Origin of the sequence: Blautia sp. MCC269, from assembly GCF_018785655.1 — a bacterium.
Classification (GTDB): Bacteria; Bacillota; Clostridia; order Lachnospirales; family Lachnospiraceae; genus Blautia_A.
Genome location: NZ_WQQE01000038.1, coordinates 169958 through 227628, shown reverse-complemented (window position 1 = coordinate 227628; position 57671 = coordinate 169958). Strand labels below are relative to the sequence as shown.

Below are 57671 nucleotides of genomic sequence, written 5' to 3'. Positions count from 1 at the left end.
AATAAACAGAACGTAGTTCTGGCAACAATCGCAGGCCTGAGCCAGTTAAAGACTCCGGAAGAGGTTGCAAAGCTCCGCGGAAAATCTGTAGATGAGATTCTGGGTTAAGGAGGAAATGGAAATGGCAGATACAATCAAGGTTACACTGGTAAAATCTCCAATCGGTGCAGTACCGAAGCACAAAAAGACTGTAAAAGCTATGGGTCTTACAAAGATGCATAAAACAGTTGAGATGCCAGACAACGCTGCAACTAGAGGAATGATTCAGCAGGTGCAGCACCTGGTAAAAGTAGAAGATTAAGGAGGTGCCAGAATGGAATTATCAAACTTAAGACCCGCAGAGGGTTCCAAGCATAGCGATAACTTCAGAAGAGGCCGTGGACATGGTTCAGGAAACGGCAAAACTGCTGGTAAAGGACATAAAGGACAGCTTGCTCGTTCCGGACACAAGAAACCGGGATTCGAGGGAGGTCAGATGCCTTTATACAGACGTCTTCCTAAGAGAGGTTTCACTAACAGAAACTCTAAAGAAATTATCGCAATCAATGTAGACGTTCTCAATCGTTTTGAGGATGGCGCAGAGGTTACAGTTGACAGCTTACTTGCAAGCGGTGCAATCTCCAAGGCTGGTGATGGTGTTAAGATCCTTGGAAACGGCGAACTTACAAAAAAACTCAATGTTAAAGTAAACGCTGTCAGCGAGACTGCAAAAACAAAAATTGAAGCTGCTGGTGGTACAGTAGAGGTGATCTAATGTTTGAGACTCTTAAGAGTGTTTTCAAAGTAAAGGAAATGAGAAGGAAACTTCTCTATCTGATCTGGATGATATTCGTGATCAGAATTGGATCCCAGCTTCCTGTACCGGGGGTCGACAGTGACTTCTTTAAGCAGTGGTTTGAATCTAATACCGGTGACGCATTCAATTTCTTTGATGCGTTCACCGGCGGTTCCTTTACTCAGATGTCAATTTTTGCATTGAACATCACACCTTACATTACTTCTTCCATTATCATTCAGCTTCTTACCATTGCTATTCCGGCACTGGAAGAGATGCAGCGTGACGGAGAAGAAGGAAGAAAAAAGCTTACAGCAATCACACGTTATGTAACGGTCGGTCTTGCTCTGTTTGAGTCTGTTGCCATGGCAATCGGATTCGGACGTCAGGGTATGATCCCGGATATGAATTTCCTGAAGGGAATCGTGGTTGTTGCAAGTTTAACAGCGGGTTCCGCAATGCTTATGTGGCTGGGCGAGCGTATTACAGAGAAGGGCATCGGAAATGGTATTTCCATTGTCCTGACTATCAATATCGTGTCCAGGATCCCGAGCGATATATCCCTTCTTTATGAGAACTTCGTCAAGGGCAAAACAATTGCAAAAGGAATGCTTGCAGCCTGCATCATCGCTGTGATCATCCTGGTTGTTGTAGTGCTCGTACTTATCCTCAACGGAGCAGAGAGAAGAATTCCGGTTCAGTATTCCAAGAAGATGGTTGGACGTAAAATGATGGGCGGTCAGTCCACAAACATCCCGCTTAAAGTAAATACTGCCGGCGTTATTCCGGTTATTTTTGCTTCCTCCATTATGTCTTTCCCGTCAATCATTGCACAGTTCGCTGGCAAAGGAAACGGAACAGGCATTGGAAGTGAGATCTTAAGAGGACTTTCCTCCAATAACTGGTGTAATCCAAGTCAGATCCAGTACAGCTGGGGTCTGATCCTGTATGTGGTACTTTGCGTATTCTTCGCATACTTCTATACATCCATTACCTTTAATCCGTTGGAAGTAGCCGATAATATCAAAAAGCAGGGCGGTTTTATCCCAGGCATCCGTCCGGGAAAACCGACTTCAGATTATTTGACTAAAATCCTGAATTATATTATATTTATAGGTGCAGTAGGTCTTGTTATCGTGGCCGTAATCCCGTTCTTCTTCAACGGTGTGTTCGGTGCGAATGTTTCCTTCGGCGGTACATCTATCATCATCATCGTAGGTGTTATCCTGGAGACCGTTAAGCAGGTGGAATCACAGCTGCTTGTACGTAATTACAAAGGCTTCCTGAACTAATTGAAAATGAAGGTTGCGGTGCGAAAGTGTCGCAGCCTTGATTTGTAAACAGGACTGTCTGAAAATCAGGCAGAAAACAGGAAAATGGAGGGTATGCTATGAGAATTATTATGTTGGGTGCACCGGGGGCAGGCAAAGGTACTCAGGCTAAGAAAATTGCGGCGAAATATGGAATTCCGCACATCTCCACAGGAGATATTTTCCGTGCCAACATCAAGAACGGTACTGAGCTTGGAAAAAAAGCAAAAACTTACATGGATCAGGGACTTCTCGTTCCGGATGAACTGACCTGTGACCTTGTTGTTGACAGAATCCAGCAGGATGACGCAAGAGAAGGTTATGTTCTGGATGGTTTCCCGAGAACAATTCCGCAGGCAGAATGTCTGACAGAAGCTCTGAATAAACTTGGAAGCAAAATTGACTATGCAATCGATGTGGATGTGCCGGATGATAACATCGTGAAACGTATGGGTGGACGCCGTGCATGTGTGAAATGTGGTGCAACTTATCACGTTGTATTTGCAGCACCGAAGACAGAAGGTGTCTGCGATACCTGTGGTGACAAGCTTGTACTCCGTGACGATGACAAGCCGGAGACAGTCCAGAAACGTCTGAATGTTTATCATGAGCAGACACAGCCATTGATTGACTATTACACCACACAGGGTGTTTTGAAGACGGTAGACGGAACCAGGGACCTGAATGAGGTATTCCAGGAGATCGTTGACATCTTAGGAGAATAAGAATGTCCGTAACAATTAAGACACAGCATGAAATAGAACTTATGAGAGAATCCGGCCATCTTCTTGAGAAGGTGCACGACGGTTTGATCCCTTACATCAAACCAGGTGTCAGCACCAAGGAGATTGATAAGATCGGTGAAGAAATGATCCGGTCTATGGGCTGTATTCCGAACTTTCTGAATTACGGAGGTTTTCCGGCTTCTTTCTGTATCAGCCTGAATGACGAGGTTGTGCATGGAATTCCATCCGAAGAGAAGATCATCCAGGACGGGGATCTGGTTAAGATCGACGCCGGCCTGATTTATAAGGGCTACCATTCTGACGCAGCACGTACCTATGCGGTAGGTGAAGTATCCAAAGAAGCACAGCAGCTCATTAAGGTTACAAGAGAGTGCTTTTTTGAAGGACTGAAAATGGCAAAAGCCGGAAATCATTTAAATGATATTTCCAAAGCCATCGGAGCCCACGCAGCGAAATACCGTTACGGTATTGTACGTGACCTTGTAGGACATGGAATCGGAACTCATCTTCATGAGGATCCGCAGATTCCAAACTTCCCGCAGAAGCGCAGGGGCATCAAGCTCCTTCCGGGAATGACCCTGGCCGTCGAGCCCATGATCAACCTTGGTCGTGCGGACGTGGCATGGCTGGACGATGAGTGGACAGTAGTAACCATGGATGGTTCACTTTCCGCACATTATGAAAATACGATCCTCATCACCGATGGGGAACCAGAGATTCTGACGCTTACGAATCTGTAAGCAGCAATTGTTGTCATGACATAGGAGGTAAAAAATGTCAAAAGCAGATGTGATCGAAGTAGAAGGCACTGTTCTGGAGAAACTGCCTAACGCGATGTTTAAAGTAGAACTGGAAAACAAACATGTGGTACTTGCCCATATCAGCGGTAAGCTCCGTATGAACTTCATCCGTATTCTCCCGGGAGATAAAGTAACGATCGAACTTTCTCCGTATGATCTTTCCAAGGGAAGAATCATCTGGAGAGATAAATAAGAAATTCTGTAAAGGGCCTGGCGGTTTAAACTGCCGGGTCTTTTTTTATGCCTTTTTCCGGGAAAAGATTTCAAACTGGACTTTATCGCTCATACTTTTTTCACGCTTTAAACATAAAGTGAACAGATTTTGTTGATATAGTATGAGCATACAAGAAAGAGAGAGGTGTTTATATGAAGAAAAAATATCTTGCAGCAATCTTAGGAGTTATGATAGCAACAACATCTGTTACCGCATGTGGGGTAGCGACAACAGAGACAACAACGAATACAGCGGAAAGTTCAGAGAATAAAGAAACAGAAGATACAACAGTAGAGAGTGCAGAAAGCACAGATGATAGTGACAGCAGTGCAGATGTGGATAAAGAGGATTCTGATGAGGAAGATGTGACCTACGGTGAAGTGAAATCTGTGGAAGCCGGAAAGATTATCATCGCAGTTGGAACGATGAAAGAAATGGGCGGAAATGGTGGAGATGCTTCTTCTGATACAGCAGACAAATCCGATTCAGAGGCAGCATCTGATGACAGCAGTGATGAAGCCCCGGAGAAACCGGACGGTGACAATGCAGATGGAAATGGTGGTACCCCAGGCGGAGATCAGGGAGAAGCGCCTTCCATGCTGGATCTGACCGGAGATGAGATGACAGTCACAGTAACAGACGATACAGTGATCACAAAAGAAAGCGCCGGAGGTCCAGGCGGAGCACCAGGAGGAAATCAGGGAGAAGCCCCGGAGAAACCGGACGGTGACAGCACAGATGGAAATGGTCAGGGAGAAGCCCCTGAGAAGCCAGACGGAGATAATGGAAATGGTCAGGCCCCAGGCGGTGACCAGGGCGGTGCGCCGGACGGCAATAATTCCCAGAGTGAGACCATCGAACTCTCAGACATCCAGGAAGGTGACATCGTAGCCATCACCACAGACGATGATGGAAACGCCCTTACTATTAAAGTACAGAGCTCAGACATGGGCGGCGGTCAGGGAGGTCCTGGTGGAGCACCTGGTGGACAGTCCCAGGGAGTAGACAGCTATGATGCAGCCAATACGTACGATTCTGATACAGAGGTATCCGATACATCCCTGGAATCTACAGGAACAGACGAGAATGCGGCACTTGTTTCCTCAGGAGCCAATGTAACTTTTGATAATGTAGATATCACAAGAAATTCTTCCGACAGCACAGGCGGCGATAACTCCAGCTTTTACGGCGTAGGAGCGGCACTCCTTGCAACAGAGGGCAACGCCTATGTAAAAGGCGGAACCGTAACCACTGACGCAGCCGGCGGAGCAGGACTTTTTGCCTACGGCGACGGAACCGTTTATGCGGCAGATACCACCATCAAGACAACACAGGATACTTCCGGTGGAATCCATGCAGCTGGTGGCGGTAAATTATACGCCTGGGATCTGAATGTGGAGACAGACGGAGAATCTGCAGCAGCCATCCGAAGCGATCGTGGCGGCGGAACCATGGTCGTAGACGGCGGAACTTACACATCCAACGGTGTAGGATCACCGGCAGTATACTGCACCGCAGATATTGCAGTAAAAGATGCCACACTTACAGCAAATGGATCAGAAGCGGTGTGCATCGAAGGACTGAACTCCCTGCATCTTTTTAACTGCGACCTTACGGGAAATATGAGCGACTTAAGTCAGAATGACAGTACCTGGACCGTAATTCTCTATCAGAGTATGTCCGGTGATTCTGAAGTAGGAAACAGCACTTTCCAGATGGACGGCGGAACCCTTACTTCCCAGAACGGCGGCGTGTTCTACACAACCAACACAGAGAGTGATATTACACTGAAAGATGTAGATATCACATACAACAATGACAATGAGTATTTCCTTCGCTGTACAGGAAATAACAACGAAAGAGGCTGGGGCGAAAGCGGAGCCAACGGAGCAGATTGTGACTTTACTGCAATCAGCCAGGATATGGAAGGCAGTGTGATCTGGGATACCATCAGCCAGCTTGATTTCTATATGACAGATGGAAGTAACCTGACAGGAGCTATCATAGACGATGAGAGTTTTGCCGGCAACGGCGGAGATGGCTACTGTAATGTATATGTCAGTGACGATTCTACCTGGACAGTAACCGGTGACAGCACCGTATCCACACTTTCCAACGCAGGAACCATCGTAGACGATTCCGGAAAAAATGTCACAATTAAAGGAACAGACGGAACTGTATATGTAGAAGGCGACAGCGATTACACCATCACCGTAGATAAATACGAAGATACCGCAGATACTTCAGGCAGCGATACCGTTGCCTCCTGGTCTGATTATGAAGTGGAGAAACCAGATACCCTCTAAAAAAGAACATCCCTTTTGCAAAAATATAAATGAAAAGAATCCCGCGGAAACGTTTAAAACCGTTTCCGCGGGATTCTTTTATGTAGTACGTTCTGTAAATTTCAGCGTTTTATCATCCGATACCGCCAAGCACGATACCAAGGATCAGCACCAGGAAGCATACCGGAATATAAAGATATTTACACACCGGGTAAAAATATTTCGTAAATGGTTTTTCGCGGCCTTTGTTGATCTGGTTCTCCACATATTTTTTGCCAAATACCCAGAAGAACATGATCCCTGCAAGTCCTGCCCCAAGAGGACAGATATAGATGGAAAGCACATCCATCCAGTCAGAGACGATGCCCTGAATCAGAAGAGAAACCACCACTCCGATAGCTGCGATCACCATACAGGAAGGGATACGGCCAAGGCCTGTTTTTTCCTGAACCGTGGCGATGGGGGCCTCATAAAGGTTCATAAGGGAAGTCATGCCTGCAAGGAAAACGGCTACGAAGAAGATAATGGCGATGATCCGTCCGCCAGGCATGGTTTTGATCAGGTGCGGCAGGTAGATGAACAGAAGTCCGGGACCGCCCTGGTCAAGCTTGGCACCTGTGGTAGCCATGGCCGGAATGATAACAAGTGCTGCCAGCATAGCAGCCAGAGTATCAAAAAGTGCTACCCTTGCAGCAGATGCAGGGATATCTTCGCTGTCTGGAAGATAAGATCCGTAGATCAGTGTACCGTTGCCTGCAACAGACAGGGAGAAAAATGCCTGTCCAAGTGCGAAGATCCAGGTGGAAGGCTTTGCCAGAATTTCCGGCTCCACGCGGAAGATATAGCGGTATCCGGCAGCAGCTCCCGGCTGAAAGGCAACATAGATGCCAAGGATCACAAACAGTATAAAGAAGATAGGCATCATCACTTTATTGGCCTTTTCGATGCCGCTTCCAACGCCGTACATCAGGATAAACATGCAGATCACAAGAGCAGCCAGCTGCCAGAGATTATTTCCCCAGGCAGAGGCCATGCCTCCGAATTTGGCGCCAAAGGACTCAATATTTGCCGGTGCCAGGGTAGATCCTGTAAAGGTTCCGAGCATATATCGGAAGATCCATCCCATAACAACCGTATAACCGATAGCCATGGCCAGTGCACCGATCACCGGTATCCAGCCCAGTGTTTCGCCCAGCCTTCGTCTGCATTTGGTTTCACAGGCCATGCCGAAGGCGTCAATGGGCCCGGAACGTGTCCCGCGGCCAAAGCTCATCTCACCGATCACCCCGGTAAAGCCGATCAGTGCCACAAAAATAAAATATGGGATCAGGAACGATCCACCGCCATACAGGGAAACTCTGGTGGGAAACATCCAGATATTTCCCATTCCAACCGCAGACCCGATGCAGGCCAGAATGAACCCCCAGCGGCTGTTAAAAGATTCTCGTTTTTTCATAAAAATAAAATTTCCTCTCTCCGTTGATCGTTTCAGTATAACATAATTTTGGAAAATAGGAAACTGCAGCATCTATACAGATCTAGACGGATATTTGTGAGCCACATTTGTCACCTGCTCATAACCGTATAGCTGCGAAGTAGCTATGAGTCGGGCTCATCGGCGCAGGGCATTATCATAAAATCGAAAATGATCCGGTCTGTGCCGTGACTGGGTATACTCAAACATCACGCCATCACTGTTATAAGTCTGGCTAGACACTACAGCCACGCAGTTATAATCCTTCACATTCAGATGAAGATATTTTTCATCAATTTCTGTAACCTTTTCCACAGTCATGATACGTTTGCTGTTGACAATGGTCATATGAAGCACCTGTTCCAGATATTCATAGATAGAATGACTGGCAATCTCGGCAGTAAGGCCGGGAACGGATTCCTTCAGAAAATAATTATGGCTGATGATCAGCGGGATATCTTCAAGATAATGGATACGCTGAATATAATATACTTCTGCACCAGCGGGAAATCCTGTGTAAGCTGACTGATTTTTGCTGATACAAAGCTCTGTAAAAAGAGCCACCTCCGTATGGGCATTCTGACCGTTCCTTGCAGCAGATTCTTTGAAGGTTTCGATCTCTCCGATGGTGAAAGCAGTCTTCTCGTTTGGACGGTAGATATTGCGGACACCTTTTCCCTGCATGGTCTGTACATAGCCGTCACTGACAAGAAGACTGACCGCACGTCGCAGGGTATTGCGGGAGCAGCCGTAAGTCTGGATCAGAGTGTTTTCGGAAGGCAGAAGCTCCTGATAGGCAAAGGTGTTGTCCTCTATTTTCATTTTCAGATCTTTATAGATATCTTCGTAAATACTTTTGGGCATTTCAATTCTCCATTCATGTTCGGTCAAAAATATATAGCAGGATTTATGATTTCTGGAATAATTATAAAAGATTTTCCCGGTAAGCGCAATGCAAATACCGTGGAATGTTTAAACAAGTTACGGAGCATATTGATATGTTATGAGGATAGTATGAGAAATATAGATGAAATCAATTTGTGGCCATTCAAAATCATGATACTGGATTTCGAACGCATATAAGCTGTAAGCGCCAGAGGGGCTTATGCGTAAACAAAAAAGGAAATGTGACAGTGTAAAAACAGATCACATTTCCTCTTATTTTATCAAAGCTAAAATAAAGTCAGGCCTCTTTTTTCTTATAGGAAAGATTCCTGAGGCTGCTGCCGTTAGAAGCTGTGCTTCGGGTAACTGCCGGTGTATCGGCTGCGGTATTCCGGTCTGCACTGATCAGCCATACAGCATAGAAGGCAGGAACCAGACAGAGCCATACGCCTGAGAGACCGCAGGTCATATACAGGATCAGAGACAAAGCTGCACCTGTATGAAAAGAAAGCAGCGTCATTCCGTAGAATTTTGCTTTATCGCACTGTGCGCTGTCCTTTTTCATAAGGAACTGAGTGACAGCTGTGGTGAACTGGCGAAGGTTGTTGGTGGAAAAGATCGTGGAGCTGTTATATCCGCCGGGAGCCTTGAAGGTACACCACTGGAAAGGCATTGCAAAGAACACGGGGTAAAGAGCCACAACCGGAGACATTCCGGAAGGAAAGAATCCCAGGAGCAGGATCGCAAAGATATCGATCCCGATACTGATAAAACGAAGATCTGCGGAAAAATGCTCTGGGATCCAGACCGTAAGGATAACAGCAGCCATATATATGAGAAGCGCACCCACACGCAGAAGCATATCCGAAAAATTCCTGCCTATGAGATCCCGCACAACACCAAGAAGATTGGCTGTCTGGGCATTGCCGAAAAGATCAGCTCTTGACACAATGGCATAAAGCCCCAGGTATCCACCGATAAAAGATAAGGTGTAATGTATCAGAAAACGATATTTCATTTCCGTATGCATATGTAAAGATTCCTTTCATTAAAATAGGCAGATTCCATATGTCTGCCGGACTTTGCCACCCATTATAATACAGCCTGTAAAAAAAATCAAAAATTTTTAAAATTTTTTCTTGCATTTCAGGAAAACAGGTGTTAGTATATATTTCAAGCGCGCAAATACTGTGTATGAGTGCGCCTGTGAAACTGCAGATATGAGACTAATTTACGGAAGGAGGATTTCCAGTGAAAGTAAGATCATCTGTAAAGCCGATCTGCGAGAAGTGCAAGGTCATTAAGAGAAAGGGATCCATCAGAATCATCTGTGAGAACCCGAAGCACAAACAGCGTCAGGGTTGATTTCCATATCGGAACTTCTTTGGAATGTTTGTGAAACGTGCGGCTGCAGTATGAAACACCCGGAAGGGTTGTTCTGCTGAGTGAATAATAAGCATGTATTGCCTAATACCGAGAGGCAACAGCGGTTAAGATCCGCAATTTCGGAAAGGCTGTGATTCGCCAATTACAGCTGGGTGTTTTACCGAGGCACCCCAATTAGGAAACTAGAAAAGAAAGCGGCAGGTTGATATGTCCCATTTCACCTTGCGAGAGCAAGTGACATACGATATGCAGGACTTTCAGAAACAGAAAATGGAGGAAACAGTACATGGCTCGTATAGCTGGTGTAGACTTACCAAGAGAGAAACGTATTGAAATCGGTCTTACCTACATTTATGGAATTGGTAGACCAAGCGCAGACAAAATTCTTGCTAAAGCAGAGGTTAATCCTGACACACGTGTCAGAGATCTGACTGATGACGAGGTTAAGAGACTGAGCGCTGTTATTGATGAGACAATGACAGTAGAAGGTGATCTGAGAAGGGAAATCGCCCTTAACATCAAGAGACTGCAGGAGATCGGATGCTACAGAGGTATCCGTCATCGTAAAGGACTCCCGGTTCGTGGTCAGAAGACTAAGACAAATGCGAGAACTCGCAAGGGACCGAAGAGAACAGTTGCAAACAAGAAGAAATAATTTATAGATATAACTAATTAATTTCAAAAAAAGGAAAGTGTAGGTTAGTTTTAAAATGGCAAAAGTTACAAAGAAAACGACAAAACGTCGTGTCAAGAAAAACGTTGAACACGGACAGGCACACATTCAGTCTTCCTTCAACAATACAATCGTTACACTGACAGATAACGAAGGAAACGCTCTTTCATGGGCAAGTGCCGGTGGTCTTGGATTTAAAGGTTCAAGGAAATCTACCCCTTATGCAGCACAGATGGCAGCAGAGACTGCAACAAAAGCTGCTTTAATTCATGGATTAAAAACAGTAGACGTTATGGTAAAAGGCCCGGGCTCAGGCCGTGAAGCAGCAATCCGTGCGCTTCAGGCATGCGGACTTGAAGTAACCAGCATTCGTGACGTAACTCCGGTTCCTCACAACGGATGCCGTCCACCAAAACGCAGAAGAGTCTAATTAGGAGGTAGTTGAAATGGCAGTAAATAGAGTACCTGTTCTGAAAAGATGCAGATCCCTTGGCCTGGATCCGATCTACTTAGGAATTGATAAAAAGTCCACAAGACAGTTAAAACGTGCAAACCGTAAAGTATCTGAGTACGGACTTCAGTTAAAAGAGAAACAGAAAGCAAAATTCATCTACGGAGTTCTTGAGAAACCTTTCCGTAACTACTACAAGAAAGCCGACAGAATGCAGGGCCAGACAGGTGAGAACCTTATGGTTATGCTTGAGAGCAGACTTGACAACATCGTTTTCCGTATGGGATTCGCTAGAACAAGAAGAGAGGCTCGTCAGATCGTAGATCACAAGCACGTACTTGTTAACGGAAAATGCGTAAACATTCCGTCCTATCTCTGCAAAGCAGGCGATACAATCGAGATCAGAGAGAAGAGCAAAGGTTCTGAGAGATATAAAGGAATCCTTGAGGTTACAGGTGGAAGACTTGTTCCGGAGTGGATCGACGCTGATCAGGAGAACCTGAAGGGTGTAATTAAAGAGCTTCCTACAAGAGAGCAGATCGATGTTCCTGTAAACGAGATGCTTATCGTCGAGCTGTATTCTAAATAATTAGTAACTGTTTACTGTGTCTACAGTTATAAAAATTGGTAATACCCTCGAATGTTGATTAACCCAGAAGGAGGGAACCTTATAGTGTTTGATTTCAATAAACCAAAAATCGAAATTACCGAAATATCCGAAGATAAGAAGTTTGGAAGATTCGTTGTAGAGCCTCTTGAAAGAGGTTACGGTACTACCCTTGGCAATTCTTTAAGAAGAATTATGCTGTCCTCCCTTCCGGGAGCTGCAGTAAGCCAGGTGAAGATCGATGGTGTACTTCATGAATTCAGCTCCATTCCGGGCGTGAAGGAAGATGTAACCGAGATCATCATGAATCTGAAATCTCTTGCCATCAAGAATCACAGCAGTGACAACGAACCGAAGACCGCATACATCGAGTGTGAGGGCAAAGGTGTTGTTACAGCAGCTGATATCCAGGCAGATCAGGATATTGAGATCATGAACCCGGATCAGGTAATTGCAACCCTGAACGGCGGAAAAGACTGCAGACTGGCCATGGAACTTACCATTACCAAGGGACGTGGTTATATCAGTGCAGACAAAGGCAAAACCGATGACATGCCGATCGGTGTGATCGCAGTTGATGCAATCTACACTCCGGTTGACAGAGTCAACATGATCGTCGAGAATACACGAGTTGGTCAGGTAACTGACTTCGACAAGCTTACACTGGATGTATATACCAATGGAACACTTGATCCGGACGAGGCAGTCAGCCTTGCAGCGAAGGTTCTCAGCGAGCATTTAAGCCTGTTCATTGATCTTTCCGAGAATGCTAAGACCGCAGAGGTTATGATCGAGAAAGAAGACAATGAGAAGGAAAAGGTTCTGGAGATGAGCATTGATGAGCTTGAGCTCTCTGTTCGTTCCTACAACTGCCTTAAGAGAGCCGGTATCAATACGGTTGAAGAATTATGCAACAAGACTTCTGACGATATGATGAAGGTTCGTAATCTGGGCCGCAAATCATTAGAGGAAGTACTTGCGAAACTCAAAGAGCTGGGACTTCAGCTCCAGCCTACAGAGGAATAATAATGTTGACGGTTCGCGGTGAATGTCGCGAACCGTAACTGGATAACAGGTTTCGGTACCAGCATGCGTTTAAGACATGCACACCGCCGGAAACAGAATAATGAGTGGGGTGTCAGCAGCAGGGCAGTAAGACCGAACAAGCATGTCCTGGTGTCCCACAGATGGAGGATAATAAAATGGCAAAATATAGAAAATTAAGCAGAACATCTAACCAGAGAAAAGCACTCCTGAGAAATCAGGTTACAAACCTTCTTCATCACGGAAAAATCGTGACAACAGAGGCTAAGGCTAAAGAGATCCGCAAGATCGCTGAGGGACTTATCGCTATGGCTGTACGTGAGAAAGACAATTTCGAGACTGTTACAGTAACAGCTAAAGTTGCTCGTAAAAATGCTGACGGAAAACGTGTAAAAGAAGTCGTAGACGGCAAGAAGAAAACAGTTTACGATGAAGTTCAGAAAGAGATCAAAAAAGATGCTCCTTCCAGACTTCATGCACGTCGTGAGATGATGAAAGTTTTCTATCCTGTAACAGAGGTTCCTACTAAGGGCGCTGGCAGAAAGAAAAACACAAAAGAAGTTGACATGGTTGACAAGATGTTCAGCGAGATCGCTCCGAAATACGCAGATCGTAACGGTGGTTACACAAGAATCGTTAAGATCGGTCAGCGTAAAGGCGATGCAGCTATGGAAGTTCTTATCGAGCTTGTATAATTTACTTCTGACCATTTTAAAGGACATTTGCAGAAATGCAGATGTCCTTTTTTGTATTTCCCAATAAATGTATATGAAAATCCTGGCTTGATTATTATTCCTTTTTAGCGTACAATCGGTAATGTACAAAATATGAGTACACGGATGTGAAAAGATGATGCGGCGTTTTATACTGACAATAGAAATTCTGTTTGTTTCCTTCTTTCTTATAGGAGGAAGTTTTGCAATGACAGGAACCGCCACTGCCGGCACAACGAAGTTTTCATGGTCGGATCACCGAACCATAGCCCATGCATTGGGCGGGCTGGACGGAAGAGACTATCTGAATTCCAGAGAGGGATTTCTTGCCATGTACCAACAAGGCGTACGGCTTTTTGAGCTGGATCTTTCCAGAACATCAGACGGAGTGTGGGTATGCCGGCACAACTGGAAGGAGTCCATGGGGCAGTGGAAAGGCAGCGGGAAAAAAGTTCTTACAGAGAAACAGTTTAAGAACAGTAAGATATATGGAACATACACACCGATGACACTGGAAGATTTTTTCCTGCTTCTGAAAGAGCATCCGGATGCCTATGTGATGATCGATTCCAAGCAGTATTCTCTGCGTAATTATCAGAGAACACTGGAGGATTACTGTGATTACGTGGAAATTGCAAGAGCAGCTGGAGCAGAGAGTGTACTGGATCAGATCATTCCGGAAATCTACAGTGAGGCGATGTTTCCCGGAACTGCCATGATCTATTCTTTTCCTTCCTATGTATATTCGCTGTGGCAGGAATATTCTGCGGAGGATCTGGAGCATATTGCATCTTTCTGTGAAGAAAAGGGAATCCCTGCGGCAACCATTTACTGGAAATACTGGTCTGAAGAAACAGAAGAAATTTTTGAAAAAAAGGGAATCCGACTGTATGTATACACGGTAAATGACCGGAATCAGGCCAGAAAGTATATTGCACAGGGGGCGGAGGGAATCTGCACCGATTTTCTGACAGCAGATGATCTGTGGTAGGAGAAATAAAAACAAAGGAATCAGAGGATTATGAAAATAAGAACAACCATTGCTGTGATGGCAGCAAAAATTACAGGACATGTCTGTAAGCTTATGGGACGCCAGGGTGTAACCTGGGCCGGTAAGATCGCACTGAAGATATGCCCGGATATCCTGGAAGAGCTTTCCTCCCAGGTAAGAGAAAAAATATTTGTAGTATGTGGCACCAACGGAAAGACAACCACCAACAACATGCTCTGTGCAGGCCTGGAGGCAGAGGGCAAAAAAGTCATCTGCAACCATACCGGTTCCAACATGCTGAACGGAGTTGTGGCAGCTTTCGTGCTGGGTGCAAAATTCAGCGGAAAACTGGATGCAGATTATGCCTGTATTGAGGTGGACGAGGCTTCCACAAGGCACGTGTTCACAAAGATCAAACCGGATTATATGGTTATGACCAATCTGTTCCGCGACCAGCTGGACCGTTACGGTGAGATCGATATCACTATGAATATTCTGGAAGAAATGATGAAAAAAGTTCCGGATATGAAAGTCATTGTCAATGGTGACGATGCACTGTCCGCATATCTTGCCATGGACTGCGGAAATCCTTTTGTGACCTACGGAATCAGCAAACCGGTGATCAAAAACAAAACAAATGAGATCCGCGAGGGCCGCTTCTGTAAATGCTGTGGAGAGAGACTGGTCTACAGTTTCTATCATTACAGCCAGCTGGGAGACTACAGATGCCCGAAATGCGGTTTTAAACGTCCGGAGATTAATTTTGATGCCACAGATGTGAAGGTGGATGACCAGATCGCCTTCACTGTTGAGGACAAGCGGATCGTAGCCAATTACAAAGGCTTCTATAATGTATATAATATTCTGGCTGCCTATGCGGGAATCCGTACTGCAGGATTTAAGGCAGAACATTTCAATGAGATGCTGAAGAAATTTAATCCTGAGAACGGACGTAATGAGCAGTTCCGGATCAAAGGCACCAGCGTTGTCCTGAACCTTGCCAAGAATCCGGCTGGTTTTAACCAGAATATTTCGGCTGTGATGCAGGATGAATCTCCCAAGGATATCATCATTGTGATCAACGATAACGCACAGGACGGAAAAGATATCTCCTGGCTCTGGGACGTGGATTTTGACCTTTTCGGAGGAGATAATATCAATTCCATCACAGTCAGCGGCATTCGCTGTCAGGATATGCGCCTCAGACTGAAATATGTGGATATCCCGTCCATGCTGGAAAGTGATGTGGAGACAGCCATCCGCAAGCGGATCGAGGATGGATGCGGCAATCTTTATGTACTTGTAAACTATACGGCGCTGTTTGGCACCAGAAATATCCTGAAGAAACTGGAGGGTGAGAAATGAAGATAACGATTGGACATTTATATCCGGATCTTCTGAACCTTTACGGTGACAGAGGAAATATCCAGTGCCTTATGAAACGCTGTCTCTGGAGAGGCATTGAGGCAGAAACCATTGCGTTTGAACTGGGAGATAAGATCGACTTTTCCAAACTGGATATCGTTCTTCTCGGAGGCGGTTCTGACCGTGAGCAGATGCTGGTATGCGAAAAGCTGAAAGAGATCCAGAAGGATTTCAAGGCCTATGTGGAAGATAATGGTGTTGTCATCGCAATCTGTGGTGGATATCAGCTCCTTGGAAACTACTATAAGACCGATCAGGGAATGATCGAGGGACTGAAACTGGTGGATATGAGCACAGAGCAGGGAAAAGGCCGTCTTATCGGAAATATTGTGATGCAGAGCAACCTTTTTGATATGCCCATTGTAGGGTTTGAGAACCATGGAGGACGTACCACCATCGGAAACAACAAAGCTCTGGGAAAAGTACTGTCCGGATATGGCAATGACGGACAGTCTGGCGAGGAAGGTGTTGTATACAAAAATGTGATCGGAACCTATCTTCACGGACCACTTCTTCCAAAGAATCCACAGCTTGCTGATCTTCTGATCAGCCGTGCACTGGAAAAGAAATATGGTAAGAAGATCGAACTTGAGAAACTGGATGACAGCGAGGAGCAGGAGGCAAACTCCTATATTTTCCACCGCTTTGTAAAGAACGAAGGATAAGAGGATAGTATGGCAAAATCAAACAATCAGAAAGCGAAGATCCTGTATCTTGAAAAAATGCTGCGGGAGACAGGGGAGCATCATGCAATATCCATGCAGACGATTCTTGCAAATCTTATGGAACATGGGATCCGTGCGGAGAGAAAGAGCATTTATGATGATGTGGAGGTTCTGCGGGAGTTTGGAATGGATATCCGCTATACAAGGGAGCGGCCAGGTGGTTATTATCTGGCAGGACAGCAGGGGGCAGAGCAGCCATCCGTTCAGACGGAAAATGCAAATGTTTCCACTCTGGAAAAAGTTCAGGAAAAGGCAGAAACAAAGAGCATTGATATAAGTGGGTACCAGGCGCTTCTTAAGAATTCTGCGGGAACCATAAAAAAAGAAATGCGCCTTCTCTGTACAGGCGTTGCACAGGCTGAAATCCGTGATTTTTTTGGCGAAGACGCAGAGTATAAAATAAAGGAAAACGGAGATCTGATGGTAACGGTTCAGCTTCCGGAAAATTCCAAGTTTTACGGCTGGCTGACAGGCATGGGCGGAGATGTCCGCATCCTGAAACCAAAGAAATCCGCACTGGCATACAGAGATTATCTGAAATCACTGGCAAAGGAATATAAAGGCTTATAGGAGAGGATTTGACCATGAAGAAAAAAACAGCGATCCTGCTTGTGGGAGCTTTGGCTCTTACAGCAGTTCTTTCCGGCTGCGGCAAAAACAAAGAGGCAACAGAGGCTGCCAATGAAAGTGTAGAGTCCGAAGATCCGGAAGGAAAAGCCAAAAACAGCGATGATGCAGAGGAAGAAGAAAAAGAGGAAGAAAAAGAAACAGCAGCTGCCGATAAGAAAGTAGGAGTATTTCTGCCTTCAGCTGCGGATGATTCCCGCTGGGCCCTGGATGGAGAAAGTCTTCAGACTGCACTGGAAGGAGACGGCTATGATGCGGAGATCTTTTTTGCAGATGAGGACAGTGATACACAGGTGTCACAGATCCAGTCCATTCTGGACGATGAAAAAACATCTGCCCTTGTGATTGCACCGGTAGATGCCTACGGTCTGAATGATGTGCTGGAGCAGGTCTATGAGAAATCCATTCCTGTAATTTCCTATGATCAGCTGATCATGGATACGGATAAGATCAACTATTATGTTACTTTTGATACGAGAAAAGCAGGAAAAATGGTGGGAGATTCCATCATCAAAAAAATGGATCTGGAGAAAGCCAGAGAAGAAAAACGCACGCTGACCATCGAGTTCCTGATGGGTTCTCCGGATGACCGTGATGCACTGTTCTTTTATAATGGCGTGATGGAAAAACTTCAGGAATATTTCGATGACGGAACACTGGTGTGCACTTCAGGAAAGCAGACGCTTGATGATACTGCAGTGATGCGTTCCGGAAGAAATACCGCGAAGAACGATATGGCAGAGATCCTTTCCCAGAATTATACAGAAGGCACACCGGACATTATCTGCACAGGTGCCGATGACCTTGCTCTTGGTGCCGTTGATGCCCTGGAGGATGCTGGCCATGTGTCAGGTGAAGAAGGATGGCCAATGATCACTGGCTGTGGCTGTGAGGCAGAAGCAGTAACTGCTGTGATTGAGGGAAAACTTGCAGACAGTCTGTTCTTTGACAACCGCGTGCTGGCAAATGACTGTGTGACTATGGTGGACACTTTTCTGAAAGGGGAGAAACCAGAGATTTCTGATTACGAGCAGTATGACAACGGAACCAAGATCGTGGGAACTGTAACAAGCGATATCCAGCTGATCGATGCGGATAATTACCAGATGCTTGTGGATGACGGATATTATGATGAAAATGAGATCGTACCGGAAGCAACTCCGACACCGATTCCGACAGCAACACCGGAAGTTACGGTAACAGAAGAACCGGATAAAGATGTAACTCCTACACCGTCTGAGAAAGCTGACGGAGAAGATGACAAAACCACCCCGACACCGTCAGAAGAGGCTGGTGCTTCTGTGACTCCGACACCGGAAGCAGATGAAACGGCAACTCCGACACCTACAGAGAAAGCTTCCAAAGGTGCAGATGCATAAAACAAAATAAATATGGCAAAATAAAAATACTCCTGGAAACCGACATACGTAAGTTTCCAGGAGTATTTTTTATGATAAATCTTATTCGCGGAAAGTAAGCTTGCCACCTTCAATGGAATCAATGATGGCAAGGGATTCCAGATGGATACCCATATCACGGATGGTCTGTCCGCCGGACTGGAAGCCTTTTTCGATAACGATTCCGGCACCTTCCAGAGTTGCACCGGATTTCTTGACGATGTCGATCAGGCCAAGAAGTGCACAGCCGTTGGCAAGAAAATCATCAATCAGGAGTACGTGATCTTCCGGTCCGAGGAATTTCTTGGAAAGGATCACATCGTAAACTTTTTTATGAGTAAAAGATTCTACCTTGGTTGTGTACATCTCACCGTCAAGGTTTACACTCTGTGCTTTCTTTGCAAATACAACCGGTACGTGGAAATACTGTGCCGCAATGCAGGCAATACCGATACCGGAAGCCTCGATGGTAAGGATCTTGGTGATTGGACAGTGGTCAAAACGTTTCTTGAATTCTTTACCGATCTCATTGATCAGGTCAATATCCATCTGATGATTCAGGAAGCTGTCCACTTTTAAAATATTTCCTTCTTTTACTACGCCGTCTGTCAGAATTCTGTCTTTTAAAAGCTGCATGAAATTTATCTCCTTTGATTTATCACATTAATGTATGTTTACTGCTCACGGACAGAGCAGTAATATTTTTAATATGTATCATACGACAATATTTGCGTGAGTGCAATTATTTTTGACAAAAAAACATAAAATTATTATAATAGATAAGATGACAAAGAAAGGAACAGACACGGATGAAAGAGTACGAAGTAATCTGGGAAATTTTTAACAAATGCCCGAGAAATCAGATGCGTGATGTATTTGTGGAAGAAGTGGAGATCGCAGATCCGGAAGCGTATGTGAAACAGAAATTTCAGGGAAAGGATGTCTCCTACGAGAAGACAGTACTGGAAGACGGAACCATCATTTTTGACATTCAGACATCCATGATCCGGCAGCGCTGTTCTTTCACGGAAATCTGAAGGAGGAATTACACATGAGTGATAAAAACGAAACGCATGTGCACGTTCTCGAGGATGGAACCGTTCTTGAACATACCCATGGGGAGCAGGAACATGTGCATACTCATAATGGCACACATCCTCATCATCACAGCCACGCACAGACCAAGGCTGTGCTCAACAGACTTTCCAGGGCCATCGGTCATATGGAATCCATCAAGCGCATGGTGGAGGACGGACGTGACTGCAGCGAGGTGCTGATCCAGCTGTCAGCCGTGAAATCTGCGATCAATAATACAGGCAAGATCATCCTGCAGGATCATATAGAGCACTGTATCGTGGATGCAGTGGAGCATGGAGACCGGGATGCTATCAAGGAACTGGAAAAAGCGATCGACAGATTTATGAAATAAGGTAAGGAGTTCATGAGCAAATCGTGAATGAGGAAAATGCACGGACAGAGAGCCAGTTCTGCCTGTGTAAATACAAAGAATGAGAGGAACCTATTATGGCAAAAGAGTGCAGCAATTCATCCTGCAACAAATCAAGCTGTGAAGGCTGCGGCCAGAAACAGCCCCAGAGCCTCATGGCAGAACCAAATGTTTTTTCTGACGTAAAACATGTGATCGGAGTTGTCAGCGGAAAGGGTGGCGTTGGTAAATCCTTCGTAACAGGCTCCCTGGCCAATCTGATGGCTTCCAAGGGATATAAAGTGGGCATTATGGATGCGGATATCACAGGTCCGTCCATCCCGAAGATGTATGGCATCAAGGGTAATGCACAGGGCAGTGACAACGGAATCTATCCGATGCCAACTGCAAACGGAATTGAGGTTATGTCTGTAAACCTTCTGCTTCCGGATGAGGAGACACCGGTAATCTGGAGAGGCCCGGTCCTTGCAAATATGGTAAAACAGTTCTGGAGTGATGTAATCTGGGGCGAGCTGGATTATCTCTTCGTAGATATGCCGCCAGGAACCGGAGATGTTCCGTTAACTGTATTCCAGTCCCTGCCGATTGACGGTGTTGTGATCGTTACTTCCCCGCAGGATCTGGTCCGCATGATCGTCAAGAAGGCCTATAACATGGCTGATATGATGAAGGTTCCGGTCCTTGGAATCGTGGAGAACTACAGCTACGTGAAATGTCCGGACTGCGGAAAAGAGATCAAGGTCTTTGGTGAGAGCCATATCGACGAGATCGCCGCAGAACTTAAAGTTCCGGTACTTGGCAAGATGCCGATCGATGTGAAACTTGCAGAGCTTGCAGACAGCGGCCTGTTCAGCAAGATCGAGAACGAGTATATCACTGCGGCAGCAGATGTAATGCCAAAAGATGAGGCGTAAGAAATAAAAAGACAATAACAGAAAAGACCATCGGAATCCGATGCAGTAAGGATTGAGAATATCCTTCGTGCAGATTCCGGTGGTCTTTTTGTCAAGCAGTTATTTGGTTAAATCTGGGAAAAATATTTCAGGAAGCACTGAGCAGCCTGGGAAAGCTGCAGCGCTTCATGATGAGCAATCACGGCACTTCTTGCAGGCAGTGGTGTTTTCAGGTGGACCGGTTCCAGGCCAGGGCGGTTGCGGAGCATATAGTCCGGGATACAGGCAATGCCAAGTCCGATTTCCGCAAGGTCGATCAGAAGATCGTTGCTGTTCAGCTCCACCTCAGGCAGCAGCTTCAGTCCCTGGGCCGCAAATACCTGATGAAGGTATTCGCTGGTGGTGCTCTTCGCAGCAAGCATCAGGATGGGATAATCCAGAAGATTTTCCAGGGAAAGAGGCGTTTTTCCCATGGTAAAATAATCCGGGTTTGCCACGAAGATATCACGGAATTCCAGTACAGTCTGAAGTTTGGTGTGGGAAGAAAGCCGGGAGTTGGGGTAGTTGGTGACGATCAGTTCTGCCTGGCCGTTTTCCAGAAGCTCCGCACATCCGATGGAAGTGCTGTTGATGATCTTGATCCGCACTTCCGGGTGGTCCTTGTGGAACCGGCGGAGATAAGGAATGAGGAAATAACGGCACAGAGTATCGCTGGCACCGATCCGAAGCTGGCCGGTAAGATTCCCTTCGCCGGAAAGGGCTGCCTCTCCTTCGTTAAGCATGGAAAGGGCGGGTTTTACGTGCTGGAGAAGAAGCTCCCCCTCAGGAGTCAGGATCACCCGTTTGGTGCTTCTCACAAATAAGGTGTGGCCCAGCTTTTTCTCCAGGTTTTTGACCGCCTGGCTGACTGCAGACTGGGAAATAAAAAGCTGTCTGGAAGCCTCCGAAAAGCTAAGGGTTGTGGCCACGTAATAAAATACTTTGTAGAGTTCAAGATTGATATCCATATGTAAAAATCCTCCGCTTATAAATGATATAAGATATATTAATTTTACTAATGATATTTCCTATGATACTATATTTTCAGCAGAAAAGAAAGACAGAAATGCTTTCTGCACGTTTACCATCCTTATTATCGGATATAGAGAAAGGAGCCTTCTATGAGCAACGTAAGACGTGTGTATGTAGAAAAGAAACCTGCCTTTGCAGTAAAAGCAAAGGAACTGAAACATGAGATCAAACATTATCTTGGCATCAGCACTGTGACAGCAGTCCGTGAGCTGATCCGTTATGACGTGGAGAATATCTCCGATGAAGTATTTGAGAAAGCCTGCAAGACCGTATTTGCAGAGCCGCCGGTAGATGATCTGTATCTTGAGAAATTTGATGTGGCAGAGGGCGTACGTGTATTTTCAGTAGAATTCCTCCCTGGACAGTTTGACCAGAGAGCAGACTCCGCTGTACAGTGTGTACAGTTCCTGGATGAGAATGCGGCACCGATCATCCGCTCCGCAACTACTTATGTAATTGAAGGAACTGTGACAGACGCAGAGTTTGAGGCGATCAAACATCACTGCATCAACCCGGTAGACTCTCGTGAGACAGGACTTGAGAAACCGGAGACACTGGTAACTGTATTCCCGGATCCTGAGGATGTGAAGATCTTTGACGGATTCAAGGATATGGCTGAGGCTGATCTGAAAGAACTGTACGATTCTCTGAACCTTGCCATGACATTCAAGGATTTCCAGCACATCCAGAATTATTTTAACAAGGAAGAGAAACGTGATCCTTCCATGACAGAGATCCGTGTTCTGGATACATACTGGTCTGACCACTGCCGTCATACCACATTCTCCACAGAGCTTACCAGCGTGAAGTTTGATGAAGGCGACTATAAGGCTCCAATCGAAAAAACATACGAAGAATATCTGGATGCCCATAAGAACATGTACAAAGGCCGTGATGACAAATTTGTCTGCCTGATGGATCTTGCTCTTATGGCAATGAAGAAACTGAAAGCAGAAGGGAAACTTGCAGACCAGGAAGAGTCCGATGAGATCAATGCCTGCAGTATCGTGGTACCGGTGGATGTGGACGGAAAAGAAGAAGAGTGGCTGATCAACTTCAAGAACGAGACCCACAACCATCCGACCGAGATCGAGCCTTTCGGTGGTGCGGCTACCTGCCTTGGCGGTGCCATCCGTGACCCGCTTTCCGGACGTACCTATGTATATCAGGCAATGCGTGTAACCGGTGCGGCTGATCCGACCGTATCCGTAAAAGAAACTCTGAAAGGTAAACTTCCGCAGAAGAAACTTGTCCGCAGCGCAGCTCACGGCTACAGCTCCTACGGAAACCAGATCGGTCTTGCAACCGGTTCTGTAAAAGAAATCTATCATCCGGACTACGTTGCAAAACGTATGGAGATCGGTGCGGTTATGGGTGCTGCCCCGAGACGTGCGGTTATCCGTGAGAATTCCGATCCGGGAGATATCATCATCCTTCTTGGAGGACGTACCGGCCGTGACGGTATCGGCGGTGCTACCGGTTCTTCCAAGGTCCACACAGAGGCTTCCATCGAGGTCTGCGGCGCAGAGGTGCAGAAAGGTAACGCACCGACAGAGCGTAAGATCCAGAGAATGTTCCGCAGGGAAGAAGTCAGCCATATCATCAAGAAATGTAATGACTTCGGTGCAGGCGGTGTTTCCGTTGCCATCGGTGAGCTGGCACCGGGACTTCAGATCGACCTTGACAAAGTTCCGAAGAAATACGCAGGTCTTGATGGAACGGAGATCGCCATCTCCGAGTCTCAGGAGCGTATGGCTGTTGTGGTTGACCCGAAAGATGTGAATACTTTCCTGAAATACGCAAATGAAGAGAATCTTGAGGCAGTTCCTGTTGCAGTTGTAACCAAGGAGCCACGCCTTGTCCTCAACTGGAGAGGAAAAGAGATCGTAAATATTTCCCGTGCATTCCTGGATACCAACGGTGCACATCAGGAGACTTCCGTTGAGGTTGAGATCCCGTCCAAAGACGGAAACCTTTTCGAAAAACGTCCGGATGTCACAGATGTAAAGAAAAAATGGCTGGATACTCTCGCTGACCTGAATGTATGCTCACAGAAAGGTCTCGTGGAGATGTTTGACGGTTCCATCGGCGCAGGCAGCGTATTTATGCCTCACGGTGGCAAATATCAGCTGACAGAGACACAGTCCATGGTTGCAAAAGTTCCGGTACAGAACGGAAAAACAGAGACAGTTACCATGATGAGCTATGGCTTCGATCCATACCTTTCCTCCTGGAGCCCGTATCATGGAGCATCTTACGCAGTAACCGAATCTGTTGCCAAGATCGTTGCAACCGGTGGTGACTATAAGAAGATCCGCTTCACATTCCAGGAATACTTCCGTCGTATGACCGAAGATCCGAAGAGATGGAGCCAGCCGTTCTCCGCACTGCTTGGCGCTTATGCGGCACAGATCGGATTCGGCCTTCCTTCCATCGGCGGTAAGGACAGTATGTCCGGAACCTTCAATGACATTGATGTTCCTCCGACACTGGTATCTTTCGCAGTGGATGTTGCAAAAGTAAAAGATGTGATCACACCGGAGCTCAAAAAAGCAGGAAGCAAACTAGTATGGCTCCGTGCACCGAAGGATGCTTATGACCTTCCAGATTATCCGGCTCTTATGGAGCAGTATGACAGATTACATAAGGATATCCAGGCTGGTCGTGTGATCTCCGCATATGCACTTGACCGTCACGGAATCGCCGCAGCAGTCAGCAAGATGGCATTTGGTAACGGTATGGGCGTGAAGATCGAGCATAGCCTTGATCCAAGAGATTTCTTTGCCCCGGCATTCGGAGATATCATCTGCGAAGTTCCGGATGGAAAAGTCGGCGAGCTTGCTATCACTTACACAGTGATCGGTGAGGTTACAGACGATGCGAAATTCTCCTACGGCGATACTGAGATCACTCTGAAAGAGGCACTTTCCACATGGGAGGGCACTCTGGAGAACGTATTCAAGACAGCAGCAGGAACCGAGGATGTCAAAGCAGATGACGGTTCCCTTTACAAAGCAGACAGCATCTATGTATGCAAACATAAAGTGGCAAAACCACGCGTATTCATTCCGGTATTCCCTGGAACAAACTGCGAGTACGACAGCACCCGTGCATTTGAGAGAGCAGGCGCTGAAGTAGATGTAAAAGTATTCAAAAACCTGACAGCAGAAGATATCCATGATTCTGTGGAAATCTTTGAGAAAGCTATCAGCCAGGCACAGATGATCATGTTCCCGGGCGGATTTTCAGCAGGTGATGAGCCGGATGGATCTGCTAAATTCTTTGCAACCGCATTCCAGAACGAGAAGATCAAAGAAGCTGTTATGAAGCTTCTCAATGAGCGCGATGGTCTGGCACTTGGTATCTGCAATGGATTCCAGGCCCTGATCAAACTGGGACTGGTACCGTACGGCGAGATCTGTGGTCAGAAAGAGGATTCTCCGACACTGACCTACAACACCATCGGCCGTCATGTATCCAAGATGGTATATACCAAGGTTGTCAGCAACAAGTCTCCATGGCTTCAGAAAGCACAGCTTGGTGGTGTATACTGCAACCCGGCTTCCCACGGTGAGGGACGTTTCGTTGCAAATGATGAGTGGCTGAAGAAACTCAAAGAAAACGGACAGATCGCAACGGAGTATGTACCGGTAGATGAAACAGGCTATGAGGGCGAGTTCAATGTAAACGGTTCTTATATGAACATCGAAGGTATCACAAGCCCGGATGGACGTGTTCTCGGAAAGATGGCGCACAGCGAGCGTCGTGACGCAGGTGTGGCTGTAAATATCTATGGAGAGCAGGATATCAAGATTTTTGAATCTGGTGTAGAATACTTCAAGTAATATCCGTAAGCTTGCAGTGGCAGGGGATTTCAGACCTCCCTGCCACTGTAAAAATACAAAAAAACATATATTTTTTAAAAAATTTAAAAAAAGTGAAAAAAACTGTTGACACAAGTCAGAAACCATTATATAATAGCAAAGCGAGTTGCGGAACAGAAGAGTTCTTAAGACGAGCAACTGTTATGGGATCTTAGCTCAGCTGGGAGAGCATCTGCCTTACAAGCAGAGGGTCATAGGTTCGAGCCCTATAGGTCCCATGTTACAAAAAGATATGGCGAGATAGCTCAGTTGGCTAGAGCACACGGTTCATACCCGTGGTGTCGAGGGTTCGAATCCCCCTCTCGCTACTTAACAAAAGGTCTGAAGATTCAATTTTATTGGGTTTTCGGACTTTTTTTGTTATAAATTTCCGAATGTCTGTGGTAAGACCAGATATAAAAACTTAAGATTGACATTTTACATCGTTTTTTTTATCATAGTAAAAGAATAGACATAACGAATCATTTCGGGAAATGAGGATTGGATAATGAAAAAAAGAATGCTTTTTGTTTTCAACCCCAAAGCAGGAAAAGGAAGAATCAAGACGCATCTGCTGGACATTGTGGATATCTTTAACAAAGGTGGGTACGAAGTGATCATCCGTGCCACACAGGGACCGAAGGATGCTTATGAACAGGTGAAGGAATATGCGGATCAGGTGGATCTGATCGCCTGCAGTGGTGGTGATGGTACACTGGATGAAGTGGTTACCGGAATCGTGGAAGTGGGCAGCCGGACACCCATCGGCTACATTCCTGCAGGAAGCACCAATGATTTTGCCAACAGTCTGTTTATGCCGAAGAGTATGACAGCAGCTGCGTCCATGATCATGGAAGAGCAGATCTACCACTGCGACATCGGTAAATTTAACAATCAGACATTTGCCTATGTGGCTGCGTTTGGACTGTTTACCAATGTTTCCTATGAGACAGACCAGGATCTGAAGAATATCCTGGGACATGTTGCCTATGTGCTGGAAGGGATGAAGCAGCTTTTTGAGGTGAAATCCTATCATCTGAAAGTAACTTCCGATGAGCTGACCGTAGAGAATGATTTTATCTACGGTATGATCAGTAATTCCAGATCTGTAGGCGGTTTTAAGAACCTCACCGGAAAAAATGTGGATATGAATGACGGACTGTTTGAGGTGACACTGATCACCAATCCGAAGAATCCGCTGGAACTTCAGGAGATCATGACTGCACTTCTCACTGCAGAGGATAACACAGATCTGATCTATTCTTTCAAATCCGCACATGTTGTGATTGAGTCGGAGGAGGCTGTTCCGTGGACGCTGGACGGAGAATTCGGAGGAGACCAGACCCGTGTGGAGATCGATAATCTTCATGAGGCCATGAACCTTTATCTCACCAGCAGTAAGAAACAGAAAAAAAGCCGGCTGAACCAGAAAATGCAGGAGCTCAAGGAGATCACCCAGAACAGCGAAGAATGATCCGGGCATCCGAGGACAAGGTGATCATACAGAGGTGAAAACGTCTTTCCTCATAAGAAAGACTGGATATACAGGAACGAAAAGGAGGAAGAAATGGGAGATTATATCAACGTAAAGGAAATCTTTGGCTGCGATGTATTTAACGATTCTGTTATGCAGGACCGTCTGCCGAAGAAGGTATACCGCGAACTGAAAAAGACAATAGAAGAGGGCAAGGAGCTGTCCATGGAGATCGCTGATGTGGTTGCACATGAGATGAAGGAATGGGCCATCGAGAAGGGTGCCACTCATTATTGTCACTGGTTTCAGCCGCTGACAGGCGTTACTGCCGAGAAGCATGACGCATTTGTCACAGCGCCAAGAGAGGACGGCAAGGTACTCTTAAGCTTTTCCGGCAAGGAACTCATTAAAGGTGAGCCGGATGCATCTTCATTCCCGTCCGGAGGACTTCGTGCAACATTTGAGGCAAGAGGTTATACAACATGGGATTGTACCTCACCGGCTTTTGTGCGTCATGATGCAGCAGGCGGAATCTTATGCATCCCTACCGCATTCTGTTCCTATACAGGAGAGGCACTTGACCAGAAAACACCGCTTCTTCGTTCCATGGAAGCGATCAACACACAGGCACTTCGTCTTCTACGCCTTTTCGGAAATACAACTTCCAAAAAAGTAACTCCTTCCGTTGGAGCTGAACAGGAATATTTCCTGGTTGACAAACAGAAATGGCTCCAGAGAAAAGACCTGATCTACACAGGAAGAACACTTTTCGGTGCCATGCCTCCGAAAGGACAGGAGATGGATGACCATTATTTCGGAACCATCCGTCAGAGAATCTCCGCATACATGAAAGAAGTCAACGAGGAGTGCTGGAAACTGGGCGTAACAGCCAAGACACAGCATAACGAGGTTGCACCTGCACAGCATGAGCTGGCTCCGATCTACGCACCGGTAAATATCGCTGCAGACCACAACCAGATCATGATGCGTATCCTTAAAAAAGTTGCCAGCCGCCACGGTATGCGCTGCCTGCTTCATGAGAAACCTTTCGCAGGAGTGAACGGTTCCGGTAAACACAACAACTGGTCCCTGACAACCGATGACGGAATCAACCTTCTTGAGCCAGGTAAAACTCCTCATGAGAATATCCAGTTCCTTCTTGTACTGACCTGTATCCTGAAAGCGGTTGATGAACATGCAGATCTTTTAAGAGAATCAGCGGCAGACGTTGGAAACGACGAGCGTCTTGGCGGAAATGAGGCACCACCTGCAGTTATTTCCGTATTCCTTGGCGAGCAGCTTCAGGACGTGCTGGAGCAGCTGATCAGCACAGGTACTGCCACACACAGCAAGACCGGCGAGATCCTGGATACCGGTGTTAAGACACTTCCGGATTTCATGAAAGATGCAACAGACCGAAACAGAACCTCACCGTTTGCATTCACAGGAAACAAATTCGAGTTCCGTATGGTAGGTTCCCGTGATTCTATTTCCGAGTGCAACGTTGTACTGAACACCATTGCGGCAGAAGTATTCCGCGAGGCATGCGACCGTCTGGAAGCAGCAGAAGATTTTGACACCGCAGTACATGACCTGATCAAAGAGTACGCAACGGAGCATCAGCGTATTGTATTCAACGGAAACGGATATGCACCGGAGTGGGAGGCTGAGGCAAAGAGACGTGGACTTCCGATCCTTCCGTCCATGGTAGATGCTATTCCTGCACTGACTACAGACAAGGCAGTGAAGCTGTTTGAATCCTTCAATGTATTCACAAGAGCAGAGCTTGAGTCCAGAGCAGAGATTCAGTACGAAGGTTATGCAAAAGCCATCAACATCGAGGCCAAGGCCATGGTGGATATTGCAACCAAGCAGATCATCCCTGCAGTCATCCGTTACACAACCGTTCTTGCAGAGTCCATCAATTCTGTAAAAGCAGTAAGTGCAGCGCTTGATGTCAGTGTGCAGACAAGCCTTCTGGAAAAATCTTCCACGCTTCTCGCAGAGACCAAGGCAGCCATGGACAAACTTTCCAGACTGATCGCAGAGGCGGAAGCTCATGAAGAGGGACGTGACCGTGCCGTATTCTTCAGAGAGAGCGTTGTACCGGCAATGAAAGCATTAAGAAAACCGGTAGATGAGCTTGAGATGATTGTGGACAAAGATATGTGGCCGATGCCATCTTACGGCGATCTGATCTTTGAGGTATGATCGGCTGAATAAAATATAAGAAATAAGAGATGTTCCCTGAATGCAGAGGCATCTTTGAAAGCAAATGACGGGACGGATGTAAGATCTGTCCCGTTTTTTACCTGGCGGAGAGAGAAGCTGTAAGGCTTTTATCCGCTTGAATCAGATTCAGGAGTAAATATATATATGAAAGAATTAGAATTTTTAAAAGAACAGAACGTTTCCGAAGACCTGATCCACGGTGTCGCGGAATTCCGGAAAAACTATGGCGTGGATGAGGCAGTACAGGGAAGAGTTACCAGACCGTCCATTCCGTTCTATGGAAAAGAGATCCTGGAAATGGCCATCGCAGGTCTTCTGGAGGGGGAAAATCTCCTCCTTGCAGGTCCGAAAGCCACCGGAAAAAATATCCTGGCCGAAAATCTGGCCTATGCGTTTGGCCGCCCGATCTATAACGTATCTTTCCATGTCAACACAAACAGCGGGGATCTGATCGGAACGGATACCTTTGTAAACAATGAAGTCTGCCTCCGGAAGGGCAGTATCTACCAGTGTGCCGAGTACGGTGGTTTCGGTATCCTGGATGAGATCAACATGGCAAAGAACGATGCGGTCTCAGTCCTTCACGCAACGCTGGACTACCGCCGTTCCATTGATGTTCCCGGATATGACAGGATCGATCTCCATCCGGCGGCACGTTTTATCGGAACCATGAATTATGGATATGCAGGAACAAAAGAGCTGAACGAAGCCCTTGTTTCCCGTTTTCTGGTGATCGATATGCCGGCCCAGACAGAGGAAACTTTAGGGTTCATTTTTAACAAAATGTTCCCGGAAGCAAAAGAAAAAGCAGTGGAACAGTTTATCGGCGTTTTTATGGACCTTCAGAAAAAATCTGTAAACAGTGAGATTTCCACAAAATCCCTGGATCTCCGCGGCCTTCTGGCTGCCATGAAAATCGTCCGCGCGGGACTTTCTCCCCTGGCTGCAGTGCAGATGGGAGTGGTGAACAAAACCTTCGATATTTTTGAAAAAGAGATCGTGGACGATGTAGTCCGTACAAGGATCCCGGAAGAGTGGACAAAGGACGATGTCTATGCGTAAAGATCTGACAGAAGAACTTTCCATTGAAGATTACAAACTGGATCTGGAAAACCGCATCCGGAATCTTCTCTGGACGGTCAGTGGAGATTACACCCTGGAAGTAAAGCCGGATGTATCCCTGTTTCTCCGCTCCAAAGAGATCGCACTTTACGACGGGATCAAACAGGGCGCTTTTGCCAGATATTTTGACAAAAACCTTCTTGGCCTTTACCTTGTGAAAAAGATCTATCTGGATGCGTCGGAGGCGGAACTTACCGGGCTGACACAGCTTTGCATCGAGGCAGCAGTGGGAACGCGGATCTGCGAGGAACGCCCGGGCGTGCGCCGTATGCGGAAAAAAGCGCTGGAAGATATCCTGGATCAGGAATATGAAACCCTGCCTTCCTATGATAAACTGCTGGATCGGCTGAAAGTCGCGGTATTCCGTGACGTTCTTGCAGGAAGTGTGCAACCTGTGGAGAAAAAACTTTCCGCATTCCGGGATCAGATCTATGCCTGTGCAGAAACCGGAGATACCATGGAACTGATCCGGATCATTGACAGGCTTTATAATACAGTGATCGATCCGGATTTTGAGAAGAAAAACGGTTCTCTGGATCGGGTAATGGCAGTGACGCTTGAGGAACTGACGGAATTCGGCTGGGAAGACTATCTCAACGAAGAGATGTATGAGGATGCCCTGGAAAACTATGTGGAAAAGATTACGGACCGGATGACAGATCTTGAGGATTCTTCCCTTACTGAAGATATGGAGGAAAAGCGCAAGGTAAAAAACAAGATCACAGTGGTTTCCGAGGAGGCACTTAAGAAAGCCCACACCTATGTGGAACTGAACTTTGGAAGAAGTTATCTTTCACCGGCAGAAGAAAAAAGAATGAATTATCTGATGTGCCGGGGGATTCACGGGGACTGTACGTTATATTTTACCGAAGGGATCCTGAAAAATCCGGTCCGGGACAATTACCAGTACCAGTATGCCAAACGTCTCCGCAATAAGAACATATGGGTCTATCATGACAAGCACAGGATTGCGAAACGGAATATTTCCATGCTGACGGAACTTCTGAAAAAAGCACTGGTGATCCGAAGTGAAAACCAGGAAGTCCTCTCAGACCGGGGAACCATCGTTCCATCCAGGCTGTGGCGGGTAGGAAGAAGCAGCGAGGCGAATCTTTTTAAACGGATCCTCCGTGGGGATAATACAGATTTTGTGGTAGATGTGCTGATCGATGCCAGCGGTTCCCAGATGAGCCGACAGGGAGATGTGGCGTTGCAGGCCTATATGATCAGTTCTGCCTTAAGTAATGTGGACATCCCCCACCGAGTTATGAGTTACTGTACATTCTGGGATCATACCATCCTGCACAGGTTCCGGGAGTATGATGATCCGGTCTCGGCAGATGATGATATTTTCAATTATGTGACTTCATCTAACAACCGTGACGGGCTTGCCATAAAAGCGGTGGGATACGGTCTTTTACAGAGAGAAGAGGAAAAAAAGATCCTGATCATCTTAAGTGACGGACGGCCCTACGATGTGATCATAAACCGTCCCAATGCAAAAAATCCGGCACCTTATCAGGGAAAATATGCCATCGCAGACACTGCAACAGAAGTGCGCCGCCTCCGCAGCCAGGGGGTCAGTGTTCTGGGAGTATTTGCGGGAGAAGAGAAGGATCTTGCAGCGGAAAAGAAGATCTTTGGAAAGGATTTTGCCTATATCCGGGATATCGGAAATTTCTCCAAGATCGTAGGACGATATCTGACAAAACAGCTGGAAGCAGATAACTGAAAAAAAACGACATTTTTTTCGGAATGTATAATATTCAATTAACAAGAATACAGTCACTATGTTAGCATAAAAGCTGCATAGTGACTAATTTTTTGCTTATAATTATCCATAAAATTGTAAATAATACATAATATTACAGAGATAATTCCTTGCAAAAATAAGCGAAATTTGTTATACTAGATAACGTTACTAATTTACTAGATAAAGGGAGAGGAAATATGAACGAAAACACAGAGTTCAAACCTTACATTCCGGCGGAGAAAGTTACTCCGGAGCTCACAGTTACATCTGTGATCATGGGATGTATCCTTGCTGTCATCTTCGGCGCAGCCAATGCTTATCTTGGCCTTCGTGTTGGTATGACAGTATCTGCCTCCATTCCGGCGGCAGTTATCTCCATGGGTGTTATCCGCGTACTTCTTCGCAGAAACTCCATCCTGGAGAGCAATATGGTCCAGACTATCGGTTCAGCCGGTGAGTCTCTTGCAGCAGGTGCTATTTTTACCATGCCTGCACTGTTCCTCTGGGCAGAGGAAGGACTTTCAGACAAACCAGGCATCGTTGAGATCACTCTGATCGCACTTTGCGGTGGTATCCTTGGTGTACTTTTCATGGTACCCCTTCGTAATGCCCTCATTGTTAAAGAGCACGCAACTCTGCTCTATCCGGAAGGAACTGCCTGCGCAGATGTTCTTCTTGCCGGTGAGGAAGGTGGAGCAAACGCTTCCACAGTATTCTCCGGTATGGGACTTGCAGCCATCTTCAAATTCGTTGTTGATGGACTGAAACTGCTTCCGGCAGACGTTGCAGCAGCATTCAAATCCTTCAAGGGTGAGATCGGTATGGAAGTTTATCCGGCACTTCTCGGTGTTGGTTACATCGTAGGACCGAAGATCGCATCTTACATGTTCGTTGGTTCCCTTATGGGCTGGATGGTTATCATTCCGATGATCTGCCTGTTCGGACCTGACACATGGATGTACCCTGCAGCAGAGGGAACAACCATTGCACAGCTTTACGCAAACGGCGGAGCAGCAGCAATCTGGTCTACTTACGTTAAATACATCGGCGCAGGTGCCATCGCAACCGGTGGTATCATTTCCCTGATCAAATCCCTGCCGCTGATCGTTACAACCTTCCGTGACTCCATGAAGAGCATGAAAGGAAGCAAGAGCACAAGCACAGCGAGAACCGCACAGGATCTTCCGATGCAGTTCATCCTTCTTGGCGTTTTTGCAATGGTATTTATCATCTGGATCGTTCCGGCTATCCCGGTAACTCTTCTTGGTGCATTTATCATCGTAATCTTTGGATTCTTCTTTGCAACTGTATCCTCCCGTATGGTAGGTCTTGTAGGAAGTTCCAACAACCCGGTTTCCGGTATGGCTATCGCTACTCTTCTGATCGCTACATTTGCAATCAAGAGCTCCGGTAAAACAGGCATCGACGGAATGACAGCAGCGATCGCTGTTGGTTCTGTTATCTGTATCATCGCAGCCATCGCTGGTGATACTTCTCAGGACCTTAAGACAGGATACCTTCTTGGTGCCACACCTAAGAAACAGCAGATGGGTGAGATGCTTGGTGTTGTTGTTTCCGGTCTTGCTATCGGTGGTGTTCTGTATCTTCTGAATGCAGCATGGGGATATGGTACAGCCGAGATCCCTGCTCCGCAGGCTCAGCTTATGAAGATGATCGTTGAGGGAATCATGGGTGGAAACCTTCCATGGGGCCTTGTATTCATCGGTGTATTCCTTGCAATCTGCCTTGAGATCCTTCGTATTCCGGTAATGCCTTTCGCAATCGGTCTTTACCTTCCAATCTACCTGAACGCTACCATCATGATCGGTGGTGTTGTACGTGGATTACTTGACCGCAGAAAAGGTGTTGACGAGAAGACAAAGACAGCTCAGTCCACAGATGGTACCCTGTATTGTGCAGGTATGATCGCCGGCGAGGGTCTTGTTGGTATTCTTCTTGCAGTATTTGCAGTATTCGGTATCAGCCTTGATATGTCTGGTATTGTAAACTTCGGAAATATCGGCGGTGTTGTACTGATGATCATCATGATCCTGTCACTGCTTAAATTCTCTATCTGGAGAAAGAAGAAAGCCTGATGAGAAAAAACAAAAAGGATAAGAAACAGGATATCAACTATCTTGATCTGATCCCGGAAACAAACCAGTCGATCCGGTGGCACCGGGACCTGAAGCAGCGGATCATTCTTGAGATAGAGAATAAAGGTATGTTCAATACTATCGCGCAGAAGGTTTTTGGCAAGCCAAGGTTTTCCAAGGTTCACCTTGATGAAATGGGAACTTTTATCTGGCCTGAGATCGATGGAACAAAAACCGTGCAGGATCTTGCCCTGCTGGTGAAAGAACATTTCGGGGATAAGGCAGAACCGCTTTATCCGAGAATCGTAAAATACTTTCAGATAATGGAAAGCTATGAGTTTGTTCATTTTATAAATAAGAAGACAGACAAATAGCAAAAGAGAACGGGAACGGACGCAAAATAGTGTACGGTCCCGTTCTTTTTATGACACGTCAGTACGGGAAACTGATGCAGTTGTCATATGATAAATGAAAGGAGCACTTTATGAGTCTTGCGGCAAAAAAGAAATGGTATCTGGATTATCTTCTGATCATAGTTGGAACCGGACTGATGGCACTTGCCATCAATTCCGTGTTTGATGCTTCCGGGCTGGTAACCGGTGGTTTTTCCGGTATTGCGATCCTTGTGAAACGATGGACCGGAGGAATCGTAGATGGGGGTATCCCGCTGTGGCTTACCAACATTACCTTGAATATCCCGCTGTTTCTTCTGGGATGTAAGATCAGAGGATTTTCCTTTGTAAAAAAAGCTCTGATCGGAGAAATCTCCCTTTCAACCTGGCTTGCCCTTCAGCCGGTGTGGAATATCGCGGGAGATGATCTTCTTCTGGCTGCTGTATATGGTGGTGTGATCCAGGGAATCGGTATCGGAATGGTTTTCCTTGGACAGGGAACCACAGGCGGAACAGATATGATGGCAGCGCTGATCCAGAAATATCTGCGTCATTATTCCATCGCACAGATTATGCAGTTTATTGACGGTCTTGTTGTAATTGTGGGTATGTATGTGTTTGGCATCCAGCGTGCTCTGTATGCCATCATTGCAGTTTATCTGGTAACAAAAGTATCCGACAGCCTGATCGAAGGTCTGAAGTTTTCCAAGCAGACATTTATCATTACGGAGAAGCCGGATGAGGTGGCAAAAGTCATTATGGAAGACCTGGACCGCGGGGCAACCGGAATCTGTGGCAAGGGTATGTACTCCGGCCAGGAGAAAACCATCATCTTCTGTGTGGTAAATAAGAAGGAAATCGTGAAGCTGAAAGAGCTGGTGGATGATATTGATCCCGATGCTTTTGTGATTGTTTCCGATGCAAGAGAGGTTCACGGAGAAGGCTTTATAGAGAAAAATTAGGCGGATTTCAACAAAAATTTGTAAATTTTTTCAGTTTTCCTCTTTTATTTTTGGTGATTTTGTATTAAAATAGCCATAGATAGAGAGGGAAAGACAGAAGATAAGCATACACATAAGTGAGAAGGGATTGAACGGAATGATATCGAATCAGGTGTTACAGAATACGCTCGAGGGACTTAAAGAAATATCAAGGACGGAATTTTGTGTCATTGACACAGACGGTAAGGTACTGGCGTCTACCTTTTCTGATTTTGAAATCCAGCCGGCAGATATCCAGGCTTTTGTAGAATCCCAGGCGGACAGCCAGCTTGTCAAGGGATTTCAGTACTTTAAGGTCTGTGATGATTATCAGTTGGAATACGTCCTGGTAGCCCATGGAGATGATGAGGATACTTATATGGTAGGTAAACTTGCAGCCTTCCAGATCCAGAATCTGATCGTAGCGTACAAGGAGCGTTTTGACAAGGACAGCTTTATCAAGAATCTTCTTCTTGATAATCTTCTTCTGGTGGATATTTACAACAGAGCGAAGAAACTTCATATTGAAGCAGATGTCCGTCGTGTAGTCATGATCCTGGAACTGAACCAGGAGAAAGATCACAGCTCCGTGGAGAGCGTGAAGAGCCTTTTTGGCGGAAAGAGCAGAGATTTTATCACTGCAGTTGATGAGAAGAGCATTATTATTGTCAAGGAACTGGAAGAAGGAGAGGGCTATCCGGAGATGGATAAGCTGGCTCACACCATTCTGGATACTCTTGACCTGAATAAAGACGGTGAGGATGTCCATATGGCATACGGTACCATCGTCAATGAGCTGAAGGAAGTTTCACGTTCCTATAAGGAAGCGCGTATGGCGCTTGATGTAGGTAAGATCTTCTTTGGAGACAAGGAAGTGATCGCATACAGCTCACTGGGAATCGGACGACTGATCTACCAGCTGCCTATTCCTCTGTGTAAGATGTTTATCCGTGAGATCTTTGATAACAAATCTCCGGACGACTTCGATGAGGAGACACTTGTCACCATCGATAAATTCTTCGAGAATAGCCTGAATGTATCCGAGACTTCACGTCAGCTGTACATTCACAGAAATACACTGGTATACCGCCTGGATAAACTCCAGAAGAGTACCGGATTGGATCTTCGGGTGTTTGAGGATGCCATCACATTTAAGATTGCACTGATGGTTGTGCGTTATATGAAGTACATGGAAACGCTTGAATATTAATATCATCAGATCAGATTTTTTGACTGCTGCCTGTTCCTTACCGGAATGGGCGGCAGTTTTTGTATGATTTTTTTGCAGCGGGATATCGTGTGCCTTCAATAATAATTTGAAGATTTCACATGAACTTCACAGATAACCCTTGGGGCTCTATTGTATTTTTTGCATTTTTATTATAAAATAAATAACTCGAAGAGGGCTGTTACAGCCTGAAAAATTTATTCTTGCATTTATGCGAGATATATATTACAATAATGTTACAAAAAAGTTAAGATAATTATGCTTTTGCAATATAGAGGAGGATACATATGATCGATCTTGTAGATGTGAGCAAATCTTATGGTCCGGGTCTTCCGGCTGTGAATCATGCGAACTTACATGTTGATAAAGGGGAATTTGTATTTGTAGTAGGAAGCAGTGGTTCCGGTAAATCCACACTGATCAAGCTTCTGATGAAAGAGCTGGATTCTACCAATGGAACCATTACAGTCAGCGGAGAACGTCTGGAGAAGATGAAACACAGACGTGTGGCCAAATATCGCAGAAAGCTTGGCGTAGTATTTCAGGATTTCCGCCTGTTAAAAGACCGTAATGTATATGAGAACGTAGCATTTGCACAGCGTGTTATCGGAAGACCGACCCGCGTGATCCGTAAACGTGTTCCGGAGGTTCTCCAGGAAGTAGGTCTTGCAGGGAAATATAAGGCATATCCGGATGAACTTTCCGGTGGTGAGCAGCAGAGAGTTGCCCTTGCCAGAGCACTGGTAAACCGCCCGGACATCCTTCTGGCAGATGAGCCAACCGGAAACCTGGATCCGAAGACTTCCGAGGAGATCATGGCTCTGATGGAGCAGATCAATGACAGAGGAACCACCGTTCTGGTAGTCACCCATAACAAAGACATCGTCAATGCCATGCGTAAACGAGTAGTCACCATGCACAATGGAAAGATCATCAGCGATGAGAAAGAGGGAGGATATCATGAGGCCTAGTACGATCTGGTATACCCTGAAGCAGGGATTTAAGAATATAAAAAGAAACTGGATGTTTTCCCTGGCATGTATCATTACAATGGCTGCATGCATCTTTCTGGTAGGAATTTTCTATTCTATTGTTAACAACGTAAATTCCATAGCACATAAAGTAGAAGAAGAAGTGCCAATTACGGTATTCTTTGATGAGGGAACTACAGAGGAAGAGATCCAGGCAGTCGGCGCTGCCATTCAGGCCAGACCGGAAGTTGCCAGAATGGATTATCAGTCTGCAGACCAGGCGTGGGAAGATTATAAACAGAAATATTTTGGCGATGAAGATGCAGCAGATGGATTTAAGGATGATAATCCTCTTGCCAATTCTTCCAACTATCAGGTATATCTTAACGATATCACCAAGCAGACAGAGCTGGTAAATTATATCCAGAGTCTGGATCATGTCCGCAAGGTAAATCAGTCTGAGCAGGCTTCTAAGACACTGGGATCTATTAACAAACTGGTTTCTTATGTATCCATTGCCGTCATTGCAATCCTTTTGATCATTTCTGTATTCCTGATCAGCAATACTGTATCGATGGGTATTTCGGTCCGTAAGGAAGAGATTGGTATTATGAAATATATAGGAGCTACCGATGCATTTGTACGTCTTCCATTCCTTCTGGAAGGAATTATTCTGGGTGTGATCGGCGCAGCCATTCCGCTGGTTGGACTGTTCTTCCTGTATAATTCTGCAGTTGAGTTTATCCTGATGAAATTCAATGTGCTCACCGGTATTGTGGATTTTATTCCGATCTGGCAGATCTATGAAGGACTGATCCCCATGGGTCTTGGTCTTGGTGTTGGAATCGGTCTTCTGGGAAGCTTCTTCACAACAAGAAAACATCTCAGAGTATAAGAAAATAATTTATAGCAGCGGCTGTCGGAAAACCGGCAGCCGTTTTCGGTATATAAAGAAAGAGGAAAGATATGAAAAATAAAGAGTTCAAAAAAGGCGTAGCCATCGGAGTGGCAGCCACGCTTGTTGTGACAGGAGCCGGGTTTGTCAGCTACCAGAAAGTTCTGTTTCCCAAAGGAAATGCGCTGTCAGATATGAAGACAGTCCAGAAGCTGAATTACCTGGAAGAGCTGATCGATGAAGAATATCTGGATGAAAAGGATGAAAGCAGTCTGAGAGAAGGACTTTATGCAGGTCTGCTCAGTGGACTGCAGGATCCATACTCCACTTATTATACGGCAGAACAGTATAAAGAGCTGAATACATCCAACGAAGGTTCCTATGTGGGAATCGGGGCAGTCCTTCAGAAAGATAACGACGGAGGGGCAAAAGTGGTACAGCTTTATGAAGGCGGACCGGGAGAACAGGCAGGGTTGAAAACCGGAGACGTGATCAAAGCAATAGATGGGACGGATGTCACAGAAAAAGAAACTTCCGATATTGCTTCCATGGTTCGTGACAGCGAGAAAGATTCTGTAACACTGACCATACAGAGAGAAAATGAAGAGAAAACCCAGGATATCAAAGTGGAGATCCGGGATGTGGAGATCAAGACTGTTTCCCATGAGATGCTTTCCGGAGACACCGGTTATATCCGGATCTCCGAGTTTTCCGAGGTAACCAGTGATCAGTATAAAAAAGCATTTGCAGATCTTAAAAGTCAGGGAATGAAAAAACTGGTAGTCGATCTCCGTGATAATCCGGGAGGGCTTCTGAATACAGTTTGTGATATACTCCGCCAGATCCTTCCGGAAGGACTGATCGTTTATACAGAGGACAAAAACGGAAAACGGGAAGAGGAAACCTGCGACGGAAAAAATGAACTGGATATACCGCTGGCTGTTCTGGTAAACGGAAACAGTGCCAGTGCATCGGAGATTTTTGCGGGAGCAGTGAAGGACTACGGGATTGGAACCATCGTAGGGACAACTACTTATGGAAAAGGCGTGGTGCAGACCATCCAGCCACTTACCGATGGCAGTGCGGTAAAGATTACCATCGCGAAATATTTTACACCAAAGGGCAATGACATCAACAAAAAAGGAATCACTCCGGATGTGGAGGCAGAGCTTTCCGGAGACATTACAGACTGGGCAGAACTTACACATGAGGAAGACACACAGCTTCAGACGGCACTGAAAGAGCTGGAGCAGAACTGATGCGTACAGAGGGAGAGAAAAGAAAATGATAACTTTACAATTATTGCAGCAGATCATCGTATTTTTTCTGATGATGGCCTGCGGGTTTGGAGTGGTAAAACGTGGACTGATCGATGCGAAAAGCAGCAAGACGCTCTCGGTCATCTGCATTTACATCATCATGCCATGCGTGATGATCAATGCTTTTCAGATTGAATATTCCAGAAGCATCCGGGATGGTTTTCTTCTGGCAATGGCGGCAGCAATCCTGATCCATATTTTCCTTCTGGTATTTATCCAGATCATCGGAAAACCGCTGAAATTAAGCGTGGTGGAAAAAGAATCCATCATCTATTCCAATTCCGGAAATCTGGTGATTCCACTTGTAACAGTAGTCCTTGGTGAAAAATGGGTGATCTATGCCAGTGCGTTTTTAAGCGTACAGATGATCCTGATGTGGACTCATGGACAGTCCCTGATGGAGTCAAAGGCAGGCGTCAACTGGAAAAAAATCCTCTGCAACATCAATCTGATTGCCATTATTCTCGGCATTGTTCTGTTCTTTACGCAGATCAGACTGCCGGTGATTCTTGGAAACGCCATGAGCCAGATCTCGGCTACTCTGGGACCGGTGTGCATGATCATGCTTGGAATGACCATGACGGAGGTAGACTGGAAAGATATTTTCAGCCATTTAAGGATCTATCTGATCACGATCCTGAAAATGGTGGTGACTCCGTTGATTATACTTCTGCTTTTGAAATATCTGCCAGTGGCGTCGCTGGTAAAAGATGGAAAAACAATCCTTCTGATCAGTCTGATGGCGGTGATTACACCGTCGGCAACAACGGTTGTTCAACTGGCGCAGCTCTACGACCAGGATCCGGTCTATGCCAGCACCATCAATGTAATGACAACGCTGGTAAGTATTATAACCATGCCTCTGATGGTGATGTTTTATCTGGCCTGAGAAAGTACTGAATGCAGAGTACGAATATCTGTCTGACAAATATGTCTTCATAATTGTAAATGCAGGATAAAAGTGATAAAATCAATTCAGAATGTGGAGAGAAAAAGACAACAGGAGGAAAGATAAATGGAACGACATGCTTTTGCAATGAAAGTAAAAGAAGGAAAAATGAACGATTACCGTAAGACCTTAGGCGAAATCTGGCCGGAGCTTACCGCATATCTGGATCGCAACGGCATTCATAATTTCAGCATCTGGAATGCTGCAGACCTGATCTTCGGATATTATGAAAATGCAGACGGAGCTGTGATCTCTCCAAAAGAGGAGAAAGTAAAAGCAGCACTGACCGAAAAAATCCAGGATACATTTACCTGGATCTCCACCCCTGGAAAAGACATGCGTCTGATGTATCATAATTTTGGTGTTGTGAGAGAAAACAAAGAGCTGATCCGCCACAGAATGTTCATGACAAAATTAAAAGACGGCTGTGAGGAAGAATACAAAGCCCGTCATGACGGACTTGTGGCACAGAGAGGCGATACAATAGATCCGGGCCCGGACAGCAACTTCAGCATCTGGAGCGCAGGCGGATATATTTTCGGATACGATGAGATCGACACCACCATGGAAGTGGAAGAAACACCGGAAGCAAGAGAGGCAACCATCGCATGGGAGACACGCCAGCTGGGTATCATGGACTGGATCACCAACGATGTAGACTGGATGACAAAAGAAGTACATCCGTCCAGTGTACGTCTTGCATGGCACAATTAAAAAATGGGGAAATAAAAAGGAAGGAGGCCGGGGCTTTGTTTGGAGGTAGCCCCGGCAGTATGAAAAAGAAAAAAGTGTTATCAAAGGTAGTACCCTTTGCACATCTAATAATATACTCACATTTTGTGGTCATTCTGTGACGTCATTCTGAAAAAAGTATGAACAAAAAAGAAAAATTAGCTGAACTGAAATCTTAACAATTCTTAAAATTCCCATATTTAGTTGAAACCATATGCCCCGACTGTTATACTGTGAGTAACAGAAAACATCAGGAAAAAATACGTTTTCTTCCTGAGATCAATAAAATAATGAGGCGTGAATTTATGAAACGTTTTTGGAAATATGTAACAGGGGTTGTACCTGCGTACGGGCTTTTTCCCCTTGTTTTTTCATTTGTATTTAACTGTCTTGTATATTCCGGTTCAAGGGCAATTGCAGGCGGTTGGTACCATCACAACATAGAAAGTAGTCTTGACCTGCGGCTCCCGTTTGTGCCGCAGTTTTTAATTGTCTATTTCGGATGTTATATATTCTGGGCAGTGAATTATATTCTTGCGGCAAGGCAGGAGAAGGAACAGGTTTACCGTTTTTTTACCGCAGATTTTATATCCCGCTGCGTGTGTCTGATCATATTTCTGGTATATCCAACCACCAACACAAGACCGGCGATCGAAGGAAGCGGGTTCTGGAATCTGCTGGCAGGGTGGCTTTATTCCATTGATGCGGCGGATAACCTTTTTCCATCCATTCACTGTCTGGTAAGCTGGTTCTGTTTCCTGGGAATCAAAGATCAGAAAAGAATTCCGGCATGGTACAAGGGCGTATCCTTTGTGCTGGCTGTGCTGGTTTTTCTGTCTACCCTTTTTACCAAGCAGCATGTTCTGGTGGATGTAGCCGGTGGTGTAATCCTGGCACAGATATGCTTTATGCTGGGACAGAAAACAGAAATCTGGCATATTTATGAACGGTTTGGAACTAAAATTGAGAAGAAGATCAACAGATATACAGAAGGTGCCAAGGGATGAAGAGCAGAAAAAAGATCATATTTAACGGAGTGTTTCTGGCAGTAGTGTTTGCCCTGACTGTCTACGGTGTTTTTCACGGAGAAGATTTATCTTCCATGATGGATGCCATACACAGAGCAGATAAACGGTGGCTGGTTCCGGGAATTGCACTGGTAGCATTTTTTATCTGGGGGGAATCCATCATCATCTGGTACATGATGAGGTCCAGTGGGATCTGTCTGAAAAAGAGAACCTGCTTTTTGTTTTCTTCTGTGGGTTTCTTTTTCAGCTGTATCACACCGTCCGCCAGTGGCGGACAGCCCATGCAGATCTACTATATGAAAAAAGAAAAGATTTCCATTCCGGTATCAACGGTGATCCTGATGATTGTAACCATCACCTATAAACTGGTGCTTGTGGTGATCGGTGTGGGAATCGCGATTTTCGGAAGAGGATTTCTCCATAAATATCTGGAAGGAATCCTGCCGGTGTTTTATCTGGGCCTGGCACTGAATATTTTCTGCGTTACATTTATGACCATCCTGGTGTTCCATCCCCTTCTGGCAAAAGCAATCCTGGTAAAGGGAATGAAACTTCTGGAGCGGCTTCATCTGATGAAGAAAAAAGAGGGGCGGCTGAAAAAACTGGAAGATTCCATGGATACTTACCGAAATACTGCGGCATATCTGAAGAATAATCCATTTGTGATCGTTAAAGTTATTGGAATCACTTTTATCCAGCGTATGGCACTGTTTGCGGTAACCTGGTTTGTATATCAGGCTTTTGGCCTTCACGGTACCGGATTCTGGGAGATCCTTTTTCTCCAGGCAGTGATCTCGGTATCTGTGGATATGCTGCCGCTTCCGGGAGGAATGGGAATCAGTGAGACGTTGTTCCTTAATATTTTCAGCCCGGTATTCGGGGGACTGCTGCTTCCGGGAATGGTACTTAGCAGAGGTCTTGGATATTACGGGGAACTGCTGATCAGTGCAGTGTTTACAGTAGTGGCGCAGCTGACTATTGGGAAAAAGTAATCGAAAGAGAAAAAATGAGGTGTGCAAATGATAGGATTTTATGATTACACGGTAATAATGACTTACATAAGCGTAGTGTCTTCCATGATCGGGATCTTCTGCGCTGTGACAGACCATATTTCGGCAGCAGTGTGCTGTCTGGCATTTTCCGGACTGTGCGATATGTTTGACGGAAAGATTGCGAGAACCAAGAAGAACAGAACGGAGGAAGAGAAGTGTTTCGGAATTCAGATCGATTCCCTTGCAGATATCGTCTGTTTTGGAATCCTTCCCATTGTGTTGGGATTTAAACTTGGTATGTATCATATTTACGGAATTGCCATTCTTTTATTCTATGGCCTTGCAGGCCTGATCCGCCTGGCATATTTCAATGTTATGGAAGAGAAACGCCAGAATGAAACTTCCGAGAACCGGAAATATTATCAGGGACTTCCCATCACGTCCATGTCCGTGATTCTGCCTCTTCTGTTTGTGGTATCACTGCTTTTTCCGGAGTATAAATGGTTCGTGGTGATCCTTCACATTGCAATGCTGGCAGTAGGACTTCTGTTTATCCTGGATTTTAAATTCCGTAAGCCGACCAACCGGGAGCTGGTGATCATCGTTGCGGTAGTTGCAGTGGCAGTTCTTCTGGTCCTTTTCTACAATGAAGGATGGTGGAAATTCAATTATCTCTACAAACTTTCCATGGAGAGAGGCGGTAGTTTATGATCCGGACAGCAGACAGAAAGGGAAATATTAAAGAAGAGGATTCTTTTCAGAATAATCTATTGGAAAAGATCTATGGTTCAGTGGCCGGGCGTATGATGATCCGTCCCCTGGTCAATCCGGCTGTTTCCATTGCCATGGGAAAATTTCTGGATTCCAGGATTTCGGCGGCAGCGGTGGAACCGTTTATCCGGCTCAATCATCTGGATATGAGTGATTATGAAAAACGGAAATATACTTCCTACAATGATTTCTTTAAGCGTAAGATCCGAAAAGATGCCCGCAGGATCGATATGGAACCCGGGCATTTTATCAGTCCCTGTGACTGCCGTGCCAGCGTATATCCTGTAGATGAAAAAGCCCGTCTTCATATCAAACAGACTGAATATACAGTGGAGGAACTTTTAAGGAATCCTTCCCTTGGAAAAAGATATCAGGGTGGTTATGTATGGGTACTTCGTCTCTGCGTCCAGGATTATCACAGATATATTTACCCGGATAATGCAGCAGAGTCCAGGCGGATCCGAATCCCGGGAATCCTGCATACAGTCAATCCCGTAGCAAACGATGCCTGTCCTATTTATAAAGAAAACAGCCGGGAATATTCCCTTCTGAAAACAGAAAATTTCCGTACCGTGCTGATGATGGAAGTTGGTGCTCTCTTTGTGGGGAAGATCGAAAACCGGCCAAGAAGGGCATCTGTGAAACGTGGAGAGGAAAAAGGCAATTTTGCTTTCGGAGGTTCCACCATTGTGCTGATCACCGAAAAAAATGCGGTAAAGCCAGATGAAGATATCCTCAAAAATTCACAGGCAGGAATGGAAACAAGAGTACTTATGGGAGAAAAAATCGGAGAATCCTTTTGAATGTGAAAGGGTTCTCTTTTTTATATTTGCTTTACACAAAATTTTCTTAAAAAATGAAATTACGTTCACACACACAACACAAACCTATGATATATTACCAGTATAAATGACGAGAATATACACGACAGAGGGATAATCATAGAAACGGAGGAAGATAGAATGGACGCATTAAAGATTCTTGTAGTAGATGACGAAAGCAGAATGAGAAAACTGGTAAAAGATTTCCTGACCAAAAAGAATTTCCAGGTACTGGAAGCTGGTGACGGTGAGGAAGCCATGGATATTTTTTATAAAGAAAAAGACATCGCACTGCTGATTCTGGACGTGATGATGCCGAAGATGGACGGCTGGGAAGTATGCCGTGAGATTCGCAAGAATTCCAAGGTTCCGATTATCATGCTGACAGCAAGAGGCGATGAACGTGATGAACTTCTGGGATTTGAACTTGGGGTAGATGAATACATTTCCAAACCTTTCAGCCCAAAGATCCTGGTGGCACGTGTAGAAGCTATCCTTCGAAGAACCGGACAGAGTAACCCGGACGAGGTACTTTCCGCAGGTGGCATCGTTATCGACAAGGCAGCACATCAGGCAACGGTAGATGATAAACCGATGGATTTAAGTTTCAAGGAATTCGAGCTTCTGACATATTTCCTGGAGAACGAGGGAATCGCCCTTTCCAGAGAAAAGATCCTCAATTCTGTGTGGAATTATGATTACTTCGGAGATGCAAGGACCATTGATACCCATGTCAAGAAGCTGAGAAGCAAAATGGGCGACAAAGGAGAGTACATCAAGACAGTCTGGGGTATGGGATACAAGTTTGAGGTAGGAGAATGAAAAAGCAGGCGAAAAAACAAAAGCAGAAAAAAATCCACAGTCTCCGCCATCAGATCACCGCATATTTTATCGGACTGCTGTTTTTATCCATCCTGACCATCACCGTGATCAACGGAGCTTTTCTTGAAAAATATTATGTGACAAAAAAAATCGATGTACTTCTGGATCTCCGCACAACGCTGGAAAATACAGACATTGACAAGATGATGAACAGTGACAGCGGGGAAGGATCAGAAAGTATCCCGGATGAGGTGCAAAGGGCAAGCTCCAGAAACAATCTTTCCTGGGTCATCATCGACAGCAGCAATACCAGCTGGCTTTCCTGGGGCGAAAATGAAAAAATGCTTCAGAGCAAACTGTTTGGCTATGTCTACGATCTGGATGAGGACGGAGATAAGAGCCGGACTCTGAAAGAAGGCGACAACTATACGATTCAGCAGTCCCACGACCGGTTTGCGGGAATGGATTATGTGGAATGTTGGGGACAGCTGGATGATGATCATTATTTTATTATAAGGACACCACTTGAAAGCATCCGGGAGAGCGCCAATATTTCCAATAAGTTCTACTTTGTGGTAGGCCTGATGATCATAATCTTAAGCGGCCTGATCATTATGGTTGTGACCAGACGGATCACCCGTCCCATCAGTGAGCTTACGGATCTTTCAAAAAAAATGTCAGATCTGGATTTTGAGGCAAAATACGAGAGCAAGGTGGGCAATGAGATCGATGTCCTGGGAGATAATTTCAACCGGATGTCTTCACAGCTTGAGACCACCATCAGTGAACTGAAATCCGCAAACAATGAACTGCAGCGGGACATTGAGGACAAGATCAAGATCGACAAGATGCGAAAAGAATTTCTGGATAACGTATCTCATGAGCTGAAAACTCCCATCGCTCTGATCCAGGGCTACGCAGAAGGTCTGAAAGAAAACATTTCCGATGACCCTGAGAGCAGAGAGTTCTACTGCGATGTCATTATGGATGAAGCTTCCAAGATGAATAAACTGGTAAAAAATCTTCTTACCCTGAACCAGCTGGAATCCGGCAAAGATGCAGTTGTGATGGAGCGGTTTGATATCGTATCCCTGATCCGTGGTGTACTCCAGACCATGAATATCATGATCGGACAGAAAGAGGCCAATGTGATCTTTGAGGCGGAGAAGCCGGTTTATGTATGGGCCGATGAGTTTAAGATCGAAGAGGTTGTGACAAACTATGTAAGCAATGCCCTGAATCATCTGGATGGTGAAAAAGAGATCGAGATCAAACTTCAGGATGAGGATAACCGTGTGAAGATCAGTGTATTTAACACAGGAACTCCGATCCCTGAGGCAGATGTGCCAAATCTCTGGAATAAATTTTATAAAGTTGATAAAGCGAGAACCAGGGAATACGGTGGAAGCGGTATCGGTCTGTCCATTGTAAAAGCTATCATGGAAAGCATGAACCAGGAATACGGCGTGCAGAACTTTGACAATGGTGTGGAATTCTGGTTTACACTGGATCGGAAATAATGAAACTTTAGTGTGATAATGCGAAAAAACGGGCGGCAGCAGAGAAAAGTCTTTGCAACCGCCTGTTTTTGCGTTATACTAAATCAATGTAAATCGAAGGTGAGAGAGGAATATCGAGATACAAAAGAGCAGGAGGAAGCATTATTATGATAGGAATCATTGACTACGATGCAGGAAACATAAAAAGTGTGGAAAAAGCACTTCAGTATCTGGGACAGGAGACTGTCGTCTCAAGAGATCCCCAGGTGCTTCTGAAAGCAGATAAAGTAATTCTTCCAGGTGTTGGAAGTTTTGGCGATGCTATGGAGAATCTCAATAAGTACGGACTTGTTCCGGTAATACATGAGATCGTGGAAAAAGGAACTCCATTTCTTGGAATCTGTCTTGGACTGCAGCTGCTTTTTGAGAGCAGTGATGAGACTCAGGGAGTGGAAGGCCTTGGAATCCTGAAGGGAAAGATCTTACGGATCCCGCCAAGCCCGGGACTGAAGATCCCGCATATGGGATGGAATTCCCTGCATCTTCAGAACAGCGGAAGATTATTTAAAGATATTCCGGAAAACACATACGTTTACTTTGTACATTCCTATTATCTTCAGGCAGAAGATGAAGAGATCGTGAAAGCCACCACGCAGTACAGTACATGTATTCACGCATCTGTGGAGAAGGGGAATGTATTTGCATGCCAGTTCCACCCGGAAAAAAGCAGCCGGTGGGGCTTGAAGATCCTTGAGAATTTTGCGGCACTTGAGGCAGGCACCGGAAAGGAGGAGGCATAATCATGTTTACAAAACGAATTATCCCATGTCTGGACGTAAATAAAGGACGTGTAGTAAAAGGCGTGAATTTTGTTGATCTGAAAGATGCCGGAGATCCGGTGGAAATTGCCAAAGCTTATGACGCAGCCGGTGCGGACGAGCTTGTTTTTCTTGATATCACGGCTTCCTGTGAAGAGCGTGATACGGTGGTAGATATGGTAAGAGCTGTTGCTGCCAATGTATTTATCCCCTTTACCGTAGGTGGAGGAATCCGTACTGTGGATGATTTCCGGAAACTTCTCCGTGAAGGTGCAGATAAGATCTCTGTAAATTCCGCAGCCATCGACCGCCCGGAGCTGATCCATGAGGCTGCACAGAAATTCGGAAGCCAGTGTGTGGTAGTTGCCATTGATGCCAAGAGAAGGCCGGATGGCGGCTGGAATATCTACAAACATGGCGGAAGACTGGATACCGGTATCGATGCTCTTACATGGGCAAAGAAGGTGGAAGAACTTGGCGCAGGTGAGATCCTTCTTACCAGCATGGACTGTGACGGAACCAAGGCAGGATATGATATTGAACTTACAAGAGCTGTTGCAGATGCGGTTTCCATTCCGGTGATCGCTTCCGGTGGTGCCGGAACTCTGGAGCATTTTTATGATGCACTGACTGAAGGCGGAGCAGACGCGGCACTGGCAGCATCTCTGTTCCACTACAAAGAACTGGAGATCCGGGAAGTGAAGGATTACCTTGCGGAAAAAGGAATTTCCGTGAGAAGATAAGTTGGATGAGAGGTGAAGGATATGGCTCCTATAGCGGGAGACTGGCAGGAGGCGCTGAAAGGTGAGTTTCACCAGCCTTACTATGCTAAACTTTATAAAACCGTGATGACAGAATACAGAACAAGAAAGATTTTTCCGCCTCCGGAAGATCTGTTCAATGCGTTTCATTTTACGCCGCTGCATCAGGTGAAGGTTGTGATCCTGGGACAGGACCCCTATCACAATGACGGACAGGCCCACGGGCTTTGTTTTTCCGTAAAAAAAGGTGTGGAAACACCGCCATCCCTGGTGAATATTTATAAAGAACTTGAGGATGATATGGGATGTTACATCCCAAACAACGGCAATCTGGAAAAATGGGCAAAACAGGGCGTGCTTCTTTTAAACACAGTGCTGACAGTCCGTGCCCATCAGGCCAATTCCCACAGGGGGATCGGCTGGGAACAGTTTACCGATGCCGCCATCCGGATCCTGGACGAGGAGGACCGTCCAATCGTATTTCTTCTCTGGGGCCGGCCTGCCCAGATGAAAGCATCCATGCTTCACAATCCGAAGCATCTGATCCTGGAAGCACCACATCCAAGCCCCCTTTCTGCTTACCGGGGATTTTTCGGATGCAAACATTTCAGTAAGGCCAACGAATTTCTGAAAGCCAACGGGGAAGAACCCATTGACTGGCAGATCGAGAATATTTAAGTTAAGGAAAGTAAAATGGGTAAAAAAAACGATAACACACTTGTGAAAAACGCCTCTTTTCTTATGGTTGCGGCGCTGATCTCCAAGATCATCGGAATGCTGTACAAGAGCCCGCTTTCAACCACACTGGGAAGCCAGAGTTTTGCACTTTTCCAGTTTGCACAGAATGTATATTTCATTCTGCTGATGATCGCGTCTTTCAGTATTCCACAGGCGGTATCCAAGATCATGGCGGAAAAGATCGCTTTTCACAGATATAAAGATGCACAGAAAGTATTTTACGGTGCTCTGATCTATGCGGCAGTTGCCGGCGGCATCGTGGCACTTGTCTGTGTATTTGGTGCGGGAATCCTGGTTCCGGACAGTATGGCAAATGCCCGTCTGGCACTGCAGATGCTTGCGCCTACAATTTTCATGTCTGGTCTGTGCGGTGTATTCCGCGGATATTTCCAGGCATACCGCAATATGATGCCGACATCGATCTCACAGATTATTGAACAGATTTTTGTGGCAACCTTTGCGCTTCTGATGTCACATGTATTTATTCAGCACTTCTCCGCAACGGGAGATATGGATCTGGTCCATCGCTGGGGTGCGGCAGGTGCTACCATGGGTACCGGTGCCGGTGTGGCGTCCGCTCTGATCTTTATGCTGATCGTCTACGGGGTAAACCGTAAGATCATTCGAAAAAGGATCGCTAATGACCATCACTCTGTGAATGAGAGCATGGGACATGTAATGAGTAATATCGTGCTTATCATCATGCCGATCATTCTCAGCGCATTTATCTACAACGTAAACGGATATATCAACAGCTATATGTATTCCGGTATTATGGACATCAAAGGCGCTGCCAAAGACGTGATCCAGACCCTGTATTCCGAGTACGGATATTATATGACACTGATCAATATCCCGCTTACCCTGGCAAGTACGGCGCCGACTTCCATGATTCCAGAGGTTTCTGCACATTATGCCATGCATGATATCGAAGGCGCCAATATGAAAACAGACCGTGCCACATGGATCAGCATGCTGATCTCCATTCCGGCGGCAGTAGGTCTTGCGGTTCTTTCCGGACCGATCACAAGACTGATCTTCCCGGGAACCAATGGTGTGGGCGGACAGCTTCTGATTCTGGGAGGGATTACCATTATCCTCAACGGTAACTCTAATATTACCAACGGTGTACTTCAGGGAATCGGCAAGCCGAAACTTCCGATGATCCATGCAGCCATCGCTCTGGTGGCCGATGTGATCGCTATGGCACTGCTTCTGGTATTTACCAACCTTGGAGTTTATACCATTGTCATCGCGCAGATCGTCTATGCGGTTGTGATGTGTCTTCTTAATGACCGTTCCATCAAGAAATACATGGGTTATAAGAATCCGTGGAGAAGTGCTTATTTAAGCCCGTTCCTGGCATCTATTCCAATGGGAGTTGTTGCAGGAGTGGTATATTACGGACTGTATGCGCTGATTCACTCCAATGTGATCTGCCTTGGTATTTCTGTGATTCTGGCAGCTACAGTGTACTTTATTGTATATCTGTTTGTAAGTAAGCCAAGTGAAGAAGATCTGGGCATGATGCCTGGTGGAAGGTATATGAAGAAACTGGCGAGAATGATGAAGATTATTTAACCGAATCAAGGAAGTCTTCGTCTGATTCGACCTGGTTCAGATGAATTTTATATGGTATAGAAATACCCACAGATTTATTCCGGAAAATAACCGGCTGGAGGATCTGTGGGTATTTTTTGTTTATATCAGATTTCTGGCGATTCAGGTTTTTGAAGAAATTTCTTTTTAGCCTTTCCTTTGGGAAAACAGTTTTATAATCTCCAGGGTAACATCTACAGCAGCATCCATTCCTTCAACAGTAATGTGCTCATAAGGCCCGTGATAGGCATGTCCGCCGGTTCCAAGGTTCGGGCAGGGAAGTCCCATGAAACTTAACTGGGCTCCGTCTGTGCCGCCACGGATAGGCAAGATCAGCGGTGTGACACTGCAGGCACGGCAGGCATCCTCTGCCAGGGTGATCAGCCACGGGCAGGTATCAATGATCTCTTTCATATTGCGGTACTGCTGGGTGATGGTAAGGGTCACGGTACCTTCACCCCATTTTTCGTTGAGAATTTTGGTGATATGTGCAAGAGTCTTCTGGCGGACTTCAAAAGAAGCGGCATCGTGATCCCGGACAATATACTGAAGTTCAGCCTGGGAAACATCTCCTTTCATGGAGCACAGATGGAAAAATCCCTGATAGTCCTCTGTGTTCCTTGGCGTATCCGCAGAGGGGAGCATGGAATTAAATTCCATGGCAACAAGGGCAGCGTTGATCATGGTATTTTTGGAAGAACCGGGATGGACATTAACACCCTGGAAAGTTACCTTTGCGCTGCAGGCATTGAAGTTTTCGTACTGGATCTCGCCTTCCGTATCTCCATCCAGGGTGTAGGCATAATCTGCACCGAATTTTTTTATATCAAAGTGAGCAGGCCCCATGCCAATCTCTTCATCCGGTGTAAAAGCAACACAGAGAGGCCCATGAGGGATTTTTTCCACAAGGATATGCTCCAGCGCTGTGACGATTTCTGCGATTCCTGCCTTGTCATCTGCGCCCAGAATTGTGGTTCCGTCTGAGGTGATGAGTGTCCGTCCGGCAAGAGAAGTAAGGTGTGAGAACATTTCCGGAGAAAGCGTTCTGCCGCTTGTACCAAGAGGGAGTTCTTTTCCATCATAATTTTCAGTGATCACAGGTGTGACTGCATGGTCGCAGAAATCGGAAACTGTGTCCATATGTGCGATAAAGCCGAGGGCTTTGCAGTGTTCCAGACCTTCTGTGGCCGGAAGATGCGCGTAAACATAGCAGTGATCGTCCAGTGTTACATCAGAGATGCCAAGCCCTTTCAGTTCCTCCACAAGAAGGCGGGCCAGGTCAAACTGACATCTGGAAGAAGGGGAGGAAGTGCTTTCTTCGTTGCTTGGTGTGAATATTTTTACATAGGATAAAAGTCGTTCGTATGCTTTCATAGAAGAAAAGTCCTTTCTGAAAAAATTCGTCCGGAACAGACTGTACTTGCATTTGCGGAATCCGTCTGTTTTCCAAGAGATAACAACAGTATACCACACAGCATACGCATATTTGCGGAAAAAATCTCCCACGATGAGAAAACCTGTGCTATAATCGGTGGGATAATAAAAAACGGAGGATTTGAGAGTGGAAAAAAGAATCATACAGGTCGAAGAAAAAGTACCTGCAAAAATGCTGATACCGTTAAGTATCCAGCACATGTTTGCCATGTTCGGAGCATCCGTACTGGTGCCGTTCCTTTTTGGCATCAATCCGGCCATCGTGCTTTTGATGAACGGCGTGGGAACACTTCTTTTTATTTTCATCACAAAAGGAAAGGCACCGGCATACCTAGGCTCCAGTTTTGCCTTTCTTTCACCGGCACTTCTGGTCATCAGCAAGTACGGTTATGAGTATGCCCTTGGCGGTTTCGTCGTACTTGGTATCGCAGGTATGTGCGTGGCGTTTATTGTCCGTCAGTGTGGAACGGACTGGATCGATATCGTGCTTCCTACCGCGGCAATGGGACCGGTAGTTGCACTGATCGGTCTGGAACTTGCGGGAAATGCGGCAAGCACGGCAGGACTTCTGGATGAAAAGGTAGATCCGAAGAATGTGATCGTATTTCTGGTGACACTTGGAGTTGCGGTATTCGGGCAGATCCTGTTCCGTGGTTTTCTTTCTGTTATTCCGATCCTGATCGCGATCATTGCAGGATATGTGGCAGCAGGGGCATGCGGACTTCTGGATTTTACCCAGGTAAGAGAAGCGGCGTTTTTTGCTCTTCCCAACTTTACATCCCCGAAATTTAATTTTGAGGCTGTCATGACGATTTTCCCCGCACTGCTTCTGGTAACTTCCGAGCATATCGGACATCAGATCGTAACCGGAAAGATCGTCGGAAGGAATCTTCTGAAAGATCCGGGTCTTCACAGATCCCTGTTTGCGGATTTCTTCTCCACTACAGTTTCCGGATGCCTTGGTTCTGTGCCGACCACCACTTACGGTGAGAACATCGGTGTTATGGCTGTGACAAAGGTTTACAGCGTACAGGTTATCGGCGGTGCGGCAGTGCTTTCCATCTGCTGTTCTTTCCTTGGCAAACTGGCAGCTCTGATCAGTACTATCCCTGGTCCGGTTATCGGCGGAATTTCTTTCCTCCTTTACGGAATGATCGGAACTTCCGGACTTCGTATGCTGGTTGACAATCACGTGGATTACAGCAAATCCAGAAACCTGACACTGACAAGTGTTGTCTTTGTTGTGGGACTTTCCGGAATTGCCCTGAAACTTGGAAATGTGGAGCTTACCGGTATGGTACTGGCGTGTGTGGTTGCCATGGCATTAAGCCTTGTGTTCTATATCCTGGATAAACTGAAACTGACCAACGATCAGTAAAAAATAAGCGGCGTTCATTTTACAAAGCAGATAAAAAGGGAAACCTTTCTATCTGCTTTTTCTGCTTGACAATCATTCCGTTTTATAATACTATGTAATACAGAAAACACGAACAAAGGTTCGAAAAAAACAGGAAACTTAGCGATAGAAGAGAAGAAAGAATAGGAGATTGCAGAATGATCAGTGAAGAGAAGCAGAAGGCGCTGGAAGCAGCCCTTGGAAATATTGAGAAGCAGTTTGGTAAGGGCTCTGTTATGAAACTTGGAGATTCCAGCTCCCATATGCAGGTGGAGGCTGTTCCTACAGGATGCTTAAGCCTTGATATCGCTCTTGGCGTAGGTGGTGTGCCGAAGGGACGTATCGTGGAAATCTACGGACCGGAGTCCAGTGGTAAGACAACCGTAGCTTTACATATGGTTGCCGAGGTTCAGAAGAGAGGCGGAATCGCAGGATTCATCGATGCGGAGCATGCCCTTGATCCGGTTTACGCCAAGAATATCGGTGTGGATATTGATAATCTTTATATTTCACAGCCGGATAACGGAGAGCAGGCTCTGGAGATTACAGAGACCATGGTGCGCTCTGGTGCTGTGGATATCGTGATCGTGGACTCTGTTGCAGCATTGGTTCCCAAGGCAGAGATCGAAGGCGATATGGGAGACAGCCATGTGGGCCTGCAGGCACGTCTGATGTCACAGGCACTCCGTAAACTGACTGCTGTTATCAGCAAGTCCAACTGTGTGGTAATCTTTATCAACCAGCTCCGTGAGAAGGTCGGCGTAATGTTCGGTAATCCGGAGACCACAACCGGTGGACGTGCCCTGAAATTCTATGCATCTGTCCGTATGGATGTACGCCGTGTAGAGACACTGAAGCAGGGCGGTGAGATGGTAGGTAACCATACCCGTGTGAAGGTAGTTAAGAACAAGGTGGCTCCTCCATTTAAACAGGCAGAATTTGATATCATGTTCGGAACCGGTATTTCCAGAGAGGGAGACATCCTGGATCTTGCGGCAGACTGCTCCATTGTAAATAAGAGCGGCGCATGGTATGCATACGAGGGTGATAAGATCGGACAGGGACGTGAGAATGCCAAGCTGTTCCTGAGAGAGCATCCGGAGATCCGTGATGAGATCGAGAAGAAGGTACGTGTACAGTATCACCTGGATCCGGCAGATGAAACAGCAGAAGCTGCGACACAGACAGCGGATACGGAAGAAGAGGAATAATCCATGCTGAATCCGGAAGAACGAAACCGGGCAAGAAAGAAAGCCATGCGGCTTCTGGAACATATGGATCGTACAGAGAAAGGCCTGACGGATAAACTCCGTCAGGCTGAATTTTCACCGGAGGCAGTGGAGGATGCCATTGCCTATGTGAAGTCTTACGGCTATATTAATGATGCCCGTTATGCCAGGACATACATTTCTTTCCGCATGGAGTCCAAGAGCCGCCAGAAGATCCTTTCCGAGCTTCAGATGAAAGGCGTGGACCGTCAGACTGCACTGGAAGCCTGGGAGGAAATGGAAGAACTTATGGAACCCGATGAACGTGCCGTTTTACGGAAGACCATAGAGAAGAAATATGCACCGGATACCGAGCTTGATGAAGGACAGATGCGGAGACTCTATGGGTACCTTGCCAGAAGAGCATTTAAGTACGAGGATATTTCTCATATTCTGGAAGAAATGAACATCCGTGTGAGACACGAGATGGAATAATTCCATACAAAAAAAGTCACAGTTCATGTGTGCTAACCAAAATCGGCTTTTTCATGAGAAAAACTTGACATAAATGTGAAAAACAGCTAAACTTGTATTGTTGTATTTGTACAATGAAAACTAAATAAGGAGGTGCTCCTGTGGCAGGCACAATTATCGGTGTTATTGTCGCTGTGGTAGTCACGCTACTTATTGCAGTTCCTGTTACTTGCAAGGTTGCTGTTGACAAGAAAGTACGCAAGGATGCGGAAATCGTAGGTACAGCAGAGGATAAAGCAAGGAATATTCTTGATGAAGCATTGAAAGCAGCAGAGACCAAGAAACGCGAAACTTTACTTGAGGTAAAGGAAGAATCTCTGCGAACTAAAAATGAACTGGAAAGGGAAACCAAGGAACGGAGAAACGAGCTGCAGAGATACGAGAAGCGAGTTTTGTCAAAAGAGGAATCTGTTGACAAAAAAGCCAATGCAGTGGAGAAGCGTGAGCTGGAATGTACAGCGAAATTTAACGAGTTACAAGAAAAAGAAAAACGAGTAAATGAACTTGAGGAAAAAGGAGTACGGGAACTGGAACGAGTTTCAGGTCTTACCTCCGAACAGGCAAAAGAAGAATTACTGAAATCTGTAGAAGATGACGTAAAGGTGGATGTTGCAAGACTCTATAAGGAGCTTGAGAACAGAGCCAAAGAAGAAGCCAACAAGAAAGCCAAGGAATATGTGGTCAATGCTATCCAGAAATGTGCGGTAGATCACGTATCTGAGACAACAATTTCTGTGGTACAGCTTCCAAGTGATGAAATGAAGGGAAGGATTATCGGTCGTGAGGGCCGTAACATCCGTACATTGGAGACACTTACCGGTGTGGATCTGATCATTGATGATACACCGGAGGCAGTTGTTCTCTCCGCGTTTGATCCGATCCGTAGAGAGATCGCCAGAGTGGCTCTGGAGAAACTTATTGTGGATGGACGTATTCATCCGGCAAGAATTGAAGAGATGGTGGAGAAAGCCCAGAAAGAAGTGGAAACACAGATCCGTGAAGACGGTGAGACAGCAGCCATGGATGTGGGTGTTCATGGAATCCATCCGGAACTTCTGAAACTTCTTGGACGTATGAAATTCCGTTCCAGTTATGGTCAGAATGCTTTAAGACATTCCATTGAGGTTGCACAGCTTTCCGGACTTCTCGCAGGAGAGATCGGTGTGGATGTGCGTATGGCCAAACGTGCCGGACTTCTTCATGATATTGGTAAATCCATTGATCATGAGGTGGAAGGTTCTCATATCCAGATTGGTGTGGATCTCTGTAAGAAATATAAGGAATCCCCGATTGTTATCAACACAG

56 protein-coding genes and 2 tRNA genes (2 of these 58 running past the window's edge) are annotated in these 57671 nt (G+C 45.8%); 52 read left to right on the top strand and 6 right to left on the bottom strand.

What is annotated here, in order from left to right; genetic code table 11:
• The 8 genes from rpsE to GPK88_RS12465 form a co-directional block, all read left to right on the top strand.
• Positions 1 to 108, top strand: partial view of a 30S ribosomal protein S5 gene (gene rpsE / locus GPK88_RS12500; RefSeq protein WP_015526931.1) — the final stretch only. Its footprint begins 402 nt before the window's first position; only the last 108 of its 510 coding nucleotides appear in the window; the start codon falls outside the window, past its left edge; it ends in the stop codon at positions 106 to 108.
• Positions 109 to 121: 13 nt separating this feature from the next.
• Positions 122 to 301, top strand: a complete 180-nt coding sequence (gene rpmD / locus GPK88_RS12495; protein ID WP_015526932.1) for a 50S ribosomal protein L30 — start codon at positions 122 to 124, stop codon at positions 299 to 301.
• Between the two features lie 12 nt (positions 302 to 313).
• A complete protein-coding gene (gene rplO, locus GPK88_RS12490) occupies positions 314 to 754 on the top strand; it encodes a 50S ribosomal protein L15 (protein WP_118608610.1) in 441 nt (146 codons plus the stop codon).
• Positions 754 to 2067 (top strand): preprotein translocase subunit SecY, encoded by a 1314-nt coding sequence (gene secY, locus GPK88_RS12485; protein WP_118608609.1) that lies wholly within the window; start codon positions 754 to 756, stop codon positions 2065 to 2067. The genes rplO and secY overlap by 1 nt, the downstream gene beginning before the upstream one ends.
• Before the next feature lie 98 nt (positions 2068 to 2165).
• Complete coding sequence (locus tag GPK88_RS12480) at positions 2166 to 2810, top strand: adenylate kinase (RefSeq protein ID WP_118608608.1); 645 nt, start codon at positions 2166 to 2168, stop codon at positions 2808 to 2810.
• A 2-nt stretch (positions 2811 to 2812) separates the two neighbouring features.
• Positions 2813 to 3571, top strand: coding sequence for a type I methionyl aminopeptidase (gene map / locus GPK88_RS12475; protein ID WP_021975812.1), 759 nt, complete (start codon positions 2813 to 2815; stop codon positions 3569 to 3571).
• Between the two features lie 34 nt (positions 3572 to 3605).
• Positions 3606 to 3824, top strand: a complete 219-nt coding sequence (infA, locus tag GPK88_RS12470; protein ID WP_005428560.1) for a translation initiation factor IF-1 — start codon at positions 3606 to 3608, stop codon at positions 3822 to 3824.
• A gap of 173 nt (positions 3825 to 3997) precedes the next feature.
• Positions 3998 to 6151 carry an ICP22 family protein gene (locus GPK88_RS12465; RefSeq protein WP_173762664.1) on the top strand — a complete coding sequence of 718 codons (2154 nt, stop codon included), beginning with the start codon at positions 3998 to 4000 and terminating at the stop codon, positions 6149 to 6151.
• Between the two features lie 112 nt (positions 6152 to 6263).
• Here the strand turns inward: GPK88_RS12465 and GPK88_RS12460 are convergent, their stop codons facing one another.
• The 3 genes from GPK88_RS12460 to GPK88_RS12450 form a co-directional block, all read right to left on the bottom strand.
• On the bottom strand, positions 6264 to 7586 hold the full coding sequence (locus GPK88_RS12460; RefSeq protein ID WP_148447491.1) for a sodium-dependent transporter: 1323 nt from the start codon (positions 7584 to 7586) through the stop codon (positions 6264 to 6266).
• A 156-nt stretch (positions 7587 to 7742) separates the two neighbouring features.
• A complete protein-coding gene (locus GPK88_RS12455; RefSeq protein ID WP_161208734.1) occupies positions 7743 to 8468 on the bottom strand; it encodes a UTRA domain-containing protein in 726 nt (241 codons plus the stop codon).
• A 319-nt stretch (positions 8469 to 8787) separates the two neighbouring features.
• Complete coding sequence (locus GPK88_RS12450; RefSeq protein WP_178004627.1) at positions 8788 to 9507, bottom strand: YoaK family protein; 720 nt, start codon at positions 9505 to 9507, stop codon at positions 8788 to 8790.
• 233 nt (positions 9508 to 9740) lie between these two features.
• On the opposite strand from GPK88_RS12450, the gene rpmJ reads away from it, so the two are divergent.
• From rpmJ to GPK88_RS12395, 11 genes are all read left to right on the top strand, one after another.
• Positions 9741 to 9854 carry a 50S ribosomal protein L36 gene (gene rpmJ / locus GPK88_RS12445; protein WP_003022746.1) on the top strand — a complete coding sequence of 38 codons (114 nt, stop codon included), beginning with the start codon at positions 9741 to 9743 and terminating at the stop codon, positions 9852 to 9854.
• 307 nt (positions 9855 to 10161) lie between these two features.
• Positions 10162 to 10530, top strand: a complete 369-nt coding sequence (gene rpsM, locus GPK88_RS12440; RefSeq protein ID WP_008707282.1) for a 30S ribosomal protein S13 — start codon at positions 10162 to 10164, stop codon at positions 10528 to 10530.
• Positions 10531 to 10585: 55 nt separating this feature from the next.
• Positions 10586 to 10978, top strand: coding sequence for a 30S ribosomal protein S11 (rpsK, locus tag GPK88_RS12435; protein ID WP_015526942.1), 393 nt, complete (start codon positions 10586 to 10588; stop codon positions 10976 to 10978).
• A gap of 16 nt (positions 10979 to 10994) precedes the next feature.
• On the top strand, positions 10995 to 11588 hold the full coding sequence (gene rpsD / locus GPK88_RS12430) for a 30S ribosomal protein S4 (RefSeq protein WP_021976086.1): 594 nt from the start codon (positions 10995 to 10997) through the stop codon (positions 11586 to 11588).
• Between the two features lie 84 nt (positions 11589 to 11672).
• Positions 11673 to 12632, top strand: a complete 960-nt coding sequence (locus GPK88_RS12425) for a DNA-directed RNA polymerase subunit alpha (protein ID WP_021976085.1) — start codon at positions 11673 to 11675, stop codon at positions 12630 to 12632.
• Positions 12633 to 12808: 176 nt separating this feature from the next.
• Positions 12809 to 13345 (top strand): bL17 family ribosomal protein, encoded by a 537-nt coding sequence (locus GPK88_RS12420; protein WP_173762662.1) that lies wholly within the window; start codon positions 12809 to 12811, stop codon positions 13343 to 13345.
• A gap of 226 nt (positions 13346 to 13571) precedes the next feature.
• On the top strand, positions 13572 to 14354 hold the full coding sequence (locus GPK88_RS12415) for a phosphatidylinositol-specific phospholipase C/glycerophosphodiester phosphodiesterase family protein (RefSeq protein ID WP_252196689.1): 783 nt from the start codon (positions 13572 to 13574) through the stop codon (positions 14352 to 14354).
• Positions 14355 to 14384: 30 nt separating this feature from the next.
• Positions 14385 to 15719, top strand: a complete 1335-nt coding sequence (locus GPK88_RS12410) for a MurT ligase domain-containing protein (RefSeq protein WP_148447486.1) — start codon at positions 14385 to 14387, stop codon at positions 15717 to 15719.
• On the top strand, positions 15716 to 16444 hold the full coding sequence (locus GPK88_RS12405) for a type 1 glutamine amidotransferase (protein ID WP_148447484.1): 729 nt from the start codon (positions 15716 to 15718) through the stop codon (positions 16442 to 16444). Before GPK88_RS12410 ends, GPK88_RS12405 begins: the two co-directional genes overlap by 4 nt.
• Before the next feature lie 9 nt (positions 16445 to 16453).
• A complete protein-coding gene (locus GPK88_RS12400; RefSeq protein ID WP_148447482.1) occupies positions 16454 to 17074 on the top strand; it encodes a WCX domain-containing protein in 621 nt (206 codons plus the stop codon).
• A gap of 14 nt (positions 17075 to 17088) precedes the next feature.
• Complete coding sequence (locus GPK88_RS12395) at positions 17089 to 18510, top strand: substrate-binding domain-containing protein (protein ID WP_215707857.1); 1422 nt, start codon at positions 17089 to 17091, stop codon at positions 18508 to 18510.
• An 81-nt stretch (positions 18511 to 18591) separates the two neighbouring features.
• On the opposite strand, the gene GPK88_RS12390 is transcribed toward GPK88_RS12395, so the two are convergent.
• A complete protein-coding gene (locus tag GPK88_RS12390) occupies positions 18592 to 19164 on the bottom strand; it encodes a xanthine phosphoribosyltransferase (RefSeq protein ID WP_021976077.1) in 573 nt (190 codons plus the stop codon).
• A 173-nt stretch (positions 19165 to 19337) separates the two neighbouring features.
• Between GPK88_RS12390 and GPK88_RS12385 the strand changes: the two genes are divergently transcribed.
• The 3 genes from GPK88_RS12385 to GPK88_RS12375 all read left to right on the top strand — a co-directional run bounded on the left by GPK88_RS12385 (position 19338) and on the right by GPK88_RS12375 (position 20889).
• A complete protein-coding gene (locus GPK88_RS12385) occupies positions 19338 to 19565 on the top strand; it encodes a hypothetical protein (RefSeq protein ID WP_015526956.1) in 228 nt (75 codons plus the stop codon).
• 14 nt (positions 19566 to 19579) lie between these two features.
• The gene (locus GPK88_RS12380; RefSeq protein WP_021976076.1) at positions 19580 to 19957 is read left to right on the top strand and encodes a metal-sensing transcriptional repressor; all 378 of its coding nucleotides are present in this window, start codon (positions 19580 to 19582) and stop codon (positions 19955 to 19957) included.
• A gap of 95 nt (positions 19958 to 20052) precedes the next feature.
• The gene (locus tag GPK88_RS12375; protein ID WP_021976075.1) at positions 20053 to 20889 is read left to right on the top strand and encodes an Mrp/NBP35 family ATP-binding protein; all 837 of its coding nucleotides are present in this window, start codon (positions 20053 to 20055) and stop codon (positions 20887 to 20889) included.
• Between the two features lie 107 nt (positions 20890 to 20996).
• Here the strand turns inward: GPK88_RS12375 and GPK88_RS12370 are convergent, their stop codons facing one another.
• Positions 20997 to 21875 carry a LysR family transcriptional regulator gene (locus GPK88_RS12370; protein ID WP_118071075.1) on the bottom strand — a complete coding sequence of 293 codons (879 nt, stop codon included), beginning with the start codon at positions 21873 to 21875 and terminating at the stop codon, positions 20997 to 20999.
• Positions 21876 to 22028: 153 nt separating this feature from the next.
• On the opposite strand from GPK88_RS12370, the gene GPK88_RS12365 reads away from it, so the two are divergent.
• From GPK88_RS12365 to GPK88_RS12240, 26 genes are all read left to right on the top strand, one after another.
• A complete protein-coding gene (locus GPK88_RS12365) occupies positions 22029 to 25784 on the top strand; it encodes a phosphoribosylformylglycinamidine synthase (RefSeq protein WP_173762655.1) in 3756 nt (1251 codons plus the stop codon).
• A 184-nt stretch (positions 25785 to 25968) separates the two neighbouring features.
• Positions 25969 to 26041 (top strand) — tRNA-Val (locus GPK88_RS12360).
• Positions 26042 to 26057: 16 nt separating this feature from the next.
• A tRNA-Met gene (locus tag GPK88_RS12355) sits at positions 26058 to 26131 on the top strand.
• Between the two features lie 179 nt (positions 26132 to 26310).
• On the top strand, positions 26311 to 27276 hold the full coding sequence (locus GPK88_RS12350) for a diacylglycerol/lipid kinase family protein (RefSeq protein WP_118071073.1): 966 nt from the start codon (positions 26311 to 26313) through the stop codon (positions 27274 to 27276).
• 93 nt (positions 27277 to 27369) lie between these two features.
• Positions 27370 to 29487, top strand: a complete 2118-nt coding sequence (locus tag GPK88_RS12345) for a glutamine synthetase III family protein (protein WP_173763037.1) — start codon at positions 27370 to 27372, stop codon at positions 29485 to 29487.
• A gap of 165 nt (positions 29488 to 29652) precedes the next feature.
• Positions 29653 to 30570, top strand: a complete 918-nt coding sequence (locus GPK88_RS12340; protein WP_173763036.1) for an AAA family ATPase — start codon at positions 29653 to 29655, stop codon at positions 30568 to 30570.
• On the top strand, positions 30563 to 32362 hold the full coding sequence (locus GPK88_RS12335) for a vWA domain-containing protein (protein WP_173763035.1): 1800 nt from the start codon (positions 30563 to 30565) through the stop codon (positions 32360 to 32362). The genes GPK88_RS12340 and GPK88_RS12335 overlap by 8 nt, the downstream gene beginning before the upstream one ends.
• A gap of 218 nt (positions 32363 to 32580) precedes the next feature.
• Complete coding sequence (locus tag GPK88_RS12330; protein ID WP_118062114.1) at positions 32581 to 34479, top strand: OPT family oligopeptide transporter; 1899 nt, start codon at positions 32581 to 32583, stop codon at positions 34477 to 34479.
• Complete coding sequence (locus tag GPK88_RS12325) at positions 34479 to 34853, top strand: PqqD family protein (RefSeq protein WP_021976374.1); 375 nt, start codon at positions 34479 to 34481, stop codon at positions 34851 to 34853. The genes GPK88_RS12330 and GPK88_RS12325 overlap by 1 nt, the downstream gene beginning before the upstream one ends.
• A gap of 110 nt (positions 34854 to 34963) precedes the next feature.
• Positions 34964 to 35833, top strand: a complete 870-nt coding sequence (locus GPK88_RS12320) for a YitT family protein (protein WP_173763034.1) — start codon at positions 34964 to 34966, stop codon at positions 35831 to 35833.
• 136 nt (positions 35834 to 35969) lie between these two features.
• The gene (locus GPK88_RS12315; RefSeq protein WP_118062117.1) at positions 35970 to 37061 is read left to right on the top strand and encodes a PucR family transcriptional regulator; all 1092 of its coding nucleotides are present in this window, start codon (positions 35970 to 35972) and stop codon (positions 37059 to 37061) included.
• A 305-nt stretch (positions 37062 to 37366) separates the two neighbouring features.
• Positions 37367 to 38050, top strand: a complete 684-nt coding sequence (gene ftsE / locus GPK88_RS12310; RefSeq protein WP_021976897.1) for a cell division ATP-binding protein FtsE — start codon at positions 37367 to 37369, stop codon at positions 38048 to 38050.
• On the top strand, positions 38040 to 38945 hold the full coding sequence (gene ftsX, locus GPK88_RS12305; protein WP_173763033.1) for a permease-like cell division protein FtsX: 906 nt from the start codon (positions 38040 to 38042) through the stop codon (positions 38943 to 38945). The genes ftsE and ftsX overlap by 11 nt, the downstream gene beginning before the upstream one ends.
• Positions 38946 to 39016: 71 nt before the next feature.
• The gene (locus tag GPK88_RS12300) at positions 39017 to 40204 is read left to right on the top strand and encodes a S41 family peptidase (RefSeq protein WP_215707856.1); all 1188 of its coding nucleotides are present in this window, start codon (positions 39017 to 39019) and stop codon (positions 40202 to 40204) included.
• Between the two features lie 25 nt (positions 40205 to 40229).
• Positions 40230 to 41153, top strand: coding sequence for an AEC family transporter (locus GPK88_RS12295; protein WP_195567227.1), 924 nt, complete (start codon positions 40230 to 40232; stop codon positions 41151 to 41153).
• Positions 41154 to 41279: 126 nt separating this feature from the next.
• Positions 41280 to 41927: an L-rhamnose mutarotase gene (locus GPK88_RS12290; protein WP_021976893.1), complete on the top strand. Its 648-nt coding sequence runs from the start codon at positions 41280 to 41282 to the stop codon at positions 41925 to 41927.
• A 323-nt stretch (positions 41928 to 42250) separates the two neighbouring features.
• On the top strand, positions 42251 to 42952 hold the full coding sequence (locus tag GPK88_RS12285; protein WP_148447461.1) for a phosphatase PAP2 family protein: 702 nt from the start codon (positions 42251 to 42253) through the stop codon (positions 42950 to 42952).
• Entirely contained in the window at positions 42949 to 43965 is a 1017-nt protein-coding gene (locus GPK88_RS12280; RefSeq protein WP_148447459.1) for a lysylphosphatidylglycerol synthase transmembrane domain-containing protein, read from the top strand. Before GPK88_RS12285 ends, GPK88_RS12280 begins: the two co-directional genes overlap by 4 nt.
• 27 nt (positions 43966 to 43992) lie before the next feature.
• A complete protein-coding gene (locus tag GPK88_RS12275) occupies positions 43993 to 44676 on the top strand; it encodes a CDP-alcohol phosphatidyltransferase family protein (RefSeq protein WP_148447457.1) in 684 nt (227 codons plus the stop codon).
• Positions 44673 to 45539 carry a phosphatidylserine decarboxylase gene (locus GPK88_RS12270; protein WP_215707855.1) on the top strand — a complete coding sequence of 289 codons (867 nt, stop codon included), beginning with the start codon at positions 44673 to 44675 and terminating at the stop codon, positions 45537 to 45539. The genes GPK88_RS12275 and GPK88_RS12270 overlap by 4 nt, the downstream gene beginning before the upstream one ends.
• A 159-nt stretch (positions 45540 to 45698) precedes the next feature.
• Positions 45699 to 46379, top strand: a complete 681-nt coding sequence (locus tag GPK88_RS12265) for a response regulator transcription factor (RefSeq protein WP_148447456.1) — start codon at positions 45699 to 45701, stop codon at positions 46377 to 46379.
• Positions 46376 to 47899 carry a sensor histidine kinase gene (locus tag GPK88_RS12260; RefSeq protein WP_148447454.1) on the top strand — a complete coding sequence of 508 codons (1524 nt, stop codon included), beginning with the start codon at positions 46376 to 46378 and terminating at the stop codon, positions 47897 to 47899. Before GPK88_RS12265 ends, GPK88_RS12260 begins: the two co-directional genes overlap by 4 nt.
• Before the next feature lie 146 nt (positions 47900 to 48045).
• Positions 48046 to 48678, top strand: a complete 633-nt coding sequence (hisH, locus tag GPK88_RS12255; RefSeq protein ID WP_021976886.1) for an imidazole glycerol phosphate synthase subunit HisH — start codon at positions 48046 to 48048, stop codon at positions 48676 to 48678.
• A 2-nt stretch (positions 48679 to 48680) separates the two neighbouring features.
• Positions 48681 to 49439: an imidazole glycerol phosphate synthase subunit HisF gene (hisF, locus tag GPK88_RS12250; protein ID WP_021976885.1), complete on the top strand. Its 759-nt coding sequence runs from the start codon at positions 48681 to 48683 to the stop codon at positions 49437 to 49439.
• 21 nt (positions 49440 to 49460) lie between these two features.
• Complete coding sequence (ung, locus tag GPK88_RS12245) at positions 49461 to 50135, top strand: uracil-DNA glycosylase (RefSeq protein ID WP_021976884.1); 675 nt, start codon at positions 49461 to 49463, stop codon at positions 50133 to 50135.
• A gap of 15 nt (positions 50136 to 50150) precedes the next feature.
• Complete coding sequence (locus GPK88_RS12240) at positions 50151 to 51776, top strand: putative polysaccharide biosynthesis protein (protein ID WP_215707854.1); 1626 nt, start codon at positions 50151 to 50153, stop codon at positions 51774 to 51776.
• A 165-nt stretch (positions 51777 to 51941) separates the two neighbouring features.
• Here GPK88_RS12240 and pepT read toward each other — a convergent pair whose 3' ends face one another.
• Positions 51942 to 53168 (bottom strand): peptidase T, encoded by a 1227-nt coding sequence (pepT, locus tag GPK88_RS12235; RefSeq protein ID WP_215707853.1) that lies wholly within the window; start codon positions 53166 to 53168, stop codon positions 51942 to 51944.
• Between the two features lie 187 nt (positions 53169 to 53355).
• Here pepT and uraA point away from each other — a divergent pair, with 187 nt between their 5' ends.
• The 4 genes from uraA to rny all read left to right on the top strand — a co-directional run.
• Positions 53356 to 54606 (top strand): uracil permease, encoded by a 1251-nt coding sequence (gene uraA, locus GPK88_RS12230; RefSeq protein WP_118062122.1) that lies wholly within the window; start codon positions 53356 to 53358, stop codon positions 54604 to 54606.
• Positions 54607 to 54782: 176 nt separating this feature from the next.
• A complete protein-coding gene (recA, locus tag GPK88_RS12225) occupies positions 54783 to 55835 on the top strand; it encodes a recombinase RecA (protein ID WP_148447443.1) in 1053 nt (350 codons plus the stop codon).
• Positions 55836 to 55838: 3 nt separating this feature from the next.
• On the top strand, positions 55839 to 56327 hold the full coding sequence (locus tag GPK88_RS12220; RefSeq protein ID WP_118062124.1) for a regulatory protein RecX: 489 nt from the start codon (positions 55839 to 55841) through the stop codon (positions 56325 to 56327).
• Positions 56328 to 56467: 140 nt separating this feature from the next.
• Positions 56468 to 57671 carry the 5' portion of a ribonuclease Y gene (gene rny, locus GPK88_RS12215; RefSeq protein WP_021976878.1) on the top strand. It continues 356 nt past the right edge of the window, so the window shows 1204 of its 1560 coding nt (coding positions 1-1204); its start codon is at positions 56468 to 56470; its stop codon lies beyond the right edge, outside the window.

Bases quoted from the DNA above. Each gene is read 5' to 3' on its own strand.
- rpmD (WP_015526932.1), top strand. From the start codon at position 122: ATGGCAGATACAATCAAGGTTACACTGGTAAAATCTCCAATCGGTGCA.
- rplO (WP_118608610.1), top strand. From the start codon at position 314: ATGGAATTATCAAACTTAAGACCCGCAGAGGGTTCCAAGCATAGCGAT.
- secY (WP_118608609.1), top strand. From the start codon at position 754: ATGTTTGAGACTCTTAAGAGTGTTTTCAAAGTAAAGGAAATGAGAAGG.
- GPK88_RS12480 (WP_118608608.1), top strand. From the start codon at position 2,166: ATGAGAATTATTATGTTGGGTGCACCGGGGGCAGGCAAAGGTACTCAG.
- map (WP_021975812.1), top strand. From the start codon at position 2,813: ATGTCCGTAACAATTAAGACACAGCATGAAATAGAACTTATGAGAGAA.
- infA (WP_005428560.1), top strand. From the start codon at position 3,606: ATGTCAAAAGCAGATGTGATCGAAGTAGAAGGCACTGTTCTGGAGAAA.
- GPK88_RS12465 (WP_173762664.1), top strand. From the start codon at position 3,998: ATGAAGAAAAAATATCTTGCAGCAATCTTAGGAGTTATGATAGCAACA.
- GPK88_RS12460 (WP_148447491.1), bottom strand. From the start codon at position 7,586: ATGAAAAAACGAGAATCTTTTAACAGCCGCTGGGGGTTCATTCTGGCC.
- GPK88_RS12455 (WP_161208734.1), bottom strand. From the start codon at position 8,468: ATGCCCAAAAGTATTTACGAAGATATCTATAAAGATCTGAAAATGAAA.
- GPK88_RS12450 (WP_178004627.1), bottom strand. From the start codon at position 9,507: ATGAAATATCGTTTTCTGATACATTACACCTTATCTTTTATCGGTGGA.
- rpsM (WP_008707282.1), top strand. From the start codon at position 10,162: ATGGCTCGTATAGCTGGTGTAGACTTACCAAGAGAGAAACGTATTGAA.
- rpsK (WP_015526942.1), top strand. From the start codon at position 10,586: ATGGCAAAAGTTACAAAGAAAACGACAAAACGTCGTGTCAAGAAAAAC.
- rpsD (WP_021976086.1), top strand. From the start codon at position 10,995: ATGGCAGTAAATAGAGTACCTGTTCTGAAAAGATGCAGATCCCTTGGC.
- GPK88_RS12420 (WP_173762662.1), top strand. From the start codon at position 12,809: ATGGCAAAATATAGAAAATTAAGCAGAACATCTAACCAGAGAAAAGCA.
- GPK88_RS12415 (WP_252196689.1), top strand. From the start codon at position 13,572: ATGACAGGAACCGCCACTGCCGGCACAACGAAGTTTTCATGGTCGGAT.
- GPK88_RS12410 (WP_148447486.1), top strand. From the start codon at position 14,385: ATGAAAATAAGAACAACCATTGCTGTGATGGCAGCAAAAATTACAGGA.
- GPK88_RS12405 (WP_148447484.1), top strand. From the start codon at position 15,716: ATGAAGATAACGATTGGACATTTATATCCGGATCTTCTGAACCTTTAC.
- GPK88_RS12400 (WP_148447482.1), top strand. From the start codon at position 16,454: ATGGCAAAATCAAACAATCAGAAAGCGAAGATCCTGTATCTTGAAAAA.
- GPK88_RS12395 (WP_215707857.1), top strand. From the start codon at position 17,089: ATGAAGAAAAAAACAGCGATCCTGCTTGTGGGAGCTTTGGCTCTTACA.
- GPK88_RS12390 (WP_021976077.1), bottom strand. From the start codon at position 19,164: ATGCAGCTTTTAAAAGACAGAATTCTGACAGACGGCGTAGTAAAAGAA.
- GPK88_RS12385 (WP_015526956.1), top strand. From the start codon at position 19,338: ATGAAAGAGTACGAAGTAATCTGGGAAATTTTTAACAAATGCCCGAGA.
- GPK88_RS12380 (WP_021976076.1), top strand. From the start codon at position 19,580: ATGAGTGATAAAAACGAAACGCATGTGCACGTTCTCGAGGATGGAACC.
- GPK88_RS12375 (WP_021976075.1), top strand. From the start codon at position 20,053: ATGGCAAAAGAGTGCAGCAATTCATCCTGCAACAAATCAAGCTGTGAA.
- GPK88_RS12370 (WP_118071075.1), bottom strand. From the start codon at position 21,875: ATGGATATCAATCTTGAACTCTACAAAGTATTTTATTACGTGGCCACA.
- GPK88_RS12365 (WP_173762655.1), top strand. From the start codon at position 22,029: ATGAGCAACGTAAGACGTGTGTATGTAGAAAAGAAACCTGCCTTTGCA.
- GPK88_RS12350 (WP_118071073.1), top strand. From the start codon at position 26,311: ATGAAAAAAAGAATGCTTTTTGTTTTCAACCCCAAAGCAGGAAAAGGA.
- GPK88_RS12345 (WP_173763037.1), top strand. From the start codon at position 27,370: ATGGGAGATTATATCAACGTAAAGGAAATCTTTGGCTGCGATGTATTT.
- GPK88_RS12340 (WP_173763036.1), top strand. From the start codon at position 29,653: ATGAAAGAATTAGAATTTTTAAAAGAACAGAACGTTTCCGAAGACCTG.
- GPK88_RS12335 (WP_173763035.1), top strand. From the start codon at position 30,563: ATGCGTAAAGATCTGACAGAAGAACTTTCCATTGAAGATTACAAACTG.
- GPK88_RS12330 (WP_118062114.1), top strand. From the start codon at position 32,581: ATGAACGAAAACACAGAGTTCAAACCTTACATTCCGGCGGAGAAAGTT.
- GPK88_RS12325 (WP_021976374.1), top strand. From the start codon at position 34,479: ATGAGAAAAAACAAAAAGGATAAGAAACAGGATATCAACTATCTTGAT.
- GPK88_RS12320 (WP_173763034.1), top strand. From the start codon at position 34,964: ATGAGTCTTGCGGCAAAAAAGAAATGGTATCTGGATTATCTTCTGATC.
- GPK88_RS12315 (WP_118062117.1), top strand. From the start codon at position 35,970: ATGATATCGAATCAGGTGTTACAGAATACGCTCGAGGGACTTAAAGAA.
- ftsE (WP_021976897.1), top strand. From the start codon at position 37,367: ATGATCGATCTTGTAGATGTGAGCAAATCTTATGGTCCGGGTCTTCCG.
- ftsX (WP_173763033.1), top strand. From the start codon at position 38,040: ATGAGGCCTAGTACGATCTGGTATACCCTGAAGCAGGGATTTAAGAAT.
- GPK88_RS12300 (WP_215707856.1), top strand. From the start codon at position 39,017: ATGAAAAATAAAGAGTTCAAAAAAGGCGTAGCCATCGGAGTGGCAGCC.
- GPK88_RS12295 (WP_195567227.1), top strand. From the start codon at position 40,230: ATGATAACTTTACAATTATTGCAGCAGATCATCGTATTTTTTCTGATG.
- GPK88_RS12290 (WP_021976893.1), top strand. From the start codon at position 41,280: ATGGAACGACATGCTTTTGCAATGAAAGTAAAAGAAGGAAAAATGAAC.
- GPK88_RS12285 (WP_148447461.1), top strand. From the start codon at position 42,251: ATGAAACGTTTTTGGAAATATGTAACAGGGGTTGTACCTGCGTACGGG.
- GPK88_RS12280 (WP_148447459.1), top strand. From the start codon at position 42,949: ATGAAGAGCAGAAAAAAGATCATATTTAACGGAGTGTTTCTGGCAGTA.
- GPK88_RS12275 (WP_148447457.1), top strand. From the start codon at position 43,993: ATGATAGGATTTTATGATTACACGGTAATAATGACTTACATAAGCGTA.
- GPK88_RS12270 (WP_215707855.1), top strand. From the start codon at position 44,673: ATGATCCGGACAGCAGACAGAAAGGGAAATATTAAAGAAGAGGATTCT.
- GPK88_RS12265 (WP_148447456.1), top strand. From the start codon at position 45,699: ATGGACGCATTAAAGATTCTTGTAGTAGATGACGAAAGCAGAATGAGA.
- GPK88_RS12260 (WP_148447454.1), top strand. From the start codon at position 46,376: ATGAAAAAGCAGGCGAAAAAACAAAAGCAGAAAAAAATCCACAGTCTC.
- hisH (WP_021976886.1), top strand. From the start codon at position 48,046: ATGATAGGAATCATTGACTACGATGCAGGAAACATAAAAAGTGTGGAA.
- hisF (WP_021976885.1), top strand. From the start codon at position 48,681: ATGTTTACAAAACGAATTATCCCATGTCTGGACGTAAATAAAGGACGT.
- ung (WP_021976884.1), top strand. From the start codon at position 49,461: ATGGCTCCTATAGCGGGAGACTGGCAGGAGGCGCTGAAAGGTGAGTTT.
- GPK88_RS12240 (WP_215707854.1), top strand. From the start codon at position 50,151: ATGGGTAAAAAAAACGATAACACACTTGTGAAAAACGCCTCTTTTCTT.
- pepT (WP_215707853.1), bottom strand. From the start codon at position 53,168: ATGAAAGCATACGAACGACTTTTATCCTATGTAAAAATATTCACACCA.
- recA (WP_148447443.1), top strand. From the start codon at position 54,783: ATGATCAGTGAAGAGAAGCAGAAGGCGCTGGAAGCAGCCCTTGGAAAT.
- GPK88_RS12220 (WP_118062124.1), top strand. From the start codon at position 55,839: ATGCTGAATCCGGAAGAACGAAACCGGGCAAGAAAGAAAGCCATGCGG.